The organism is Mycobacterium sp. GA-1841 (assembly GCF_001954135.1).
Taxonomy (GTDB): domain Bacteria; phylum Actinomycetota; class Actinomycetes; order Mycobacteriales; family Mycobacteriaceae; genus Mycobacterium.
In genome coordinates this window covers 1-45,393 of sequence record NZ_MBEQ01000047.1, presented here as the reverse complement: position 1 = coordinate 45,393, position 45,393 = coordinate 1, and the positions used below count along the sequence as shown (strand labels likewise).

Annotated in this window: 46 protein-coding genes; 17 read left to right on the top strand and 29 right to left on the bottom strand. The window is 63.7% G+C overall.

Going from position 1 to position 45,393, the window contains the following annotated elements; translation table 11 throughout:
- Nucleotides 1-158: 158 nt before the first annotated feature.
- Both A5740_RS11730 and A5740_RS11725 read right to left on the bottom strand, forming a co-directional pair.
- A complete protein-coding gene (locus tag A5740_RS11730; protein ID WP_076194216.1) occupies nt 159-1,022 on the bottom strand; it encodes an alpha/beta fold hydrolase in 864 nt (287 codons plus the stop codon).
- Nucleotides 1,023-1,113: 91 nt separating this feature from the next.
- Nucleotides 1,114-1,698, bottom strand: coding sequence for a TetR/AcrR family transcriptional regulator (locus tag A5740_RS11725; RefSeq protein ID WP_076194214.1), 585 nt, complete (start codon nt 1,696-1,698; stop codon nt 1,114-1,116).
- A 94-nt stretch (nt 1,699-1,792) separates the two neighbouring features.
- Between A5740_RS11725 and A5740_RS11720 the strand changes: the two genes are divergently transcribed.
- From A5740_RS11720 to A5740_RS11695, 6 genes are all read left to right on the top strand, one after another.
- Nucleotides 1,793-2,941, top strand: coding sequence for an acyl-CoA dehydrogenase family protein (locus tag A5740_RS11720; protein ID WP_076194212.1), 1,149 nt, complete (start codon nt 1,793-1,795; stop codon nt 2,939-2,941).
- A 24-nt stretch (nt 2,942-2,965) separates the two neighbouring features.
- Nucleotides 2,966-4,180, top strand: coding sequence for an acyl-CoA dehydrogenase family protein (locus A5740_RS11715; protein WP_076194210.1), 1,215 nt, complete (start codon nt 2,966-2,968; stop codon nt 4,178-4,180).
- Nucleotides 4,181-4,353: 173 nt separating this feature from the next.
- Nucleotides 4,354-5,232: a phosphotransferase family protein gene (locus A5740_RS11710; protein WP_256386368.1), complete on the top strand. Its 879-nt coding sequence runs from the start codon at nt 4,354-4,356 to the stop codon at nt 5,230-5,232.
- Nucleotides 5,233-5,357: 125 nt separating this feature from the next.
- Nucleotides 5,358-6,101, top strand: coding sequence for a glucose 1-dehydrogenase (locus A5740_RS11705; RefSeq protein WP_076194208.1), 744 nt, complete (start codon nt 5,358-5,360; stop codon nt 6,099-6,101).
- 174 nt (nt 6,102-6,275) lie between these two features.
- Complete coding sequence (locus A5740_RS11700) at nt 6,276-7,211, top strand: NADP-dependent oxidoreductase (protein ID WP_076194206.1); 936 nt, start codon at nt 6,276-6,278, stop codon at nt 7,209-7,211.
- A 29-nt stretch (nt 7,212-7,240) separates the two neighbouring features.
- The gene (locus tag A5740_RS11695) at nt 7,241-7,651 is read left to right on the top strand and encodes a nuclear transport factor 2 family protein (RefSeq protein ID WP_083654065.1); all 411 of its coding nucleotides are present in this window, start codon (nt 7,241-7,243) and stop codon (nt 7,649-7,651) included.
- 107 nt (nt 7,652-7,758) lie between these two features.
- Here the strand turns inward: A5740_RS11695 and A5740_RS11690 are convergent, their stop codons facing one another.
- Both A5740_RS11690 and A5740_RS11685 read right to left on the bottom strand, forming a co-directional pair.
- Nucleotides 7,759-8,106, bottom strand: coding sequence for a putative quinol monooxygenase (locus tag A5740_RS11690; RefSeq protein WP_076194204.1), 348 nt, complete (start codon nt 8,104-8,106; stop codon nt 7,759-7,761).
- 58 nt (nt 8,107-8,164) lie between these two features.
- On the bottom strand, nt 8,165-8,683 hold the full coding sequence (locus A5740_RS11685; RefSeq protein ID WP_076194203.1) for a hypothetical protein: 519 nt from the start codon (nt 8,681-8,683) through the stop codon (nt 8,165-8,167).
- Between the two features lie 451 nt (nt 8,684-9,134).
- Between A5740_RS11685 and A5740_RS11680 the strand changes: the two genes are divergently transcribed.
- From A5740_RS11680 to A5740_RS11665, 4 genes are all read left to right on the top strand, one after another.
- On the top strand, nt 9,135-10,127 hold the full coding sequence (locus A5740_RS11680; RefSeq protein WP_076194226.1) for an acryloyl-CoA reductase: 993 nt from the start codon (nt 9,135-9,137) through the stop codon (nt 10,125-10,127).
- A 120-nt stretch (nt 10,128-10,247) separates the two neighbouring features.
- Nucleotides 10,248-10,763: a hypothetical protein gene (locus A5740_RS11675; protein ID WP_076194201.1), complete on the top strand. Its 516-nt coding sequence runs from the start codon at nt 10,248-10,250 to the stop codon at nt 10,761-10,763.
- Nucleotides 10,764-10,913: 150 nt separating this feature from the next.
- Complete coding sequence (locus A5740_RS11670; protein WP_083654061.1) at nt 10,914-11,558, top strand: TetR family transcriptional regulator; 645 nt, start codon at nt 10,914-10,916, stop codon at nt 11,556-11,558.
- The gene (locus tag A5740_RS11665) at nt 11,555-12,607 is read left to right on the top strand and encodes a helix-turn-helix domain-containing protein (protein ID WP_076194198.1); all 1,053 of its coding nucleotides are present in this window, start codon (nt 11,555-11,557) and stop codon (nt 12,605-12,607) included. Before A5740_RS11670 ends, A5740_RS11665 begins: the two co-directional genes overlap by 4 nt.
- Here A5740_RS11665 and A5740_RS29390 read toward each other — a convergent pair.
- From A5740_RS29390 to A5740_RS11645, 4 genes are read right to left on the bottom strand one after another with little or no spacing between them, the layout of a single operon-like run.
- The gene (locus A5740_RS29390; protein ID WP_076194196.1) at nt 12,572-13,117 is read right to left on the bottom strand and encodes a MarR family winged helix-turn-helix transcriptional regulator; all 546 of its coding nucleotides are present in this window, start codon (nt 13,115-13,117) and stop codon (nt 12,572-12,574) included. The two genes, A5740_RS11665 and A5740_RS29390, sit on opposite strands and share 36 nt — an antisense overlap.
- Nucleotides 13,110-13,724: a TetR/AcrR family transcriptional regulator gene (locus tag A5740_RS11655; protein WP_076194194.1), complete on the bottom strand. Its 615-nt coding sequence runs from the start codon at nt 13,722-13,724 to the stop codon at nt 13,110-13,112. Before A5740_RS11655 ends, A5740_RS29390 begins: the two co-directional genes overlap by 8 nt.
- The gene (locus tag A5740_RS11650; protein ID WP_076194193.1) at nt 13,711-16,647 is read right to left on the bottom strand and encodes an RND family transporter; all 2,937 of its coding nucleotides are present in this window, start codon (nt 16,645-16,647) and stop codon (nt 13,711-13,713) included. Before A5740_RS11650 ends, A5740_RS11655 begins: the two co-directional genes overlap by 14 nt.
- A gap of 23 nt (nt 16,648-16,670) precedes the next feature.
- Nucleotides 16,671-17,090 (bottom strand): MmpS family transport accessory protein, encoded by a 420-nt coding sequence (locus tag A5740_RS11645; protein WP_371454748.1) that lies wholly within the window; start codon nt 17,088-17,090, stop codon nt 16,671-16,673.
- Nucleotides 17,091-17,434: 344 nt separating this feature from the next.
- Here A5740_RS11645 and A5740_RS11640 point away from each other — a divergent pair, with 344 nt between their 5' ends.
- On the top strand, nt 17,435-18,688 hold the full coding sequence (locus tag A5740_RS11640) for a trans-acting enoyl reductase family protein (RefSeq protein ID WP_076194189.1): 1,254 nt from the start codon (nt 17,435-17,437) through the stop codon (nt 18,686-18,688).
- A 24-nt stretch (nt 18,689-18,712) separates the two neighbouring features.
- Here A5740_RS11640 and A5740_RS11635 read toward each other — a convergent pair whose 3' ends face one another.
- The 13 genes from A5740_RS11635 to A5740_RS11575 form a co-directional block, all read right to left on the bottom strand.
- Nucleotides 18,713-19,765 carry an alcohol dehydrogenase catalytic domain-containing protein gene (locus tag A5740_RS11635; protein ID WP_076194188.1) on the bottom strand — a complete coding sequence of 351 codons (1,053 nt, stop codon included), beginning with the start codon at nt 19,763-19,765 and terminating at the stop codon, nt 18,713-18,715.
- Between the two features lie 89 nt (nt 19,766-19,854).
- Nucleotides 19,855-20,820, bottom strand: a complete 966-nt coding sequence (locus A5740_RS11630; RefSeq protein WP_076194186.1) for an alpha/beta hydrolase — start codon at nt 20,818-20,820, stop codon at nt 19,855-19,857.
- Nucleotides 20,821-20,969: 149 nt separating this feature from the next.
- Nucleotides 20,970-21,335, bottom strand: coding sequence for a DUF732 domain-containing protein (locus A5740_RS28730; protein WP_175616224.1), 366 nt, complete (start codon nt 21,333-21,335; stop codon nt 20,970-20,972).
- Entirely contained in the window at nt 21,332-21,994 is a 663-nt protein-coding gene (locus A5740_RS11620; RefSeq protein WP_076194183.1) for a hypothetical protein, read from the bottom strand. The genes A5740_RS28730 and A5740_RS11620 overlap by 4 nt, the downstream gene beginning before the upstream one ends.
- Before the next feature lie 51 nt (nt 21,995-22,045).
- Nucleotides 22,046-23,089: an MlaD family protein gene (locus A5740_RS11615; RefSeq protein WP_076194182.1), complete on the bottom strand. Its 1,044-nt coding sequence runs from the start codon at nt 23,087-23,089 to the stop codon at nt 22,046-22,048.
- Nucleotides 23,086-24,078 (bottom strand): MlaD family protein, encoded by a 993-nt coding sequence (locus tag A5740_RS11610; RefSeq protein ID WP_076194180.1) that lies wholly within the window; start codon nt 24,076-24,078, stop codon nt 23,086-23,088. The genes A5740_RS11615 and A5740_RS11610 overlap by 4 nt, the downstream gene beginning before the upstream one ends.
- Nucleotides 24,079-24,086: 8 nt before the next feature.
- A complete protein-coding gene (locus A5740_RS11605; RefSeq protein WP_076194179.1) occupies nt 24,087-25,223 on the bottom strand; it encodes an MCE family protein in 1,137 nt (378 codons plus the stop codon).
- Nucleotides 25,223-26,200 (bottom strand): MlaD family protein, encoded by a 978-nt coding sequence (locus A5740_RS11600; RefSeq protein WP_076194177.1) that lies wholly within the window; start codon nt 26,198-26,200, stop codon nt 25,223-25,225. Before A5740_RS11600 ends, A5740_RS11605 begins: the two co-directional genes overlap by 1 nt.
- Complete coding sequence (locus A5740_RS11595; protein ID WP_076194176.1) at nt 26,188-27,219, bottom strand: MlaD family protein; 1,032 nt, start codon at nt 27,217-27,219, stop codon at nt 26,188-26,190. Before A5740_RS11595 ends, A5740_RS11600 begins: the two co-directional genes overlap by 13 nt.
- On the bottom strand, nt 27,216-28,358 hold the full coding sequence (locus tag A5740_RS11590; RefSeq protein WP_076194174.1) for a hypothetical protein: 1,143 nt from the start codon (nt 28,356-28,358) through the stop codon (nt 27,216-27,218). The genes A5740_RS11595 and A5740_RS11590 overlap by 4 nt, the downstream gene beginning before the upstream one ends.
- A 12-nt stretch (nt 28,359-28,370) precedes the next feature.
- Nucleotides 28,371-29,249, bottom strand: coding sequence for an ABC transporter permease (locus A5740_RS11585; RefSeq protein WP_083654052.1), 879 nt, complete (start codon nt 29,247-29,249; stop codon nt 28,371-28,373).
- On the bottom strand, nt 29,249-30,178 hold the full coding sequence (locus tag A5740_RS11580; protein WP_083654050.1) for an ABC transporter permease: 930 nt from the start codon (nt 30,176-30,178) through the stop codon (nt 29,249-29,251). The genes A5740_RS11585 and A5740_RS11580 overlap by 1 nt, the downstream gene beginning before the upstream one ends.
- Before the next feature lie 427 nt (nt 30,179-30,605).
- Nucleotides 30,606-31,070 carry a hypothetical protein gene (locus tag A5740_RS11575; protein WP_076194172.1) on the bottom strand — a complete coding sequence of 155 codons (465 nt, stop codon included), beginning with the start codon at nt 31,068-31,070 and terminating at the stop codon, nt 30,606-30,608.
- Between the two features lie 135 nt (nt 31,071-31,205).
- On the opposite strand from A5740_RS11575, the gene A5740_RS11570 reads away from it, so the two are divergent.
- The gene (locus A5740_RS11570; protein WP_139335077.1) at nt 31,206-31,745 is read left to right on the top strand and encodes a hypothetical protein; all 540 of its coding nucleotides are present in this window, start codon (nt 31,206-31,208) and stop codon (nt 31,743-31,745) included.
- A 103-nt stretch (nt 31,746-31,848) separates the two neighbouring features.
- Here A5740_RS11570 and A5740_RS11565 read toward each other — a convergent pair whose 3' ends face one another.
- Together A5740_RS11565 and A5740_RS11555 are read right to left on the bottom strand one after the other, a co-directional pair.
- Nucleotides 31,849-32,472, bottom strand: coding sequence for a hypothetical protein (locus A5740_RS11565; protein ID WP_076194169.1), 624 nt, complete (start codon nt 32,470-32,472; stop codon nt 31,849-31,851).
- Between the two features lie 727 nt (nt 32,473-33,199).
- Nucleotides 33,200-33,736: a TetR/AcrR family transcriptional regulator gene (locus A5740_RS11555; protein ID WP_254849147.1), complete on the bottom strand. Its 537-nt coding sequence runs from the start codon at nt 33,734-33,736 to the stop codon at nt 33,200-33,202.
- Nucleotides 33,737-34,191: 455 nt separating this feature from the next.
- Between A5740_RS11555 and A5740_RS11550 the strand changes: the two genes are divergently transcribed.
- The gene (locus A5740_RS11550; protein ID WP_076194164.1) at nt 34,192-34,731 is read left to right on the top strand and encodes a VOC family protein; all 540 of its coding nucleotides are present in this window, start codon (nt 34,192-34,194) and stop codon (nt 34,729-34,731) included.
- 50 nt (nt 34,732-34,781) lie between these two features.
- Here A5740_RS11550 and A5740_RS11545 read toward each other — a convergent pair whose 3' ends face one another.
- Nucleotides 34,782-35,663, bottom strand: coding sequence for an SDR family oxidoreductase (locus tag A5740_RS11545; RefSeq protein WP_076194163.1), 882 nt, complete (start codon nt 35,661-35,663; stop codon nt 34,782-34,784).
- 240 nt (nt 35,664-35,903) lie between these two features.
- On the opposite strand from A5740_RS11545, the gene A5740_RS11540 reads away from it, so the two are divergent.
- Both A5740_RS11540 and A5740_RS11535 read left to right on the top strand, forming a co-directional pair.
- Complete coding sequence (locus A5740_RS11540) at nt 35,904-36,647, top strand: beta-phosphoglucomutase family hydrolase (RefSeq protein WP_076194161.1); 744 nt, start codon at nt 35,904-35,906, stop codon at nt 36,645-36,647.
- A complete protein-coding gene (locus tag A5740_RS11535; RefSeq protein WP_076194220.1) occupies nt 36,647-39,004 on the top strand; it encodes a glycoside hydrolase family 65 protein in 2,358 nt (785 codons plus the stop codon). The genes A5740_RS11540 and A5740_RS11535 overlap by 1 nt, the downstream gene beginning before the upstream one ends.
- A 20-nt stretch (nt 39,005-39,024) precedes the next feature.
- Here the strand turns inward: A5740_RS11535 and A5740_RS11530 are convergent, their stop codons facing one another.
- Nucleotides 39,025-39,594, bottom strand: a complete 570-nt coding sequence (locus tag A5740_RS11530; RefSeq protein WP_076194160.1) for a TetR/AcrR family transcriptional regulator — start codon at nt 39,592-39,594, stop codon at nt 39,025-39,027.
- A gap of 72 nt (nt 39,595-39,666) precedes the next feature.
- Between A5740_RS11530 and A5740_RS11525 the strand changes: the two genes are divergently transcribed.
- A complete protein-coding gene (locus A5740_RS11525; protein ID WP_076194158.1) occupies nt 39,667-40,542 on the top strand; it encodes a TauD/TfdA family dioxygenase in 876 nt (291 codons plus the stop codon).
- Between the two features lie 10 nt (nt 40,543-40,552).
- On the opposite strand, the gene A5740_RS11520 is transcribed toward A5740_RS11525, so the two are convergent.
- Complete coding sequence (locus A5740_RS11520) at nt 40,553-42,520, bottom strand: YhgE/Pip domain-containing protein (RefSeq protein WP_076194157.1); 1,968 nt, start codon at nt 42,518-42,520, stop codon at nt 40,553-40,555.
- Nucleotides 42,520-43,197 (bottom strand): hypothetical protein, encoded by a 678-nt coding sequence (locus A5740_RS11515; protein ID WP_076194155.1) that lies wholly within the window; start codon nt 43,195-43,197, stop codon nt 42,520-42,522. The genes A5740_RS11520 and A5740_RS11515 overlap by 1 nt, the downstream gene beginning before the upstream one ends.
- Nucleotides 43,198-43,243: 46 nt before the next feature.
- Here A5740_RS11515 and A5740_RS11510 point away from each other — a divergent pair, with 46 nt between their 5' ends.
- Nucleotides 43,244-43,870 carry a TetR/AcrR family transcriptional regulator gene (locus tag A5740_RS11510; RefSeq protein ID WP_076194218.1) on the top strand — a complete coding sequence of 209 codons (627 nt, stop codon included), beginning with the start codon at nt 43,244-43,246 and terminating at the stop codon, nt 43,868-43,870.
- 5 nt (nt 43,871-43,875) lie between these two features.
- Here A5740_RS11510 and phoU read toward each other — a convergent pair whose 3' ends face one another.
- Complete coding sequence (gene phoU, locus A5740_RS11505; protein ID WP_067776257.1) at nt 43,876-44,535, bottom strand: phosphate signaling complex protein PhoU; 660 nt, start codon at nt 44,533-44,535, stop codon at nt 43,876-43,878.
- Between the two features lie 64 nt (nt 44,536-44,599).
- Nucleotides 44,600-45,393, bottom strand: a 794-nt coding sequence (locus tag A5740_RS11500) for a GMC oxidoreductase (RefSeq protein WP_371454747.1), incomplete at its 5' end; no start/stop codon positions are given.

Below are 45,393 nucleotides of genomic sequence, written 5' to 3'. Positions count from 1 at the left end.
ACGCCCGGCCGGCCACCCCTACTAAATACCCCCCCTTCGCGGGGGGGGGGGGCCCCGGGGGTGCGGCCGCCGCGGGGGGGGGGGGGGGGCGGCCCCCCCCCCCCGCGGCCCCCCACACCACAGCCTTCGAACGTTCCGGAGCGCGTCGTGTCGAACGGTCAGGTAGGCGTTCCCGCGTCGATCGCACGTTGCGACGCATAGAACTCACTCAGCAGGGAATTGACTTCCTCGGCCGCATCGCGTGGAAGCCAATGCCCTACCCCGGTGATGCGACGGTATTCCCATCGGCCGTCGGCGAAGTCCTGCGAACCGGTCATCTGCGCTTCGGTGAGCGTCATGTCGGCGTCGGACCACATGGCCAGCACCGGACATGTGACGCTCCCCAAATGTGGATAGGGATCGAGATCGAGAAACGTCTCTGCCCGGAAATTCGCGCGGTACCAGTTCAATGCCGCGACCAACGCACCCGGCCGCTCGAGATCCGCCAGCTGCTGGTCGAGTTGATCGTTTGACTCCCGGGCGGCTCCATCGAACGCCCAAGATCGATACCACTCCCAATCGCGTTGCGGCAGCATCTTCTCTGCGACACCGACGTGCAGGACCAACAGGATGTACCACGCCAGTGCGCGTTGCCTGTCGCCGGCGAGAAAAAACGCTCGCGGGTGGCCTACCGACAAGACGGTCAATGTGTCGACCCACTGCGGAAACTTGGCGGCAATGGCCCAGGCGATCGACGCTCCCCAATCGTGTCCGACCAGGTGAACACTCCCCGTGTCCAGCGCGGACAGCAGTTCGAGAATGTCAGCGATGATCGCAGCGCTACCGTAGTTTTCGACCCCCTCGGGACGGTCGCTGTCACCAAAGCCCCGCAAGTCGGGGGCGATGACCCGATAGCCGTCCCTGACCAGATGTTCGATCTGGTATGACCACATCGCGGCGCGGTCTGGAAAGCCGTGTAGCAGGAGCACCGCTGGACCCACACCCTCGTCGATCACGCTGAGCGTCACATTGTTCAGAGGCATTTTCTTGGGAACGAACCTGCTTCGGTACGGCACTGATGCGCCCTTTCATGGTCTTCTCGGCCAGCCTTACCGCGATGCACGAACGGCACCGTCAGGCGTCGATGCCTCGGGTGAGGATCGAGGCAAGTTCGCGGTACGCCGCCGCATCATCCAGCCCCGTGCTGTCACGCACGCTGCCCCGCTGTATGCGCACCATCATCGCGGCGGCCAGCTCGCCGGCGAACGCCGCGTGCACGTCCCGGAATTCGCCGTTGGCCACACCTTCGGCGATCAGATCCTGCACCCGCTTGGCCGCAATTTGGGTGTTGCGTTCGTATACCGCCCGCGCAGGTGCGAACGCATCGAGGTCAGCCATGAAGCGATCAGACGCGGCTTCCAGTCCGTCTCCGACGGCCAGTAGATATGTGGTAATGCGCTGCCGCGCACCGCTGACCGGTTCGACGCGTTCCTCGATCGCATCGGTCGCCCGCTTGAAGAAGTGCACCACAGCGGAGTGCACCAGTTGTTCCTTGCTGGCCGCCAGCGCATACAGCGTCGACTTCGAACACCGCAGTCGCGACGCGATCTCATCCAAGGTGAGGTCGGCAAAGCCCTCGCGAAGAAAGAGGGCGACCAGCTCGTCGAACAAACCGACGCGACGCTTGGTGGCGAACTGAGGCTGACGTTGGCTCGGCACCCCTTGGATAGTACTGCCGACCGGTGTTAGCGTACTCACGAACAGTACTGTAAACGATCCTTCAGTACTCCTAGCAGTTCGAAGACGGAGAATCATGCCCGTTGATCGCATGTTGCCGAGCGACGATGCTCGCGACCTCATTGACCTGACCCGCACGATTGCCGACAAGATCTTGGATCCCGTCGTCGATCAGGCCGAGAAGGACCGCGCCTATCCCGAAGGTGTGTTCGGCACGCTGGGCGAGGCGGGCCTGCTGACTCTGCCCCAACCCACCCAGTGGGGCGGCGGAGGCCAGCCCTACGAGGTGTACCTGCAGGTCGTCGAAGAGATTGCGGCGCGCTGGGCCGCGGTCGCTTGCGCCTTGAGCGTGCACAATCTGTCGTGTCACGCACTCGTCGAGTTCGGTACCGATCAACAACGGGACACCTGGCTTCCACACATGCTGGACGGCAGCACGATCGGCGCCTACAGCCTGTCGGAGCCGCAAGCCGGTTCGGACGCCGCCGCCCTGGCCTGTAAGGCCACCGCAGTCGACGGTGGATACCGGATCGACGGGACGAAAGCCTGGATCACCCACGGCGGGGTCGCCGATTTCTACACGCTGTTCGCCCGCACCGGAACAGGGTCGAAAGGCATCAGCTGTTTCCTGGTGCCGAAAGACACGGAGGGTCTGTCGTTCGGCAGCCCCGAGGACAAGATGGGTCTACACGCGGTGCCCACCGCATCGGCGTTCTACGACAATGCGTTCATCCCCGCCGAACGACGCATCGGCGTCGAAGGGACCGGCCTGCACATCGCCTTCAGCGCACTCGACAGCGGCAGGCTCGGAATCGCCGCCGTTGCGGTCGGTATCGCACAAGCCGCACTCGACGAGGCAGTGCGCTACGCGAACGAGCGAACTGCCTTCGGCCGTCGGATCATCGACCATCAGGGCCTGGGCTTCCTGCTGGCCGATATGGCAGCCGCCGTCGACTCCGCGCGCGCCACATACCTGGACGCGGCGCGTCGACGCGATGCCGGCCTGCCCTACTCCCGACTCGCCTCCGTCGCCAAACTCGTCTGCACCGACGCCGCGATGAAGGTCACCACGGACGCCGTCCAGGTGCTCGGCGGTGCCGGCTACACCCGCGACTACCGCGTCGAACGGTATATGCGCGAGGCGAAGATCACCCAGATCTTCGAGGGCACCAACCAGATTCAGCGACTGGTGATCAGCCGCGCCCTCACCGAAAAGTTCCGCTGACAACCGCGTCGAGAGGGATGGAGCATGGACTTCGAGCCAAGCGCACGCGCACAGGAGTACCTCGAACGCGTCGACGCCTTCATCGACGGCTGCGTGGCTCCCGCAGAGTCGCGCTATGAGCAGCAACGACGCGACCTTGTCGCAGCGGGTACGCCGCACGAGGTACCCGGGGTCATCGAGGAGCTCAAGGCGCAGGCACAGGCTCGCGGACTCTGGAATCTGTTCCTGCCACAGTCAACCGAGCCGGCTCACGGCTTGAGCGTCCTCGACTATGCGCCGTTGGCCGAGCGCACCGGTTGGTACCCACAGCTCGCTCCGGAGGCGATGAACTGCTCGGCACCCGACACCGGCAACATGGAACTACTCGACCTCTTCGCCACCGACGACCAACGCGAGCGGTGGCTGAAACCCTTGCTGAGAGGTGAGATTCGCAGCGCCTTCGCGATGACCGAGCCCGACGTGGCGAGTAGCGATGCGGGAAACATCGGCACCACGTTGCGGATCGAAGACGACGAGATCGTGGTCAACGGACGCAAGTGGTGGACCACCGGTGCGCTCGACCCGCGCACGGCGTTCTACATCGTGATGGGCATCAGCGATGCCCAAGCCGACCGGGCCGGCCGGCATTCCTTCGTAATCGTGCCCGCCGACGCCCCTGGGGTTTCGGTGGTGCGCGACCTTAGCTATTTCGGCTACACCGACCAGAACGGCCACGGCGAGGTCACCTTCGTCGACGTGCGGGTCCCGCGCGCAAATCTGATCGGCGCCGCCGGGGCGGGGTTCGCCATGGCCCAAGCGCGGCTCGGTCCCGGACGCGTTCACCATTGCATGCGGGCCATCGGGATGGCCGAACGCGGCATCGCGCTGATGAAGGAAAGAGCCGCGGAGCGCGTCACGTTCGGCCGGCCACTGGCCAAGCAAGGGGTGATCGGCGAATGGATTGCCGACGCGCGTATCACCGTCGAACAGCTGCGGCTGCTGGTGCTGAAAACCGCGTGGCTCATCGACCGGCACGGCGCCCGCGAAGCGCGCACCGAAATCGCTGCGATCAAGGTGGCCGTCCCTCGAGGGGTATGCCGGATTCTCGACGACGCCATACAGATATTCGGTGGGGCCGGTGTCAGCTCAGACACGCCACTGGCATCCCTGTGGGCCGCGGCGCGCACCATGCGCATCGCCGACGGTCCCGACGAGGTGCACCTTCGGTCCATCGCCCGAGTCGAATTGGAGAGGACGTGACCCGTTTGCGCGCCAGTTCTGACGAGGTCATCGGAATCGATCACGAGGCAGTCGAGCGATGGTTCGCAACTGCCGTACCGGACGTGTCGCTCCCCTTGTCTTTCTCTCTGCTCGCCGGCGGACGCTCGAATCTGACCTACCGGGTCGTCGACGCATAAGGCCGATCCTGGGTTCTGCGCCGCCCTCCAGCCGGGCCACTGGCTCCCGGCGCCCACAGCATGGAACGCGAATGGCGCATCCTCACCGCCCTACAAGCCAGCGCCGTCCCGGTTCCGCCGACGACTGCGTTCTGTGCCGACCCACAGGTGACCGGCGCCGCGTTCTATGTCATGGACCACGTCGACGGCACGGTGATCGACAGTGCGAAAAGCGCTTCACAGCTTTCACATTCGGCGCGGCACCGACTCGGAAGCGACATCGTCGCCACCCTGGCGGATCTGCACCGCGTCGATCCCGGGGTGGTCGAACAGCCACCGGTGGCACGCACCCGCTCATACGTCAGTAGGCAATTGGACTTCTGGATGCGCCGCATCACCGGTGGCGGCTCCCCGCGCACACCAGAAATTCTCGACGTTCACGGATTGCTTTGTCGGGCCGAACCACCACAGCGGTGGATCACACTGACCCACGGCGACTTTCGTCTCGGAAACATCCTGGTCGCCCCGTCAGGCACCATCGAAGCCGTCCTCGACTGGGAACTGTGGACCGTCGGTGACCCGTTGGCCGACCTGGGCTGGTTAACCGCCTGGTGGAGCCTCGCCGAGGACGACGGTTGGGTTCCCCGGCGCGCCGCGAGTTTCCCGTCGGTGTCCGAGCTGGCATCTCGGTATCAGCAGTTGACCGGTCGTGACAGCTCCGATCTGCCGTACTACACGAGCTTCGCGCTATGGCGGCTTGCCTGTATCGCCGAGGGGGTCTACGAGCGCTACGTGTCTGGAGTGATGGGCAGGCCCTCGGTATCGCTTGACGTGCTGGCCACCAGACCGCGCGAGCTGGCCGCAGCCGCACGGACCGAGCTTGCCGAAGGCGGTCGGGCTCCAGCCCACCACTAGTTGTTGACACGTCCTCGCGACCATGGCTAGCTTGATAGAGCAATCTATTTAGTATTCGGGATCACATTCCGAACCCGAAAGCTGTTCCACGCAAGCAGTCCGTCAACGCGAGGAGAAGAGGTCCGATGGGAAATCTAGAAGGCAAGGTCGCGATCGTTACGGGATCGTCGCGCGGTATCGGCGCGGCAATCGCAGCACGCTTGGCGGCCGACGGCGCGTCGGTCGTCGTGAATTACGTTGCGTCGAAGGACAAAGCCGACCACGTCGTCAAGCGGATCGAGCAGGCGGGCGGCAAGGCGATCGCGATCCAGGCCGACATGGGCGACTGGTCGCAGGCGCAGATGCTCGTTCAGAAAGCGGCAGCGGAGTTCGGCCGTCTCGACATCCTGGTCAACAACGCGGTACAGGAGGTGGGCCGAGAGCCCATCGAGGACCTGACCGAGGAGTTCACCTACAAGCAGTTCGCGGTCAACATCATCGGACCGATTGCAGCCATGCAGGCCGCTGCGCCGCTGCTGCCCGAAGGCGGTCGCATCATCAACATCAGCTCGTGCGTCACAGTTCATCCGGTCCCCTGGAGCACCGTCTACTCCGGAACCAAGGCCGGGCTGGAAGGGGCAACCAGGTCGCTCGCCGCCGAACTCGGGCCGCGGAACATCACCGTCAACTTGATCGGGGTGGGATTCACCAAGACGGATCTGATCGGGACGAACTCCAAAGAGCAGGACGATGCCTTGATCGCCCGCACGCCGCTGGGCCGCATCGGAGAGCCGGAGGACATCGCCGACGCGGTTTCTCTGTTGGCATCACCGGACTCACGTTGGATCACCGGACAACTCGTCGTGGCCAGTGGAGGCATCGTTCCCTGATGCAGAGTCTCCACACGGCGTGACATCGCACCACGTTGGTGAACCTGTTCTTCCTGCGGGCCTTTCGACGTCAACGACTGAAGTCGACAACCGCATCTCGCTCGGCGGGCCGCCGGCCCGCCGAGCAGGCAGGGGTTGCGCTGCTGACCGCCCACACGAATCGAAGGAGTATGGATGAAGGCCGTTGGAGTTGTGGAATTCGGAGGGCCCGAGGCACTCGACGTCGTGGAGCTCCCAGAACCCCCCGACGCCGAGGAAGGCTGGATCCGCATCCAGGTCCGTTCCGCAGCAGTCAATCCCGCGGATATCGCGATGCGCAGTACGCGAGGACCAGCGCAACCACCCTTACCGCCGTACGTGTTCGGCATGGATGCCGCAGGAGTGATCGAGCAGATCGGAGCGGGCACCGACACCGACCTGAAAGTCGGTGACGAAGTGATGGCGATCGTGATCCCCCAGGGCTCGTTCGGCGCCTACTCCGAACAGATCATCGTCCCCGTGCAGTCGGTTGCGCCGATCCCCGCCGGCACGACGTTGTCGGAGGCTGCGACACTGCCGATGAACGGTCTCACCGCGCGCTTGGCGCTCGACGAACTACGGCTGAAGCCAGGAGACACCCTCGCGGTGACCGGAGCTGCCGGAACGCTCGGCGGCTACACCATCCAGCTGGCCAAAGCCGACAGCCTCACCGTCATCGCTGATGCTTCCGAAGCCGACAAGAGACTTGTGCGCGACCTGGGCGCCGACCATGTCGTTCGACGCGGACAGGATTTCGGCCGCCAGGTGCGAGAAATCGTGCCCGGTGGAGCCGACGGGGTTGTCGACTGCGCGTTGCTGGATGAAGCAGTCGTGCCGGCGGTTCGTGACGGCGGCGGCGTCGCCACCGTTCGCGGCTACCAAGGCGAAGATCAGCGGGGAATCACGTTTTACCCCGTGTATGTCCCCAAATACGCCCGCGAATCCGAAAAGCTCGACCAGCTTCGCCGACAGGTTGAGAAGGGCCAGTTGACCCTCCGCGTCGCGAAGACCTTCCCCGCCGCACAGGCGGCAGAGGCCCACAAGTTGCTCGAAGCCGGCGGTGTTCGCGGCCGGCTGGTTCTTGAATTCTGATATCCACGGATCCGAAAGGGGACCGCGCAATGACGAAAGCGATGACGGTGAATGAATCCACAGAGTCGGTGGTGCGCAGATTCATGATCGCATGGGAGCGTTGGCACGCAGACGAACTCGCGACTTTCCTCGCCGACGATGCAGTCTGGGTGGATGGCCACAACGAGCCGTGCATCGGCGCCGATGCCATCAAGGCCCGACTGGAAACCATAGGACGGCTGATTCCCGGCCCTACGGTCGAAGTCAGGCATCTAGTCGTGCATGAGGACACTGTGATGGTTGAACGCGTCGACGTCATTCGACTCCGGGACAAGACGTTCAACGCCGAGGTCACCGGGGTGTTCGATCTAGACCGAGACGGGCGCATCGTACGGTGGCGCGACTACTACGACTCCCGAACGCTGCATGAGAACGTCGTGGCGGTTCTCCGCACACCGTAGCCGGGTAGGACAAGCTGCCGACCGGATGCACTGCTTGTCTCAATACCCTCTTCAAAACCAATGTGCCCGATTGCTCGACAAGCAATCGGGCACATTGGATTTCTCGACTACAAACCGATGAAACTGGCAAAGACTGCCGGCTTCGCGGCGGCCAGTGCCTGTTGCAGCTCCGGCGAGACGTCGCCGAAGACCTCGATATCGAGTCCGCCACCGAGCGCTGCCAGTTGACCGATCACGGCGCCGGCATTCGCCAGATGGGCAAGTACGGCCGCGGAATCCTGGTATTTCTCCAGGACCACACACGTCGTCTGGCTCTCGTTGAGAAACCAGTCGTACTGCAGGGCTCCGGATTCACCACGCACCGCGACAACTGCCTGCTGCGCAAGCGCTTTGAACGCCTCCAGCTGCTCGCTCGCAATACTCGGAAACGTAGCCCGAAGTTGAATACTGCCCACGGATTCTCCCAATCCTTCGACCTCCGATACATCTGATGTGCCCGTCGGGCGGTCACCCTTATCGGATCGTGAGTCCTCGACGCTCGGCGACCGCGTACGCATCATGCTTGTCGATCATCGGGGCATGGTCGCTCAACTTCGAGACGCCGGGCAGACTCTCGAAGTCGGCACCGAGGTTTTCGGTCATCATCGCCGCGAAGTTGGGATCCATGTACATCCGCTCACCGGAAATCAGCTTGGCCACCGGATCGAACGACATCACCACCAGATACTGACCAGTGACCCGCTCGCCACCAGACGTCGTGAACGACACATGCGCTTCCCGGATCAGCGTGTTCGCGGCCGTGGCGTGCACACGCATCTCGGCAGCGACATTTCGGCTCCGGTTCCCGGGCAGGATGCGGGAGTACGCCTCGCGCACCGCGGCCTCCCCCTCGAAGGCCAGCCCCAGAGTGGCAAGCTCGTAATGCGGGTTGGGCGCCAGGGTGGCCATCGTCGCATCGATATCCTCTTCCAGCTCGGCGATTTCGTGCGCGAGCAGGATCGCTTCCATTTCCTTCTTGGTCAGTTCTTCCATGGCGGGCCAACTCTCCTTTGATCGGTCTGGGCTGCGATCAGATCTATCGCCGGTGTGTCGCCCGCCTGACGACGGAACGACTTCTCGGACGCCGCATGGAGTAGATAGATTGATCTAGCCCGAGACCCTAGTCACACTTTCGCATCCCCGTCAATGGGCCCGCACCGATCGTCCCGCACCCTCGCACCTCCCTCGGATCCACCGATCGGGATGCGCTCAGAGTTGTTGACGACTCCAGAGACTTGCGGCTAATGTCTCGACTAGATCAATCTATACAGCGGTGCTCCCATGACAGCAATAGCGATGTGCAGTGCTGCCAGATCGATCGCCTCAGGTCGGTGACCGATCTGGTTCAACCGCATGAATGAAACAACAACATCCCCCAGACCGGTTGCGCCGCAGGCACGATGCCCGCGGTCTCGTCACCGGACGTCCGATCAAGGAAGGTGTCATGTCCGATTCTTTCAACGCTTTCGTCCTGAACAAGGGAGACGACGGCTTCAGCGCCGGCGTACAGCAGCTGACGCTCGATGACCTGCCCGCCGGCGATGTCACCGTGCGCGTGCAGTACTCGAGCGTCAACTACAAGGACGGCCTGGCCTGCCTGCCCGAGAGCCCCGTGGTGGGCACCTACCCGATGGTGCCGGGCATCGATCTGGCCGGCACGGTCGTCGAGTCGAGTGACCCCCGCTTCACCGCCGGCCAGGAAGTCCTCGCCATCGGCCGCGCACTGGGAATTTCACAATTCGGCGGCTATGCCGAATACGCCCGCCTGTCGGGCGACTGGGTCGAGCCCTTGCCGGCCGGCCTCACACTCAAGGAGGCCATGGCGCTCGGCACCGCGGGCTTCACCGCGGGCCTGTCGATCCAGCGCCTGGAGGACAACGGCCTGAAGCCGGGCGATGGTCCAGTCCTCGTCACCGGCGCCACCGGCGGCGTCGGCAGCGTTGCCGTGAACATGCTTGCCGGCCTCGGCTATGAGGTCGCCGCCAGCACGGGCAAGGCAAGCGAGCACGACTACCTCCAGGATCTGGGCGCCACCAAGATTCTCAGCCGCGAAGATGTCTCCGGCCAGAGCGACAACCCCCTGGAGGCCGAGCTGTGGGCCGGCGCCGTCGACCCAGTGGGTGCGGACACCACCGCCTATCTGCTGCGCACCACCCGGTACGGCGGCTCCGTCGCGACCTGCGGGCTCACCGGCGGCTTCGCAATCGGCACCACAGTGTTGCCGTTCATCTTGCGTGGCGTGAACCTGCTGGGGATCGATTCGGTGCAGTGCCCAGCCGATGTCCGAGGCGCGGTGTGGAAGCGTTTGGGAGCGGACCTCAAGCCGAAAAACTTGGCCGAGAGCATCTCTCACGAGATCGGCCTCGACGAAATCCCCGCGGTGACCGCGAGCATCCTCGGCGGCGGCGTCAAGGGCCGCACGATCGTGCAGCTGTAGGCCACCGGCATGCACCGCGCAGCGTGCCCAAAAAGCTCGGCGCCACAAATTTCAACATTTCGGCCACATCTGACATACAGACATGTCAGACTGGATGCTCAGCAGAGAGGAACAATGTAGATGGCCACAACACTCACCCTGGAGCAGATGGAAGAGCTGCTCAGGCTCCATGAGGAGGCCGAGTTCAATCTCGACCTCGACGCGACCATGGATACGCTCGTCGAGAACCCCGTCTACGAGTTACCGTCGCTCAACTGGTACATCGAGGGCCGAGATGCCGTCAGAGAGCTATATGACCGGATGCTTCGCGGCGGAGAAGTGCGGAACTTCTGGGCAGACAAACGCACCCACGCAGTTTCGGACAGCAGCCTCATTCGCGAGGCCTGGGTGTACTTCGACACCGATGAAGGGGTCCGGACCACCGGCTGCTACAACGTCGTGATGGATTTCGAAGGCGACAAGATTCTCGGCGAGCGGATGTTCATGGACGCCGTGTACAGCGAGACCCTCGCCAAGGTGCTCGGCCCGGATTTCGGCGACATCCCAGGCGTTTATCGACTGAGTGAGAAACAGCCGCCACCCGTGGCCCGAATCGACGACCGGGCCGCCGCACACGCCGCCAACTCGAATCACTGATCCAACAACGTCTTCAGGGTTTGCACTACGGGCCTGCCGCGAGTACGCGGCGGGCCCGTAGCTTTGCGGGCGCATGCAACTGGGCAGGGTGAGACAAATTGACAATCCCCCATGTCGAACCAAACAGTTCGGTTTGGTACAGTTCATGAGGTGACGTCCTCGCCCGAGACAGACACCACCCGCGACCGGATCCTGGCCGCCGCGGCAGACGAGTTTGCCCAGTACGGGGTGGCGGGAGCCCGCATCGACCGAATCGCCCGCAGGGCCAAGTCGAGCAAGGAACGGTTGTACGCCTACTTCCGGAGCAAACAAGAGCTGTACCGGTGCGTCGCGGAGCATGAACTGGCCGCGATGACCGACGCGACCCGCCTGGATGCGACCGACCTACCTGGTTATGCGGGGCGGGTGCACGACTACTTCACTGCCCGCCCCGACCACCTGCGGCTGATGCAGTGGGGCCGGTTGGACGTCGCCGGCGCCGAAGTGCCCGAGGACCCGTTTCAGGAAGCCGTTCGGCAGACCGTGTACCGCGGTGTTGGGCAGGTGCGGCAGGCACAGGCAGCCGGGCATCTGGATCCGGCCTGGGATCCGATCGATGTCATGGTCATCGTCACCCAGATCGCCTTGGCCTGGGCCTGGCAACTTGACCTCGTCCAGCTCGCCGGGAAACAGGTCCGTAACCCGGACCCATCGGCACGCCGAGCGGCAATCGTCGCTGCCGTGGCTGGGTTGTTCCCCGCAGCCGACGGCACGAGTTCGACCACTGCGCGCGAAGATCGAGGAGCCCAGTCGTGAGGGAGTGGATCGTCAAGCTGAACACGATCGACGGTGGAGCGGCGGAGGCGCTCCGGGTGATCGAGCATTTCGACACCCTGGTGGACCAGCGGTGTTCGGCGCTGGCGATGCTCCGCGCAACCGCTTTGCTGGCCGATTGTCCGGTGGGACTGGATGATCCGGAACGCGGTCTGCGCGCAGCTGTCGATGCAGCCGGGCGGACCATGACCGAGTTCGGCGCCGTAACGGCCTCACGTCAGATCGAGCGGTTCGAGGAGATCACGGTCTGGATGGATCGAGAGGATCCGGCATGTCCGTTGGACCACCTGGTGCTGGAACGGTTCGCCCGCAGCTTGCACGCGGTCAAGAAAACCCGCGACACAAACCCCGTCGTGGCCGCAACGCGTATCGCCTGTGATCCCGACGCCTCCTCCACCGACCGCGACAACGCACTACGCCAACTTGGCCTGGGCCCGACCATCACGGTGGTGGCCAGCCACCTGGCCGATGCGCAGCGCATGCCCCGAGGGCTGGTTGTCGACGAGCATCAGATCCACCTCCTCCCGGCATCATTGGCAGACAAGACGATCCCTCTCGATCTCGCGGCCGGAATACATACCTGCGCGGGCATCGAGGTCCACCGGGAATGGCAGTACGCCGTCACCGCCCTGCGCGTCGCCGTCGATGTGACGACTGGCAGGCCCACTCATGTGCGCTACGACGAACTCGGCAGCACCGCCACCATCGTGGAGAACATCGATGCGGAGACCGCAGCGCGGTCGCCCGACGTCCGCCACGTACGCGAGCTCCAAACCGAAAGGCCTTGGGTCATACCGACTCTTGAGGCTTTGCTCAATCACAGCAGTATCCGCGAGACGGCCCGCTCGCAGAATCTGCACCACTCCACCATGCGCCAGCGCATCTCTTGGTTGGAACGCCAGCTTGGCTATCCTCTGCTCAGCAGCGGCGGATACGCCCGTATCAGCAGCACCCTGACACTTTGGCGGATCACGATGGCGGCCGAACGGCCAGACTCAAAGGTTCCGGCCGCGGCGGCCATTTGTCGGTGAGCGAGGAGTTGGTCGCCTCGCATCGGTTGACGGTTGGACGTGGGTTGAAGAAAAAATGTCTCGCAGGATAGGCAAGGCCCGTCTCAGTGCTTCGCAATCCTGCATGCTCAACTGACTGAGTGCGACGCGGGTTGTGTTCTCGCGCTTGGATATCGACAGCTCATATTCTTCACGTCCGTGTTGTGTGATCGCAATATGGACTTCCCTTTGATCGGAAGCACGCGATGAGCGGACGACCAGGCCTGCTCGAGTAAGGCGTTGTACCGCCACGCTGGTCGCTGCGGGAGTGACTCCGAGTGCTTCTGCGAGATGCGAGGCTCGCGTCGGACCCAGTGCGCTGAGGGCCGACAGGTAGCCCAACTGCAGCGCGGTCACTGCGCCGCTCCCCTCGTTCGCCTCACATTGTCGTTGGCCGGCCCAGAGTCGAAGTAGTACTCGCTGCAAGCGCTCGGCCACCTCGTCCGGTTGAGCCCTCGAGGCGCCTATGGCCGTGGTCGTGGCATCAGACATCCGTGGGGCACAGGGCCGGCAGTATGAGAGTTTCGATGACCTCCCTGACGTACTCCGCGTCCACGCTCTGACCAGTGATGGCACGCATCAGTCCCATTCCGGTGAGCACGTCTGCGACGAGCGACCAGTCACGGTCACCGGCAATTTCGCCACGAGCAGCCGCCTGGCTCAAGATGGCCGATACCACGCGACGGCCACGGAACAGGATCAATTCGTCCAACGCCGAGGCCAGTGCCGGGTCGTGCACCGCTTCTAATGCGACGCGCAGAATCAAGTCGTTGGAGATCATGTCCGTGTCGTTGTGTGCCGCACGATCGATGATGACTTCGAGGTCGCCGGAAAGGCTGCCTGTGTGCGGCGCTTCCTCGTTGAGCAGATCAGGCCGCCAATACACGAGTGCATCGGCGATCAGAGCCGTCTTGGACGACCACCGTCGATAGATCGCGGCTTTTCCCACCCCCGCGCGTGCACAGATGTCGTTCATGTTGGTGGCGTCGTACCCACGTTCGGCAAGAATGGCCAATGTTGCGTCGAGAATCGCTGGATCGCGTGAACGGTCCAGGCGCCCGTCCGTACGTTGGCGCAGTTTCGACTCAGATTCGGCCATGATCTCCGGCCTCCGGTGAACCGTCCGGCCGCGGCGACGCCGGTGTTGTCGCGACTTGAGCGAGGGGGGCCGTGTCGTCGTCGATCTGCTTTCGCTCCCGCTGTAAGCGGCCACGCCGGGTGATCTCAATGGTGTTGAGCGGCCACCAGAACCAGCGCCCCAGCGCCGCGGCGATCGACGGAGTCATGAACGCCCGCACGATCAACGTGTCGACGATCAAACCGATACCGATCGTGGTGCCCAGCTGGCCGACCACCCGCAGGTCACTCACGACCATGGTCAACATGGTGAACGCGAACACCAGACCTGCTGCGGTGACGACCCGTCCGGTCGCTCCCATGCCGCGGATCATGCCGGTGTTGAGCCCGGCGTGGATCTCCTCGCGCAGCCGCGAGACCACCAGCAGGTTGTAGTCCGACCCGACTGCCAGCAGGATCACCATGGACAGCGGGATCACGATCCACTGCACGCCCAGCCCGAGCACGTCCTGCCACAGCAGCACCGACAAACCACACGCGATGCCCAGCGACGCGGCCACCGTCCCGACGATCACCAACGCTGCCACCACACTTCGGGTGATGATCAACATGATCGCGAAGATCAGGATCATCGACGCGATGATCGCGATCATCAGATCCGTCTTGACGCCATCCTGCATGTCGGCGTACATCGAGGCGGTACCGGCCAGCGACACCTTGGCGTTGGACAGCGGGGTGCCCTTGACCGCATCGGCTACAACGTCTTTCATGTCGCGGACGTGCTCGATGCCCTCGACCGAGGCCGGATCGCCCTGGTGCGTGATGATGAAACGGACCGCATGGCCGTCCGGTGAGACGAACATCTTCAGGCCCCGCTTGAAGTCGGGGTTCTCGAACACATCCGGCGGCAGATAGAAGAAGTCGTCGTTCTTGGCCTGATCGAAGTACAGACCGATCTCGGTGGCGCCCTTGGCTTGTTCCTGTTGTTGCGCCTGGATTCCGGCCATGGTGCTGTGCGTGGCGATCATGAAATCGCGCATCCGCGACATCGAGTCGATGGTGGTCCGCAGCACCGGCAGCATCTGCGGCATCAACTGGTCCATCCGGTCCATGTCGACGACGAGTTTCTGCGTCTGGTCGGTGAGTGTGTCGATACCGTCCAGGGTGTCGAAGATCGACCGCAGCGACTGACACACCGGAATGTCGTAGCAGTGCGGCTCCCAATAGAGGTAGTTGCGCAGCGGCCGGAAGAAATCGTCGAAGTCGGCGAGGTTGTCGCGCATCTCCTTGATCGCATCGAGCATGTCGTGGGTATTGCCGACCATGCTGTGGGTCGTCGCCGTCAGCTCGGACATGATGCTGTACATCCGTTCCATGCTGGCCACGGTGCGGCCCATCTCATCGGCCTGCTCGAGCATCTGCGCCGAGTTGTCGTTGTTGAACTTCGCGCTCTGCAGCGTGCCGGCGTTCTGTGCGCCGAGCATGTACGGGATCGAGCTGTGCTCGATCGGTGAGCCCAACGGACGCGTGATGGTCTGCACCCGTTCGATACCGCGCATGTGGACCACCCCTTTGGCGACCCGATCGATCACCAGCATGTCCGCCGGGTTGCGTAGGTCATGGTCGGCCTCGAGCATCAACAGTTCCGGGTTCATCCGGGCCTGGGAGAAGTGCCGGTCGGCCACACCCATGGCGAGGTTGGCCGGCATGTCCGCCGGCGTGAACTTCTGGTCGTTGTACTGCGGCACATACGTCGTCAGGCTGATAAAACCGATGACGGCGACCAGGCTGGTGACGAAGATGATCGGGATCGGCCAGCGCACCACCGCAGTGCCGACCTTGCGCCACCCTCTGGCCGACAGCTCCCGCTTCGGGTCGAGCAGACCGAACTTGGACGCGACCGTGAGCACGGCGGGCGCCAGCGTCAGGGCTGCGGCGATGATCACCAAGATCGCGATCGCACAGGGCAGACCCATGGTCTGGAAATACGGCAGCGTGGTCATGGTCAAACACATGCAGGCGCCGGCGATGGTCAGTCCGGATCCCAGGATCACATGGGAAACACCGTGATAGGCAACGTAGAACGCGTCTTCTCTGTCCAGGCCCCTCGATCTCTCCTCGTGATAGCGCCCGAGCAGGAAGATCACGTAGTCCGTCCCCGCGGCCAACGACAGCATGGTCACCATGCTCACCGCATACGGGGTCAGGCCGATGATGTTCACATACCCGGCCGCCGCCGTGACGAATTGTGCGGCAAACAATTCCAGGCCGATGATGACCATCGACACCAGCATCGTCACCACGGAGCGGTAGATGCCGAGCAGCATCACGATGATGACGCCGACCGACACCAGCTCCATGACCCTCATGCTCTGATGACCGGCGATGCTGGAATCCGCGTTGAGCACGGTGTTGCCGGCCACGTGGGCCTTGATGCCCGGCGGTGCGGGCACCGAGTCGACGATGTCGCGTACCGCGGCCACCGACTCGTGGCTGGCGCTGGTGCCCTGCGACCCATTGAGGAAGATCTGCACGTAGGCGGACTTGCCGTCCACGCTCTGTGAGCCCGCCGCGGTCAGCGGATCGCTCCAGAAGTCCTGGACGTTCTGGACATGCTCGTGATCGGCTTCGAGCTTGTCGATGATCTCGTCGTAGAACTTGTGGGCCTCGTCGCCGAGCTTCTCGTCGCCCTCCAGCACCACCATCGCCGAGGAGTCGGAGTCGTACTGCTGAAACACCTTGCCGATGTTCAGCATCGACTGGTACGACGGTGCATTCGTGGGACTCAGCGGCACGGAGCGGGTTGCTGCGACTTCGCCGAGCGAGGGAACGAGTGCGCCCAGCGCGACCACCACGAGCACCCAGAAGATGATGATCGGCAGCGAGAGGATCCGGACCATGTGGCCGATGAACGGCCGGTGGGGTTTCGCGTGTGCGTTGCCCATTCGCTCGCTTCTCTTCACAGTGCTCATACGGATTTCACCAAGCAGTAGATGAACGGTTTGACAGTGTCGGTGCTCGTCCGCTCGTCACGGACCTCGCCGTCGACGGTCACCCGGCAGCGCAGATCACTCACGTCGCGTTCCCCTTGGGCCATGATGTTGGCCGACATCGAGGGCAGGGTGGTGATGATCGTGAACGACCAAGGCAGTGGCGTGTTTTCGATGAGGTGAGGTTGACCGTTCTCATCGAGGTAGTTGAGATTCGCGGTCCCACCGGAACCGGTGACCTCATACGTGATGTGCTTCGGGTTGAAATTCGCGGTGATACCGGAGCCTTCCGCGACTCGCGGTTCGTGATGGCCGGACTCCCGGATCCGAACGATCGCGTACGCGCCCAGAGCGACGACCACCACCAAAGTCAGCGGTATCCACGCTTTCTTGAGCAACCCGAACACAGTTGCGCCTCCTCGGTTCCTAATCCGCGTCGCCCGATAGGCCGACCGAAATCGGCTGTCCGACAAAGCTTCGCCATTGAACGGCACGTAAGCCCAACCGTATGAGGAACCAGAGTTCCGCATACCGGCGAAACGGTACCCGAGGTTGCTTAGCGAATCTATCGATGAAGGCCTTATCTGACAGTGAGAGTTGTCACATGCCGCCCATTTGGGGCGTTCAGCGCGGCGTCGAGCAACGCCACGGACACGAATACCCGCCAAACGGAGGGTCTTTCAGCCTTCAGAGCCGCCAATTGGCCACATCGTCGCTGCCTGCGGCAGCGTAGTTTCGGCCTATGGCTCAACAGCGGGAATTCGACATCGTCGTGTACGGCGCCACCGGCTTCGTCGGCAAGCTCACTGCCGGCTACCTGGCCAAGGCGGCCGGGTCGGCCAGGATCGCCCTCGCCGGCCGGACCGTCGAGAAGGTGCGCGAGGTGCGCGGCGGGCTCGGTGGATCGGCTCAAGAATGGCCGATAATCGAGGCCGACGCCGGGTCGCCGACCTCGCTGGCGGCGATGGCCGCGCGGACCCAGGTCGTCATCACCACCGTTGGGCCATACACGAAATACGGCCTGCCGTTGGTAGCGTCATGTGTGGAGGCCGGTACCGACTACGCCGATCTCACCGGTGAGACTCCCTTCATCCTGGCCAGCACCGAACAGTTCCACGAGCAGGCCGCTGACGCCGGTGCGCGGATCGTGCATTCGTGTGGATTCGACTCGGTGCCTTCTGATCTCACCGTCTACGCCCTGTATGACCGTGCGCATGCCGACGGCCAGGGTGCGCTCACCGAAACCAACATGGTGGTGCGAGAGTTCGTCGGTGGCGCATCCGGAGGCACCCTCGCCTCGATCCTCGAAGCCCGCCGCACCATGTCGGGTAACCCCGACATCCGGCGGGCAATGCTCGACCCCTACACACTGAGCACCGATCGCGACGCCGAGCCCGACCTCGGGCACCAATCTGATACCCCGTTACGGCGCGGAAGGCAGATCGCGCCCGAGTTGGACGGTAGCTGGACCGGCGCGTTCATCATGGCGGCGGAGAACTCACGCATCGTACGGCGGAGCAACTCACTTCTGGACTGGGCATATGGCCGCACGTTCCGCTACGCCGAGCAGGTCAGCAGCGGACCTTCGATGCTCGCCCCGGTCGCAGCGGGAGCCTCCACAGCCGCTCTCGCCGGTCTATCGCGGCTCGGCATGCGTCACGCCGACAAGTTGCCCTCGAGATTGTTGGAACGTGTCATGCCCAAACCGGGCACCGGCCCCAGCGAACACGCCCTGGGCAAAGGCCGCTACCGCATCGAGACATACACGACCACCACAACCGGCGCCCGGTACCGAGCCGTCATGGCCCAGAAGGGCGATCCGAGTTACCTCGCGACCGCGGTGTTGCTCGGCGAGAGCGGACTGGCCCTCGCGCTGGACCGCGACAAGCTCTCGGATCTACGCGGGGTGCTCACTCCGGCCGCTGCGATGGGCGACGCGTTGCTCACCCGACTGCCGGCCGCCGGGGTCGTCTTCGAGACCACTCGGCTGAATTGACCCACGGCCGGCCGATCGTGCGTGTCAGTCCGTCTTGATGAGAATCTTTGCGCCGGCGCCGCTGCGTAGGGTGTGGAGCGCGTCGACGATGCCTGCCAGAGGCCGCTCCTCGACCCAGCCCGTGGTGTCATACACACCGTTGGCCATGGCAGCGATGACGGCGTCGAATTCCTCGGGTTGGTAGCCGACCGCGCCCACGATCTCGGTCTCCCCCATCATGAGCATCGTGGGCTGGAAGTCCATCGGATGCTCGTGGAGCGCGGCGACCACGATGCGTCCACCGGCTACCAAACCGGCCAATGCCGACGTGATCGCGGCGCCCGCACCCGCGGCATCCACCGCGGCATCCACACCGGCCCCGCCGGTGAACTCGGCGATCACTGCGGCGAGGTCCTCGTTCACCGGGTCGACGACCGTCGCACCCAACCCGGCGATGATCGCTCGGCGGTCCGCACTCGGCTCGGAGACAAGAACTTTCTCCACACCGCGCGCCTTGAACGCGAACCAGGCACCGATCCCGATCGGACCCGCTCCCGCGATGAGAGCCGACCCGCCGGGCTCTACGCCGCTGCGGGCGACGGCATGCCAACCGACCGCCATCGGCTCGACGAGCGCACCCAGGCGCAGGTCGACGTTGTCGGGCAACAGGTGCAGCGCCGACGCGGCGACCGTGGTGTATTCGGACAGACCACCGCCGGGTGCGTTCGCGCCGACCGAGCCCATCAGCCGACACGAGAAGTGCAGTCCCCGGCGGCATGCGGCACACTCACCGCAGTAGGCGGCCAGCGGATATACCGCGGCACGATCACCGACCTTCACGCCTGTGACGCCCTCACCCACCTCGACAACGGTGCCGGCGAACTCGTGACCCAGAATCTGCGGCAACGCAGCACCGGTAAGGGGATGCGGCTGGTTGGGATCGAACGGCAGGGATTCAGGGAAGAAGTAGTAGTGCAGGTCCGAGCCACAGATACCCGAATATGCATTACGCAGCTTCACCTGTCCCGGCCCGGGGGTGGGCTCTGCAACATCCTCGACACGCAGATCTTCCTTGCCATACCACTGCGCAGCTTTCATTGTTGGCCGTCCTTTCTATGACGTTGTGTTGGTTCCACGCCGGCGGTATGCGCAGCGGACATGCCCCGCTCTCTCCACCAGCTCGGTAGTTAAGTCCCGAAAACCTTTGCCACCCAGGCATTCCTGGTTGCGATCGCCGACTGCGCCAGCGCGGTGTGCGGGGCGATGAGGTCGAATCCGTGAAATCCTCCTGGCCACACATGCAATTCGGTCTGGACACCGCATGACCACAGGCTCGTCGCGTAGGCAACGTCCTCGTCGCGGAACACCTCCGCCGAGCCACAGTCGATGTACGCCGGCGGCAGGCCTGTCAGATCGGTGGCGCGGGCGGGCGCGGCATAGATCGAAACATCGTCGGTGCCACGGCGATCGCCCAACAGCGCGGTCCAACCGGTCACGTTGCTGGACCTGATCCAGATGCCTTCGGCGTCCCACTGTGCGCTCGAAGCGGTCTGGTCACGATCATCGAGCATCGGACATATCAGCACCTGTCCGGCCAGCGGCGGCCCGCTGCGATCGCGTGCCATCAGTGCATTTCCGGCTGCGAGACCACCGCCCGCACTCGTCCCGGCGATGATCAGCCGGTCGAGATCGATCCCTAGCTCAACGGCATGCTCGGCGGTCCACAGGAGCCCGGCGTAGCAGTCTTCGACCGGGTAGGGATCGGGAAACTCCGGCGCGATCCGATATTCCACGGTGACTGCCACGGCATCGTGCGCGACGATCCACGGCATGATCTGACTGATGCCGGCCATCCGGTTTCCGACGATCATGCCGCCGCCATGCGTGTGGTAGATACCTGGCCCCATGCCGGACTTGTCGTTCCGGGAGATGACCGAGGTGAGGAGTTCGACGCCTTCGAATCCCTGGATCGTGACATCGCGCCGCACCAGGCCGGCTGCTGCCAACTCGTCGTCCGTGACGACGCCGGGTGCCGGCGCTCTACGTAACTCCTCGATCGTCTCCAATGTGACGTTCGGGATCTGGTCCCCGACGGCGGCAAGAATTGCCTCCAGCTCCGGATCGAACGGCAGTCGGGCGACATGGCTGTGCATGGATGCTCCTACGAACTTCGCTGCGGCGCGTCATCGCGCCCACTTCCCATGCTCAGTTCTCCGACGCAGTACGAGTAGCCGCCAAACGCAGCGGATTCTGACTGATCTGCCCGCCATTTGGTCACTTCACCGGCGGATCAGCTTCTCGGCTACGGAAGCGGCTCCCATGGCGGCGGCCCGTCGCGGTCGTCGCACAGCTCACTGACGGCGGTGTCCACGATGAAGTTGGCCTGATCTATCGACAGCCCGTAGGGCGGGTGTAGGGCATCTTGGAATACGGCTTGCTCGACCCACTGCCGTGGTGGCTTGCCCCGCTTCCGCAGTTCGCAGACCTCGAAGCCCCATTCCTTGAGCTCGTACTCACCACGCGGAGTACTGACACCGGCATCGGTGAGCTTCTTCATATAGGAGTCGACGCCGGCATGGGCTTGGCCGATTCCGGCAATACCGGAAGCCAGGCTCAGGCCGACCGCGACGCCCACTCCGAGAACAGCCGACCGCCGACGAGAAGTCACTTGTCGCCCACGACCTGACCGATGCCGCCCACGTCGCTGATCTTCCAGCCGTCGCCCGGATTGATCGTCACCGAGTAGGTGGCGGTCGATTGCAGATCCTGGGGCGCCTGGACAGTCTTGGTCATGACGCTGACGAACGAATCGACCACGTAGATACCGTTGTCGTGTGAGCGCACCTTGGCGGCAATGGGTTTCGCGGTGGAGGACCACTGCAACGGAAGCAGGATCTGCTCCATCGCGTTGGCCGCGTCGGTGAGTTTCTTACCCAGCTCGGGCGTTGTCCCGTCGACCAATGCGCGCTTCCACGGCGCGAGATCTTTGTAGTCCATGACCGCGGCTCTCACCGCATAGTCGAGCGCAATCTGCTCGGCACGTGCGTTGTCGTTCGCCTGCTGAATCTGCGCGTCGACCTTGCCGTTGGCGCCGATGTACAGCCAGGACATCACGCCCAACGCCGCGACCAGTGCGGTGATGAACAGACCGAGGGACAGGCTGCGGACCGACAGGGAGATCCTGCGCTCACTGCGCAGGCCCGTGTCCTTGCTCGCAACGTCGGCATCCCGAACCTCCGCGTCGTTCTCCTCCCCAACCGGAACGTCCTTCTCAACCTCGGTCTCGTCGGTATCCGGAGTCTTGTCCTTTACTGCGGTGATGTTCACAGCCTCACCATCTTCCGTGTTGTAGTTTCACTGTCTTCGGCCCCGCAACGCTCACCCGCCGGCCGGCAGAGCTGGCGGTTCGACCGGTGCCACGGGTTGATCGACTGACTGCGCGTCAGCCGGTGGCGGCGCGGGTTGAGCGTTCGGCGGGAGCGTGACGTGCAGTTCGATCGCACCGTCCGGGGGCGTCGCCGCCAAGAGATTGGTCAGAATCTGGCTGCTGTCCACATTGCTGAGCGCACTGGCAATCGCCTGGACATTGGGCGTGAGGGGCTCCGTCAGCACCCGCAGGTCCGAACCCCTGTCATCCAGGAACTGCTGAAGACGCTGCATGAACTTTCCGAAAACGTAAACATCCCCCGGCATGTCGTTGCGCAGGGCGAAGCCGACGCCCGCATCCCACATCTTGGAGATCTGTGGCCCCAGGGCCTTGAGAGCCGGAGCAGGTTGCGCGAGCATGGAGCCGACGAACCCCGCGTTCTCCAGCAGGCTTTGGAGGTTTTCCAACGCCTTCTTGCCCTGACCGTTGAGTCCGACGGTGGTGTTGTGCAGCACTTTTCCGGCACGCTCCAGGTTGGGCAGCACTATGTACGGATCGGGCAACGCGGCGTCGGCCTGGTTGACGACGTTCTGCAGTTGGCCGGGATCGAGTTGCTCGAGGGTCCGGGCTAGCGTCGCGCCCAGCTCGGTGATCGACTTGGGCGCCACGATCGATTCCGGTGCGATGTGTTGTCCATCGACAAACGCCGGTCCTCCGCTCTTGAGAGGCTCAAGCTCCAGATAGGACTCACCGAGCGCCGAGAGGTTCTCCAGTCGGACCAAACTGTCACTGGGAACGGTGAACTTGTTGTCGATGTAGAAGTGCACGGTGGCATTCGAAATCGAGGTGTCGACCCGGTCGACCTTGCCGACCGGGACGCCACGCCACAGCACATTGGACCCGGCCACGAGGTTGTTCACATCGGTGACATCCATGGCGAGGTTCGTCCGGTTGTCTGGTGGTCCCACCCGGATGCCCAAATCAGCAACGTAGGCAAGGAAGGCGGCGATCATCACCACAAAAGAGGCGACTACCGCTGTGGCTCTGATGATCACGGGACAGCTCCTAGCATTCGCAGCACCTGCTCGACATTGCCGGACAGCTCCCGTCCGTCGGGCCCGACGATCGAGGTGATGTTGATCGCGGGGTGTTTCTCCTGGGAAAGGTAGGACTCGTTGATGAACTTCCGCCACAACGGATATTCGTGCTCCACCACCTGCTTGGCGCCCCGGATCGCTCCCAGCGCGTTCGCGCCAGAAGAAAAGGTCGGGACCAGCCAGAAGCCTTTGCTGTAGATGCTGCCGACCGAGGGCAGTAGGTTGCCGACCTCACGGGCGACAACTGTCGATCGCTCGAAACCACTTACCCCCTCCGGGGTGAACCAGAAGCTCATCTGGGGTGCCCACGTCGAGACCACGGTCGAGGTCTGCTGCAGGCTGTCGATGAGGATGTCGACCGTGTCCAGATTGTCCGACAGCTCGTTGAGGTCGGTGGTCACCTGTGAGACCACCCGGCGCACCTCCTCTTTCGGCGGCGTGATCCGGTTCAACTTGACGAGGGTGTTCTGCGCCCGCTGGATCGACCCGCTACCGATGAAGTTCGCCAAATTGGCGATGGTGTCCTCAAGTTGCGGTGGAGAAATCGTCTGTGCCAGTGGGATTCGCGCATCAGCGGGCAACGGTGGGGCCGGCGGGCTGCCGTCGGTCGGGCGTTCCAGTGCCAGATAGATGTCGCCGAGCACGGTGGCCTGTTGCAGGACCGCGGTCACGTTGGCCGGCACGGCGACCCCTCGGTCGATCCGGGCCGTCACGTCGACATGGGTGCCGACCTCGGCAACCTTGCTGACCTCACCCACCGTCGTACCGTCCATGACGACTTTGGCCCGATCCGGCAGGTTGAGGACGTTGGCGAACTCGGCGACGATGTCGTAGCCGTCCGACCGGCTGTGGCCCGGCAACGGGATCGAATCGACCGACAACGTCGACAATGTCGAGCAACCAGTCAGGCACAGGACGCAGGACACAGCCCCGACCAATGCAGTCATTCGAATCTTCATCGACGCTGGGCCTCCGTGAGGACGTACTGCAACAACGCGACATCGACCGCGTACGGACGGCCGGCGATGTCGGCGCAGCTACCCGGCGCGGACGCGTTCATCGCTCCGCAGGCCAACAGACCGTTGGCGGTGGGAATCCGGAACAGCGGCGGTCGGTAGGGCAGCACGATGAACGGGTGATTGTTGGCCCGCTTGGTGAACCCTCCTTCCGTGGCACCGGGTGGTTCGCCATTGACGCCACTGATCCACCGCGGCAACGGATTCAGCATGTTGGCAATGCCCTTGTAGTGGGGGCTGGCAATCCGCATCAGCTCACCTGTGACGTCCAGCGCAGTCTGGAACTCCGGGCCCAATTCGATCTCGATGTCGTTGACGATGGTCATGAGGTCTGCCACCGGTGCATCGAATTCGTACGCGCCCACCAAGGAATTCAACGCGTTCGGTACCGCCGAGGGCAGGTCCGTGACGATCGTCTTGATGTCAGCTCGGTTGTCTCGCACCATCGTGGTGAGTTCGGCGACGTTGCGGGTGATCTCGCCCAGCTGCGCGATCGCCTGATCGGGACTGTCCAGCAGCTGCGAGGACCGGCTCATCAACTGGTTGAGCCGGTCGCCCTGGCCGGACATCGCCTGGTCGACGCCCCTCAGCGAATCGGCGATGTTCGTCGACCCCTCAGGATTGACCGCGTTGATGAAGTCGTTGGCCGAGCCGATGATCTGTGCGATGCTCAGCGGGGTGGACGTTTGCTTGAGCGGAATGCACTCGCCCGGACGTAGTTTCGGTCCGTCGGTGTAGTTCCCGACCAGTTCGAGTGACCGGTCGGCGAGGACGGAAGGCGACCGGGTGACCGCTCGCACCTCCTCCGGGATCGGCCTGTCCATGTTCAGCGAGAACACGACCTTGACATCGGAAGGTCGCGGTTCGATGCTGCTCACCTCGCCGATCGGGTATCCCATCTGAGTGACATGGTTGCCCACGTACAGGCCGACGCTGTCGGACATGATGGCGCAGTACTCGTTTGCCGATTCCGTCGACATCGCCGATGAAATCCCACATGACGTGGCGCCCCAGATGGCCGAGACTGCCACGCCGGCCGTAATGACGACACGGCTTGCCGGAATGATCCAACGCATCAGCAGATCTTTCCCTCGATCGGGAAGCACAGGTCGGTGGCCAGCAGTTGTGGTGGTGTGCCCCGGTTCTGGGCATCAAGGGTGTTCTGCATGCTGCCCCGGATATTTCGTAGCCACCGCACCAACACACCGTTGCGGTCTGCGACCGTCTGGAACTCCGAGAGCACCCCGCGCACCCGATTGAGGAAATCTTCGCGATGCTCGAAGTAGAACGGGATGAGCGGGAAGATCTTGTCGACAACCTTGCCCAGGCCCACGAGCCCGCCCGCGAATCCGTCGCCGTACAAAATCATCGTCTCCTCGAGAATGGCGATACGCGAGATCAGGTACTCCAACAGCTCCCGGTTGTTGTTCATCGTCTGCAGATACTCATTGGACATCTCCAGGATGCTGGTCAGCTGGCCGCGCTGACGTTCCAGCACCTGGCTGACAGCGTCGCCGGCGTCGATGATCTTGGCCAGGATCTCGGTGTTGGACCCGGTCAGGCCCTGCTGAATCTGGCTCAGCGATTCGTTGATCGGCCGCGGCGCAACCTGATCGGTGAGCTTCGTGGCATCCGACAGCGTGCGAATCAGGCTGTAGGGCATGGTGACCCGCTCGTTCGGAATGGGTTTGCGGCCCAACGGCCGGTCCCCCATCGGCAGCAAGGTGACGAAATAGCCACCGACGACGGTGAGCATCCGGACCTCGACCTGGGTCTGATCGCCGATGAATACGTCGTCTTTCAACGACAACTGCACGCGAACCTGATGTGGTTCCAGCGAAACACTTTTGACGGTGCCGACGTCCAGGCCGGCGACCCGCACCGCGTCCCCGGAACGCACCGACGCGGCGTCATCGGTATAGAACGCAACCAGCTGACGGTTGGGCGGTGCGATATACACCCAGGCGACCACCAAGGCGACGACTGTTGTCAACGCAACCGTGATCACCCCCCACCACAGTGGGTTACGCACAGCCTTCCTCACTGATTGCATATGACCACCTTGCGTCCGTTGAGAAGCACATCCATCGGCAGCGGCAACTCGGCCGGCCCCTTCGAGCACGGGGCAGGATTGCCGTCCACCGGCGGCGGCGGGATGTTCTCCCACACCACCGGAATCCGCTTGACTCCGTCCATCTCGTTGTAGAGATTCGTGATGGCCTTGTCGAAGGCCTTTTCCGGATCCCATCCCGGCTTGTAGCCCGGGGCCGTCCATGGCCCGCTGTCCAGTCCCATGGCAACCAACAGTCGATCCACCTCAGCGGTGAAGGCAGGACCATATACCTGTGATTTACGGAATTCGTCCAGAACGGTCAGCGTCGAATCGGTGACGATCTTGATCTGGTCGAGAATTTTGGGCAACTCCGCTGACTTCCCGCGCACACCCTCGGCAACCGTCTTCAAATTGTTCAGGATCGTCGAGACCACCGCTTCCCGGTCCGAGACCAGCCCGGTCAAGCGTTTGATGCTGTCCAGCATCGGCCCCAGGCCATCTCCGTCACCGGCCAGGAAGGTGGCCACGTTGTCGGTGAAAGTGTTGATCTCGTTGGGGTCCAACTTCGCCAGCACCGGCTGTAAACCGTTGAACAGCACCGTGACATCGAAAGACGGAATCGTCATCGACGTCGGGATATCAGTCAGCTGATCGGGCGCATCACCTGCGGCCGCGTCGGCGACGTCGATATAGCGCAGTCCGGTGAGCGCCTGGAACTTCACCGCCAAGCGGCTCATGGGCACGATGCTGTAGCGCCGTTCCAAGGTGAACTGGACTGTGGCGACCGTGCGCCCCCCGGTGCGGTTGAGGGCCATCGATTGCACCTTGCCGACCCGCACGCCGCGGACCCGCACATCCGCTCCTTCGTGCAGCCCAGAAATGTCGGTGAATTGCGCGCTGAGGCTGCGCGTTTCATTCGCGACAGGTTGCCTGATCACATTGACGATGGCAACGAGCAAAAGCCCGCTGACCACGAGTGCGATGGCGAACTTAAACAGTGCGCCAAGATGTTTCCTCATTGAATGTCTCCGAGCATGACGTTCAGCGGCGCAGCCACTCCTGGCAGCTGATCCAATACGACGCGCACCTGCAGGGCATGCTGGTCCCCCGAGCCCGCATACATGCGTTCCAGACGCGAGCGCAGCTCACCCAACTTGTCCCCGAGATCAGCCGGATCGACCAGACGCGGCACTACATCGGCCATCATCCGAACCTGATCCACCACGGGGAACAGGTCGAAGGTGTGCGAGCCTTCCAGGTCTCCCACCTTGGAAAAGAGGTCGTACTTCGCGCCCTTGAAGTACTCGCGGAGTCGTCCGTAGATGAACTTGTCCGGATTGGCGACCAAATCGTCGACTGCCGAGTTGAAGTAGTCCACCTTCTCTTGGCTGTAGTACTTCAGATATGGGTTCGATGCGCGCGCCTCTTCCGGATCGAAATGCACACCGGCGGCATTCCAGATGTAACCCTGGCCGGCGCTGATCGCCCCGTCGAGAAATGAGGGCAAACCGACGCTGATTGCCGTGGTATTTCGCAGCAACTGCTCGGTGCTGACGGTCTGGACATCCGTCACTGCCGTCGAGACCAGGACCATCGTTTCGAACAGTGGATTCAATGCATCGGTGTAACGGGTGGCTCGATCCACGACGCTGATCAACTGAGGTGTGATCACGTCGTGCGTGATCTCACCCAGCCGGTACAGCAGGGTCTGCAGGGTGAAGTTACCCCTCGGCTCAACGCTGATCGAGGCACCGTTGCGCAGAACCTCGCCATGGTCCGCGGGAACCAGATTGATACCCGTGATACCAAAGTAGTTGGCGGGCCGGAAATCGATGGCGACCGCGTCGGTCAGGCCCTTGGTAGGACCGGCTTCGAGGTCGACATTTACGCGCACACGGCTATCGGCGAGCTTCGAAATGTTGGTGACCTCACCGACTTTGTGGCCATAGAGGATGACGGAAGTGCCGTCGTCGACACCCTGCCCCACATACGGCGTGTCGATGGCGACCGAAATGGTGTCCTCGGCCGGCCGCCCGGACGGATTGATCACCGTGGAATACAGCAGGAATGCGAGCACACAGAACAGCACGAATCCGGCACCGATCCAGGTCAGAATGCGCTCGTGCTTGCGTTCGTCCACGCGAAGTAGCGTCGTCATCGTCCCAATCCCCTACCCGGTGAACACGAATGTTGGTTGCAGGCCCCAAAAAGCCACCGTGAGGCTGAAGTCCAGGACCACAATGGCCACCAAGCTCGCCCGCACCGCACGCCCGGACGCCACTCCTACACCCACAGGCCCACCCGACGCGAAATAGCCGTAGTAGCAGTGGATTATCGTCACGGCAGCGCAGAAGACCGTGGCCTTGATCGTGGAGTACATGAGATCGGTCGGCGACAGGAACTGGACGAAATAGTGTTGATAGGTGCCTTCTGGCGCGGCGTAGAACACGGTGATCATCGCATTGGAGATGGCGAAACTTCCCAGCAACGCAAGCGCAAAACCGGGAATCACGATCATCAGCGAACCGAGAACTCTCGTCCCCGCCACATACGGCAACGCCCGCAAGCCCATTGCTTCGGTGGCATCGATCTCCTCGGCGATGCGCATCGAGCCGATCTCCGCGGTCATTCGCGCACCGGCCTGGGCAGCGAAAGCGATGCCCGTGATCACCGGGGCCATCTCCCGGACGTTGGCCAAACCGCCTACCACTCCCGACAGCGCACCAAAACCCAGAAGGTTCAATGTCGCCCAGGCCTCGATCGCGACCGAAGCGCCCATCGCGATACCGAGAATCAGCAGGACACTGATCACCCCGCCGTCGACCACCAAAGAGCCGCGGCCAAACGACAGACTGATCATCCGGGCCAACGTCTCTTTGCGGTAATGCTTGATGGTGACGGGCAGGTAGTAGAGGATCTGGCCGGCGAAGAGCAGGGCACCGCCTATCCGATGTAGCGGGGCCTGAACGGTCTTGAGCAACCTCCCGAGGAACCGAAATTGGTTGAAGTATCGGGACGGTGCTGCTGATCCCACCTGATCGTCGAGCACTATGCCACCGCCATCGGGAAGAACATCGCCTGAATCTGTGTGATCACCAGGTTCGCGATCACGATGCCGACGACGTTGACAACAACCGACGCGTTCACCGCGTCGGCCACACCACGCGGACCACCTTTGGCCTCAATACCTTTCAGCGACGACACGATAGCCACGATCGCCGCGAACACCACCGCTTTCCCGATCGCAAACCACACATCGACAATCTTGGCGAACGCACCGAACGACGCCCAGAAACTCCCGCTGGTCACACCACTGACCGTGACCGCCAACAAAAACGACGCCGCCACCGCCGAAGCAAGGATCACCGCCGTCAACACCGGAGCCAGGATGATCAGGGCCAAAAATCGCGGCACCACCAGAGTCCGGACCGGGTCGACACCCATCACCCGAAACGCGTCGAGTTCTTCGCGAATCGCCCGGGCCCCAAGGTCGGACGCGATCGCCGAAGCCGCCGCACCACCCATCAACAAACCCGCAGTCATCGGAGCGCCCTGGCGGACGATACCGACGCCGCTCGCCGCGCCGACGATCGATGCCGCGCCCACTTGGTTGATCAGACCGGCCGTCTGGACCGCCACAATTCCGCCGATCGGGACGGCCATCAACAGAGCCGGCAAAGCGGTGACCTTGTACAGCGACCAACACTGATGGGTGATCTCCCCACCCGGCAAACGCAGCGACACCGCGTCTTGGACCATGTACCTGATCACCGACGCCGACAGCAGTACCGCGCGACCTACCGTGTGGACGCTTTCGATCGGGCGCTTCGCCAAACGCCGAAGCAGCTTGTGTAGACGGTCGAGACTCGGCCTGGCCACCGACGCACCTCGATGCAGTCCGGAACGGACTGGGCCCGATGGCACTGCCCGGCCGGCGTCGGCCTCAGCGCGAAGTTCGCTTACGTTGGTGACTGCCATCTGTTTGCTGACTCGTTCCTTTGAGATGCTTGCCGGGGCCGGTCCGCCGATGTGATGTAGGCGGTCGTCGAGTTTGACTGTGATAGCCCTCTCAATCGCTGCGAGGATCTTACATCACGAGATTGTCAGATTGCCAGTGGCGAGTCAGATCCGCACCGAGCCGGTTCGGCGTCGTCGGATCGCCCCGTAGGCGGCTTTGACCTGCAGCTATGGTCGGATCGGCGAAAGACGCCTGGCCAGCTGCCGTTTACTCCACTGGCTCACACTTCGGGGCAATGTCAGATAAGTGACACTAACTATTGGCAGATTAGACGGATAGGCGTCCGGATGGACGCAGTACGGCCGTCGCCGCCAACCAGCGCCCCACCAGCGGATAAGATTTGCCAACAACTGCACCTAGCCGCCTCGGCCGACGCCGTCGGACGATTCAGTCGCCGGCCAACACGATGGCAGCCGTGGTATTGCCCGTGTTGGCATCGGTGAGCACGTCGGCCCCGTAACGGGTGTAGGTGCAATCTGGGATGGTGTCCCAACCGAAGAGCGTCGCGCCGTAGATCGCCTTCTGCTCGGCGTCGGCGAACTTCTGGGTACTGGCAAAGCCGGCCAACAGTTTCGCCTTGCCTGCAGGATAAGACAATTGACGCAACATCGGCATCGGATCCTCCATCGGCTGGAACCGGGCCGTGCGATTGGCGTAGTTCTGCGTCTCAAGGTTTGCGCGCTGGGCAACGCCCTCAAGCACCGGGTCGGATTGCAACGCCGGACAGCCGCCGCGCTTCGCCGCGACGGCCGACCTCAGATCTGCGGTCGGATCTGCAGCTGCCGCAGGAGCGAAGGTCATCGCCACGGCCAGGGTCATGGCCGCCGCCAAACTGACACGCCCAGACGCCATCTCAGTCCGCCTCTCACAGAATCGACACGAAGCACCGCGAACATAGAACACTCCCGACCTATCTGACAAGATCCCTAGCCAGATCACCCTGGCGCTTAGTAAGGTCTGGAAAAACCTTGACCTCTAGGAGTAGTCGTGCCGCTCGCGCATCAACGGTCCAGTTGCGGATTCCCGCAGCGGGTGACTCGTTTCTCCACCCGGCTCGCGTTTGTGGCACTCCTCGTCTCCGCATGCTCTGCCGTCACGTCCATCAATGGTGCCGAATCTCGCGCGGACGTAGGTGATTTGGGATCTCCACCGGCCGACTGGGAGGTCAAGCAAACTCTCACCGATCTCTACAATGCCGGCCATCCACCGGATTGGGCGATCGACGTTCAGATCGTCGGCCCGATCATGGTGGGGCAGCCGACCATTCATCCGAATCCTCCTCCGGACCCATGGTGCGTTCGCTGTGGCTACCCGGACCAGGGCGCAAGCCTGATGTACCCGGTAATGGCGGTGGCATCTGTGACATCCACGCAGGGTCTCGTATCCAGCGCGTTGCCGGCCAGCAGCTTCGTCCACACCACCACGACGACCTACAACGGCACACCATGCCCAGGGGAGACAGTCGCGCAGTACTGCCCGGCGTACTTCTTCTACCGCGACGGCGGAGGCCGGTGGCAGATCGCCTGATCGGGCGCAGAACGTGCGATTCCGGTCGCGTTCACGGTCCTGCTGCGAGCAGGAAACCGAGCAGGAGACGTTCCCATCGCAGCCGCGATGACGAACTCAGGCCTTACTGCTCGCACACACGCGATCGTTTGATCTGGCTGGCCCAGCGTTTGACTCGCTGTTGCGACGGGCCGTAGACCCAAGCGGTGTTACGTGCCCGGATACCAATACCGACGTTGGACAGTTCCTGCCAGAGCCGATAGAAGGGCTCGCCCTGGTAGATCGGGAAGTACATGTCTCCGGCGAAGTCCTGACTGATCGTCAGCGCGGTCGTCCGCGGGGTGAGGAACCGGACTGCCTGTTCGACGTTCGTGGCGACATTGTCAGCCTGGGCCTGGATCGTGCCGACGGTCCAATCATTGTTTGCCTGCAACAGATTGAATCCGAACTTGTCCATCTGATCCCGTAGATCCCGAAACTGCGCTCCGAACCACTGGCACATTTCCCGCTCGGCGTTGATATCGGCCTCAGTGACGTTCTTGCGGGTCTGGTCGTAGGGATAGGGGAACTGCGGAGTCCAGTTGCTCGCACTCGGGATGAACTCGGGCATCAGCGGAGGGGGTGGGTCCGATGGATCCGCGCTCGCCGGGCCTCCCACTGCCACACAGACGGCCGCCACGATCGTCAGGCAGGAGAGCACTCCGGATGCCCGGCGCTTCGCGTCGAACCGCTGTCTGCGTTCAGGCATTCCGGCCTCCGAAGTGGTCCGTTTCCAATGATTTCGGGGTGCGTACTTCAGGCGTGCAGAGACGACATCGCCTGCCTTCCGGCGACGGGTAATCACCATCCCCGTTCGATCAGCTTTCGCGCCAAGAATGTCTGCGATCCGCCGAGAATCATCGGCAGGGCTTCTGCAATCGGCAGCGCAAATCCCAGTTCACCGTCGTTGACGCACCGAGCGCGTGTGCCATACGGCCCGGGCGTCACCGCGAGGGTGCCGCCGCTCGACTCGGGCTCCCCCGACACGCACGGATCCCGAAAGCACCACGTCCACGAGCCTTCGGGGGTGTCGAAGCAGAGCTCGATGTAGTCAGAGCGCGCCGGACAACGCCGAACACACTGGAGTGCCGCCGGTACCCACGTCGCGTCCATCAAGCAGGAATCACTACAGCACGTTGACTTCGTCATGCTCACCCATTTCTTCCAGCACATGCCGACCGACAAAGCTGGAGTGCCCGCGACGCCTCGACGAGCGTCACTTCTCGGTGCGTTTGTGATCGATCTGACATGTATAGATGTCAGTTTGCCTCTGGGGCACGCACCTCGTCAAGTGCCCGGCGAGATTCGAAAACACGCACAGCCAATGGCGTTTCCGGCGACTACGAACCAGTTGGCGCGCCGATCGAGGCGGCGTCACGTTCGCGTTGTCGCCGGCGGATCCGCGTCGATGGCCGCTGCCGACTGGGGACGAGTGGCTAGCGGACGTTGGTTCGCCAGTACAGCCCGACGAGGAACTCCGCGAGTTCGTCCGGAGCGATGTCGAGAAGTCCTTCGGCCCACGAGATCAACAGCTCCGCGGTAGCTCCCGACATCGCAAACGCCTTCATCCGGGATTCCGCAGAGCTACCACCGAAATCACCGATGTCGTCGCCTGACCACCTGATGAAGTTCTCCGCCGCGTGGGTGAGGATGTCATTGCGATTGGCTCCGACGCGTCCACCCTTGCCGAGCGCCTCGACAAAGATGATCCGGATCTTCCGGGGGTCGGCGGCGAGCGTCTCGACCGAGGTCCGCAGTCCGGCCGACACCCTGGAAAAGCCGCCCGAAGGCGCATTGGCGACTGCGGCTTCGACGTCCTGCTCGATCCCGCCCAGAGCGGCCTCGAGTACCGCGTCGAACAGCACGTCGAGTCCGCTGAAACTCTCGTAGAAGTAACGCTCGGTCAAGCCGGCTTCGACGACGACATCCTTGACCCGAACAGTCGACGGATCGCCAGATCCGAACAGGTTCATGCCCGCTTCTATCAGCTTCCGGCGCCGCTCCGCGATTCGCTCTTCACCTGTCACCCCGCCGTACACGCGACCGGCCCCCGAAGCCGACACCTTCACTCTCCTGCCCAGTCACCAAGCCACAGCCCACTATTGACAATTGATCTTGCCAGACCGACCACGGCCCATGCAGTGCACAAGCAGACCATTGTCGAGTCAAGTGGAATGATATATTGTCAGATTCTCCCGGCGGGCGCGTTTCGTCAGCTGTCCTGCATGAAGGACATCGAAACGAACAAATCTCCTCGGGTCGTCTCCAAACCGGCTCACGGACAACGAGTTCACGAACAACCTGTGGCGGCAACCCGTCGCCGTGGTGGTTCGGAGTGTCCGGATCAACGCGAAACCCTGGCGGCACGTCGCGGAACCCACCGCACGAAGGATGTCCAGGCACGCAACGTCAGAAGAAGGGTGAAGAAGTGTTGGTAGCCAAGCAGTACAACCAGATCGCCTGGGTCGTCGATGACCTCGACAAGGCCGTCGAGCAATGGCAGCAGACGGCGCGGATCGGACCGTTTTTCGTGGGTTCGCATGTCGGTGCGATTTTCACCGAAGCGACCCACCGGGGAGCCGCGGTCGACATCGACATCAGCTGCGCCATCGCCCAAGCCGGCGGAGTTCAGATCGAGCTCATCAAACAACACGATAACGCCCCGTCGCCCTACCGGGATGTGTACGCAGACGGCGAAAGCGGCCTGCACCATATTTGCAGCTTGGTGGATGACGTTGAGGCCGAATGCCGCAACTACCAGGAGCATGGTTTCGAGGTGGTGATGAACGCTGTTGTCGCGGGCGAGACGCGCGTGGCCTACGTCGATACCCGTCCGATGATCGGATGCATGACGGAGCTGATGGGTCGACAAGGCCTCGCGGTCAAGATGTTCGCGGCCGCAGCGGCAGCCGCAGACGACTGGGACGGCAGCGATCCAGTGCGCGACCTCGTGACGTTGATGGCCTGAAGCAACGGCGCACGCACCGGCCAGCCGGTGCGTGCGCCGTGACAGGACTGCTATGTCGTGACCGGACTGGCTCCCTGCGCCAAAAGACGCGCGGTGTTGTCCGGGCCGTGACGGTTGTCGAATTCGTCGAACGCTCTTTTGATTTCGGTATGGACCGCATCGACGAGCGGTTCCCAGTCACGGTGAGTGATGATCAGGAACTGACCATCCTGCATGGCTTCGACGACCTGCTCGCCGACCCGGTTGGGGTCCGCCCCCTGGGCCAGCAGCGCATTGTTGCCTTCGACGGCGGCGGTATTCACCTCTTGTCCGAGCACTTTGGCTTCGGCTTCTCCAGAGCTCTCGCTGATCCGGGTGTTCACCGTGCCCGGGCACAGTACGGAGACGCCGATGTCGGTGCCTACCACTTCGTCGCGAAGCACCCACGAAAGTCCGAGACTCGCGAATTTCGAGGAGGAGTAGGCCCCGACACGGACCATCGGCACGATCCCGGCCATCGACGCCGTGTTGACGATGTGGGCTCGACCCCCGCGAGCCTTGAAGCGGGGAAGGAAGGTCGAAATGCCGATGAACTGTCCTTCGACATTGATCTTGTAGACCCACTGCCAGACTTCCAGGGACGTCTTGTCGAGCTCCCCGCCCCCGTTGGCGCCGGCGTTGTTGAGCAAGATCGAGATCGGGCCAAGAGCTTCCTCGGCGCGGTCGGCCGCAGCGGTCCATTGATCGGCATCAGTGACGTCGAGGGGCACAGCCACCACGGTGCCACCCGCATCGGCCAACTCCTTCTCGACCTTGGCCAACCGCGTTTCATCGATGTCGGCGAGTGCCACCTTCGCCCCGGCGGCCACGAGTGCCCGCGCCATCCCGAGTCCGATTCCTGACGCCGCTCCCGTAACAAATGCTGCCTGCCCTGCCGGCCATTTTGAAGTCATGTCTCCACGGTACCCCTATCTGACATGTAGGGGTGTCAGATATAGCGGACTCGCTGCGAGCGATTTCCGGTCACGCGAATCCAGTCGCAGAATGCGTCGCGTCCATCCAGCTCAGCGGGTCCTTATGCCTTCACAGCACGTCCCGGCACACCGCCGGTGCGGTGAACCCCACGTTTAACCACCCCATCCTCGTGGTGATTACCGCATGATGGAGAAGACGTCGGCGAAAGCGAGGACGCTGTGCTGGGCCTGCCCGAGCAGATCACCGCGTGCCTGTTCGATCTCGATGGTGTCCTCACCGACACCGCAAGCGTGCACAAGAAGGCCTGGAAGGCCATGTTCGACGAGTTCCTGCGGACCAGGTCCGAACAGTCCGGTGAGCCGTTCGTCGCGTTCGACATCGACGACGACTACCTGCGCTACGTCGACGGCAAGCGTCGCGAAGACGGTGTCCGGTCGTTTTTGGCCAGCCGCGGAATCGTGTTGCCCGAAGGCACGCCGAAGGACCCCACCACGGTCGACACGATCGAAGGGCTGGGCAATCGCAAGAACGCGATGTTCCACCAGACCCTGAAACGCGACGGCGTCGAGGTGTTCGAGGGCTCTCGCCGTTATCTGGAGGCGGCGGTAAAGGCCGGGCTGCGGCGGGCGGTGGTGTCCTCCAGTGCCAACACCGAGGAGGTGCTGAAGATCACCGGATTGGACACATTCATCGAACAGCGGGTGGACGGGGTGACGATGCGCGACGAGAACCTGCCGGGCAAGCCGGCTCCGGACAGCTTCCTGCGGGCCGCCGAACTTCTCGGCGTCGCCCCCGCCCAGGCTGCGGTGTTCGAAGACGCGTTGGCCGGCGTCGCGGCCGGGCGGGCCGGGAAGTTCGGTTCCGTCATCGGTGTGGATCGGGTAGGGCAGGCCGCCGAACTCCGGCGTGACGGCGCCGACGTCGTGGTGACGGACCTGGGCGAACTGCTGGTGGCGCGATGATGATCACCCACGAGGCCTACCCGGTGGAACCGTGGCAGGTCCGCGAAACGCAGCTGGACCTCAACCTGATCGCACAATCCGAATCACTGTTCTCGTTGTCCAACGGCCACATCGGCCTTCGGGGCAACCTCGATGAGGGTGAGCCCTACGGCCTGCCCGGTACATATCTGGCCGGATACTTCGAGATTCGCCCACTTCCCTACGCAGAAGCGGGTTTCGGTTACCCCGAAGCCGGCCAGACCGTCGTCAATGTCACCAACGGCAAGCTGCTGCGCCTGCTGGTCGATGACGAACCGTTCGACGTCCGCTACGGCGAGCTGATCGACCATGAGCGCACGCTCGACCTGCGCGCCGGAACGCTGACCCGCCAGGCCCACTGGCGCTCACCGGCGGGTAAGCAGGTCAGGGTGGTCTCCACCAGGCTGGTGTCGTTCGCCCAGCGTGGCGTGGCCGCGATCGAGTACATCGTCGAGGCAGTCGACGAATTCGTCCGGGTCACCGTGCAATCCGAGCTCGTCACCAACGAGGACCAGCCCGAGACGTCCGACGACCCACGGGTGTCAGCGGTGCTCAAGAAACCGCTGCAGGCCGTCCATCACGAAAATACCGACCACAGCGCGCTTCTCGTGCATCGCACCACCGGCAGCGCATTGATGATGGCGGCCGGGATGGACCACGACGTCGAGGTACCGGGGCGAGTCGAGGTCAGCACCGACTCCCACAAGGATCTGGCCCGGACAACCGTCATCTGTGGCCTGCGCCCGGGCCAGAAGCTGCGCATCGTCAAGTATCTGGCCTACGGATGGTCGAGCCTGCGCTCGCGTCCGGCGCTGCAGGATCAGGTTGCGGGTGCCATCACGGGCGCGCGTTACAGCGGTTGGCAGGGCCTGCTCGACTCCCAACGCGCCTACCTCGACGAGTTCTGGGACTGCGCCGATGTCGAAGTCGAAGGCGACCCGGATTGCCAGCAGGCAGTGCGATTCGGGCTCTTCCATGTGCTGCAGGCCAGCGCTCGGGCCGAGCGTCGCGCCATCGCCGGCAAGGGTTTGACCGGCACCGGCTATGACGGCCATGCCTTCTGGGACACCGAGGGTTTCGTGCTTCCGGTGCTGACGTACACGAAACCCCAGGCCGCTGCCGATGCATTGCGATGGCGCGCGTCCACCTTGGATTTGGCGCGTGAACGCGCCGCCCTTCTCGATCTGAAGGGGGCCAGTTTCCCGTGGCGCACCATCCGGGGCGAGGAATGCTCGGCCTACTGGCCGGCGGGCACCGCCGCCTGGCACATCAACGCCGACATCGCCGCGGCGTTCGAGCGCTATCGCATTGTCACTGGCGATGATTCGCTAGAGAAGGAATGCGGGCTGGCGGTCCTGGTGGACACCGCCCGGCTGTGGACGTCACTGGGTCACCATGACCGGTACGGGATCTGGCATCTGGACGGGGTGACCGGGCCCGACGAGTACACCGCGATGGTGCGCGACAACGTCTTCACCAACCTGATGGCCGCACACAATCTTCGGGTGGCCGCCGATGCCTGTACCCGTCATCCGGAAGCTTCGTATGCGATGGGGGTGACCACCGAGGAGACTGCGGCCTGGCGCGACGCCGCCGATGCGGCACACATTCCCTACGACGAGGAACTGGGGGTGCACCCGCAGTGCCAGGGGTTCACCACGCTGGCCGAGTGGGATTTCTCGGCCAACACGACCTACCCGCTTCTACTCAACGAACCCTATGTGCGGCTCTATCCGACCCAGGTGCTCAAGCAGGCCGATCTGGTGCTGGCCATGCAGTGGCAGAGCCACGCCTTCACCCCCGAACAGAAGGCCCGCAACGTCGACTACTACGAGCGACGGACCACGAGGGACTCGTCACTGTCAGCCTGCACGCAGGCGGTGATGTGCGCCGAGGTGGGCCATCTGGAGTTGGCCCACGACTACGCCTACGAGGCCGCGCTGATCGACCTGCGGGACCTGCACCGCAATACCCGCGACGGATTGCACATGGCCTCGCTGGCCGGGTCGTGGACCGCGTTGGTGGCCGGTTTCGGTGGGGTGCGTGACGACGAGGGCATCCTCTCGGTGGATCCGCACCTGCCCGACGGCATCTCGTGCCTGCGTTTCCGCTTGCGGTGGAGGGATTTCCGGGTGACGGTCGAGGCGAACCATCACCACGTCACCTACACCTTGCGCGACGGCCCCGACGGTTCACTGACCATTCGTCACGCCGGAAAAGACGTGGTGCTCAACACGCAGAAGCCGAGCACGGTCAAGGTGGTGCCGCGTCATGCCCTGTTGCCGCCGCCGCCTCAACCGCGCGGGCGGGAGCCGCTGCGTCGTCGCGCCGGCCGCTGACTCTTCCGCTACGTCGCTGACTATTCCGCCCGGCGATCGGTCGGCCGGAGCATCCGCGCGATCTCGGACCCGACGGCGTCGCGGACCTCGACGTCGGCGTCCAGACCGGTCGCCGACCGCAGGAACGGTTCGAAAAGACGCCACCCCAGTTGCAGGGCAACCGCACTGGCCACGGCCAACCGCCCGCTGCGCTCGTCGTCGAAACGCGGCAGAACCTGGCCGAGTAACCGGGTGACGCCCGGGAACCGGGTCTGCAGCTGGCCGACCGGGTATCCGTCGAGCAGCGCCCTGGCCATCACCCGCATGTGCTGATCCATGTTCCGGTCGATCTCCGCGCCGGGCCCGTCACCGTCGAGCAATTCGGTGAGTTGCCCCCCGAGATGCTCGAGCACCGCGCCGACCAATTGGTCCTTGGTGCCGAAATGCCGGTAGATCAACCCGTGGTTGACGTTGGACCTGGCGGCGATGTCGCGGATCGATGTGGCCGACGGGCCGCGCTCGGCGAACAGTTCCGCCGCAGCGGTCAGCGCCGCGGCCACCACCTCGTCACGACCGATCGGGGCCTTCGCCGGTGGCGGTGATGTAGTCACACGACTACACTAACCCACAACTACATGTAGTCACCTGACTACACGCCCATCCATCAGTGTAAAGGACCTCCGATGACTGCTCCTGCCGCCACTCCCCTCACCATCACGAAGCTGGGCAGTCGTATCGGTGCCCGCATCGACGGCGTGCAACTGAGTGGTGACCTCGACGCCGACCCGATCGCGGCCATTCGGCAGGCCCTGCTGCATCACAAGGTGGTGTTCTTCAGCGGTCAGCACCAGCTCACCGACGAAGACCAGCACGCGTTCGCCCGCCTACTGGGACAACCCATCGGCCACCACGCACTCAAGTCCGCCGACGCCCCGCTCATCACACCGCTGGACTCCGAATACGCCAAGGCCACCCGTTGGCACACCGACGTCACATTCGTCGCGGATTACCCGGCCATCTCGATCCTGCGCGCAGTGACCCTGCCCGCCTACGGCGGATCCACCCTGTGGGCGTCCACCGCAGCGGCCTACGACCAACTGCCCGCACCGCTCAAACACCTCACCGAGAACCTGCGGGCCGTACACAGCAACCGGTTCGACTACGCCGCCGCGCCGACGCTTTCGGATGAGCAGCAGCAGATGCGGGCCGTATTCGAGAAGCCCGATTTCCGCACCGAGCATCCGGTGGTGCGAGTGCATCCCGAGACCGGTGAACGCACGCTGGTGGCCGGTGACTTCGCCCGGGGCTTCGTCGGATTGGACAGCCATGAATCGGCGACCCTGCTGGAGTTGTTGCAGCGCCGAATCACGATGCCGGAGAACACGGTCCGCTGGACCTGGGCCCCCGGCGATGTCGCGATGTGGGACAACCGGGCCACTCAGCACCGCGCGGTCGACGACTACGACGACCAGCGCCGGGTGATGCACCGGGTGACCCTGGCCGGCGACGTGCCGGTCGACATCCATGGCCGGCCGAGCCGGGTGATCAGCGCAGGGTGACCCCCGCCTCTCACATCTTGATGGCCGGGATCAGCCGGGTCATGTTCCACAGTCGGTTGCGTCTGGCCGAGAGTGCCGAGACGGTCAACGCACCCGCCCAGATGACCAACAGCGTGAGGATCGCCTGCCAGAGCCGATGGTCGATACCGCCCAGGATGAGTTGGCGCAAACCGTTGACACCGAACGTCATCGGGTCGTAATTGTGGAACACCTGGAACGGTCGTGAGGTAGTCTCCACCGGGTACATGCCGCCGGCGCTCACCAACTGCAACATGAGCAGCGCCATCACCAGCACCCGGCCCACCGCGGGGCCGACGAACGCGTTGATCGCCTGCGTCGCAGCGACGAACGCGCACGACACCAACATCATGAAACCGAGCATGGCCACCGGATGAACCACCTGCATGCCGAGCGCGAACCGCACCACGCAGTACAGGATGATCGCCTGGAAGATCCCGATCACCGCGGCGGGCAGGTAGCTGGCCAGCACCACCCGGATCGCCAGGACCTCCGCGGCGATCGGCCGGGTCTGCAAAGGTCGCAACACCATCCACAGCACCAGGGCGCCGAAGAACAGCGCGAGCGTGATGAAGAACGGCGCCATCCCGGTGCCGAAGTTGGGCGCGGCGTTCTCGTCGGAGTTCTGCAGATGCACCGGGCCGCCGATCGTATCGGCGATCGCTGCCTTCTGCTCGGGGGTCCAGTCCGGTACCTGACCGGCACCGTCGGCGAGCTTTTTGGCCAACTCCGCCGAACCGGTACGCAGTTGCCCGGTACCGTTTTTCAGATCTCCGGCGCCGGTGTCGAGCTTGGCGATGCCCGCGGCCAATTCGGCGTTGCCGGTGGCCAGTTGCCGCGCTCCGCTGCGCAGTTGGTTCAGCTTCGCACTGAGATCGGCGTTCTTGCTGCCCACCTGATCGAGTGCGGAGTTCAACGGACTGCCCGGGCTGCGTAGCGACGACGTCATCGAGATCGCCGCGTTCTCGGCGTCGGTCAACTGCTGACGGATCTGCGGCGTGAACTGATGGGCCCGAAGGTCGTCGGCGACGCCGCGCAGTGTCCCGGCGGCGTTGTTGGCGATCGGATCGGGGCTGGCCGACAGCTGGTCGATCACCGAGGACAGTGCTGACGCGGCACCGTCCTGCGCCGCGGCGATAGCCCCGATCTGGTCATTGGCCTGCCGTAACGCCGCGGTGCCGTCTTGCAGCTGTTGGGTGTCGCCGCCGATCTTCGACAGCGCGGAGGTCACCGCCACCAATGGATCGGTGGCCTTGTCGATCCCGTCGGAGAGCTGCTTGGCACCGGTGGCCAGCTGCGCCGAGCCGGACCGCGCATCGTGCAGGCCGGCCGCCAACCGGCCGGCGCCGTCGTCGACTTTCACTGCACCGTCGGCCAATTGGGCCGCACCGTCGGCAGCCTGCTTGATCCCGGCTCCGGAGCTGACCACCACGGAGAGCACCTGGTTGACCGCCTGCCCGGAGATCCGAGTCGAGACTGCGTTGAGCACCTGGTCGACCGCAGTGCGACCGATGTTCGAGGAGATGTAGTTGTTGGCGTCGTTGTAGACCGCGATCAGATTGGCTTGCTTGGGTTTCCCGGTCAGCGGTGAGGCGATCGCCTCGCTGAAGTCCGGCGGCAGTTCGAGCATGAAGTAGTACTTGCCGTGCTCGACCCCGGTGCGTGCCTCATCGGCATCCACGACGTGCCAGTCCAAGCTCGCATCGTCGGTCAGGCTCTTGGCGATCTCGGCGCCGGCGTTGAGGTGTTGGCCCGAAACCTCCGCTCCCCGATCGGAATTGACCAGAGCCACGGGCATCTTGTCGACCTGGCCGAAGGGATCCCAGTACGCCCACAGGTACAGCGCCCCGTACACCAGTGGCAGCAGCATCAGCACCACGATGGCGGCGCGGGTCATGCGGCTGCGTTTGAACCGCTTGATCTCCGAGCCCCACGAAAGGCCGGCGAGTCCTCCCGACATCATGATTCCTTCCCGGTCAGGATGCGGTGATCGTGCAGATCATGGTCAGGCGCGTCGTTGCCGAGCGGATTGGTCACGCCCACAACGACACTGCGTTGGGTGGCGATGGCGCCGAGGCGCTCGACCGCAGTGGCCCGACGGGCGTCGTCCCGGACCTGTTCGAGATCACCGACCACCAGGATCGGGCGGTTCGAGAACAGGGCCAGGGTGACCTTCAACAGAAACAGGTCGAGGTCGGACAGTTCACTGATGTAGGTGTCGGCCGCCGGCGTCGGCAGTTCTCCGAACACCTCGCGCAGCTCGGATTCGCCGGCATCGCGCGGCACGCGCCGATACCACGGAGAGAGCCAGCGGCGCTGCTCGGCGAGCACCGTCTGCACGGTGACCGAGTCTTCGAGGTCGTCGATGTCGGCGAAGGCGGCGATCGCGCAGTGTCGCCGGATCGCACCAGGTTGCGTCTCCCCGCAGACGGTCACGGTGCCGCGGGTGGGTTTGAGCCGGCCGGAGAGCGTGAGCAACAGGGCAGTCTGGCCCCACCCGCCGGGCATCTGGATGGCGTGGAACCCCGGCGTCAGCTCGAGGTCGACGTCGGAGAACAACGGTCCGTGCTCACCGTCGACACCCAGCCCGGCCGCAATGATCTGCGGCGCAGCCTGCTCGTTGTCCTTGTCGTCCATCGGAAACCTTTCGATACTCACTGGTATCCATACGATACTAGCGAGTATTGTGTTGGTCATGCCGGCTGTCAAACCCGCACGCACCCGCCCCACCCGCGATGAGGTCCGCGACCGGATCCTGGATGCCGCACTGAAGGTGTTCGCGGCCGAGGGATTCGCCGGCGCCACGATCGACGCGATCGGTCACGCCGCAGGTTTCACCAAGGGCGCGGTCTACTCGAACTTCGAGTCCAAGGATGAGTTGTTCCTGGCCCTGCTGGACCGGCAGTTCGAGAGCCGCGGCGCGCTCATCGCGACCGCGCTCGACAGCGGGCACGGCGATACCGCCGCCATCGCCGCCGCTCTCAGCCGCTCCACACTGGATTCGGTGCACGATCAGACCGAGTACCAGATCGTGCTCATGGAGTACTGGCTACGCGCCATTCGTGATCCCCAGCTGCGCGAACGCCTCGTGGCCCGCCGTCGAGCGGCCGCCGATCAGGCGCTGGGCATCGTCGAGCAGGCCGGCACCGCATTGCCCGGCACGCAGCTGTCGGCGCTGGCGCAGTTGGTGGTGACCATCATCGCCGGCATCGCCACAGAGGAAGTACTGCAACCAGGCACGATCGACGTCGACACCCTCACCCGGCTGTTCAGCGCGCTCCTGGACTCCAGCCCGGCCAGCGACAGATAACGCAATCAGGCCAGCTTCTTGTGCAGCGGGCGCCCGCCCGTCGCCTCGAAGATGACGCGCTTGCCGATCTCGACGGCGTGATCGGCGAATCGTTCGTAGTAACGACCCAGCAGTGCCACGTCGACCGCCGAGCACACCCCGTCGTCCCAATGCCGGTCGAGCAGCAGGGTGAACAGATGCCGATGCTCGGCGTCCACGGCGTCGTCCTCATCGCGCAAGCGTGCGGCGGCGTCGGTATCGCGGGAGATCAGCACCTCTTGGGCAGTGCGCGCCAACCGCACAGCCTGTGCCCCCATGTCGGCGAAGCTGGAACGCACCTCGTTCGGTAGCGCGCAGCCGGGATGACGCAACCGGGAGATGTCGGCGACATGCACCGCGAGTGCGCCCATCCGATCGAGATCGGCGGCGATGTGCATCGAGCCGACGACGGTACGCAACTCGCTGGCCACCGGCTGCTGCAGCACCAGCAGCCGAAACGCCGATTCTTCGATGCGGCGGTTGTAGTCGGCGATGTGTTCGTGGTCGGCGATCACCTGTTCGGCCAGCGTGAGATCGGCCTCGAGCAGCGCCTGATTCGCACGTTGCATCGCATCGACGGCAAGTCCGCACATCTCGGCCAGTTGATTGCACAGTGTCGCCAGCTCGTCACGGAACGCCTCGCGCATCGCCCACTCCTTCGATCCCGGGCCGCCCTGGGACGCGGGTTAGATACCCGGAATCGGCCGAGCGCTAACCGCCGGAGTTGACCGGCTCGATGGGCAGCCGCCGCAACCCGGCGGGCGCTTCGGCCGGCACCACGGGATGCTCGGGCGCGATCGGCGCCAGTTTGCGGTATGGCTCATTCTGCCCCGGTCGCTGGTCATTTTGACCCTTGTTCGGCCACAGCGAGGCCGCCCGTTCGGCTTGAGCGGTGATCGACAGCGACGGGTTCACCCCGAGGTTCGCCGAGATCGCGGCACCGTCCATCACGTACAGCGTCGGGTAGTTGTACACGCGCTGATAGGGATCGATGACGCCGTGTTCGGCATCCTCGCCGATCGCCGCCCCGCCGAGGAAGTGCGCGGTCAGCGGAATGTTGAACAGCTCGCCCCAGGTGCCGCCGGCCACACCGTCGATCTTCTTGGCGATTCGCCGCGTCACCTCGTTGCCGACGGGGATCCACGTCGGGTTCGGTTCACCGTGGCCCTGTTTGGAGGACATGATGCGGGCGCCCAACGGGCCACGCTTGGTGAACGTGGTGATCGAGTTGTCGAGGTGCTGCATCACCAGCGCGATCACGGTCCGCTCGCTCCACTGCTTGGGATTGAGCAGACGCACGAGTTCGCGGGGATTTTCGCCGGCCTGATCGAAGAACTGCCGCCACCGCGGGACGTCGGTGCCCTGCGGTCCGGCGCCGTCGGTCATCAGGGTCTGCAGCAGACCCATGGCATTGGACCCCTTGCCGTACCGCACCGGGTGCCTGGAGTGCGGCGAATGTATGACCGGGTGTCGGCACGGGGGGCAGAACAAGCTCGTCAAGAACT

What these genes read in the sequence shown, in the direction of transcription:
- A5740_RS11730 (WP_076194216.1), bottom strand. Translation starts at nt 1,022, where the DNA reads ATGCCTCTGAACAATGTGACGCTCAGCGTGATCGACGAGGGTGTGGGT.
- A5740_RS11720 (WP_076194212.1), top strand. Translation starts at nt 1,793, where the DNA reads ATGCCCGTTGATCGCATGTTGCCGAGCGACGATGCTCGCGACCTCATT.
- A5740_RS11715 (WP_076194210.1), top strand. Translation starts at nt 2,966, where the DNA reads ATGGACTTCGAGCCAAGCGCACGCGCACAGGAGTACCTCGAACGCGTC.
- A5740_RS11705 (WP_076194208.1), top strand. Translation starts at nt 5,358, where the DNA reads ATGGGAAATCTAGAAGGCAAGGTCGCGATCGTTACGGGATCGTCGCGC.
- A5740_RS11700 (WP_076194206.1), top strand. Translation starts at nt 6,276, where the DNA reads ATGAAGGCCGTTGGAGTTGTGGAATTCGGAGGGCCCGAGGCACTCGAC.
- A5740_RS11695 (WP_083654065.1), top strand. Translation starts at nt 7,241, where the DNA reads ATGACGAAAGCGATGACGGTGAATGAATCCACAGAGTCGGTGGTGCGC.
- A5740_RS11685 (WP_076194203.1), bottom strand. Translation starts at nt 8,683, where the DNA reads ATGGAAGAACTGACCAAGAAGGAAATGGAAGCGATCCTGCTCGCGCAC.
- A5740_RS11680 (WP_076194226.1), top strand. Translation starts at nt 9,135, where the DNA reads ATGTCCGATTCTTTCAACGCTTTCGTCCTGAACAAGGGAGACGACGGC.
- A5740_RS11675 (WP_076194201.1), top strand. Translation starts at nt 10,248, where the DNA reads ATGGCCACAACACTCACCCTGGAGCAGATGGAAGAGCTGCTCAGGCTC.
- A5740_RS29390 (WP_076194196.1), bottom strand. Translation starts at nt 13,117, where the DNA reads ATGTCTGATGCCACGACCACGGCCATAGGCGCCTCGAGGGCTCAACCG.
- A5740_RS11655 (WP_076194194.1), bottom strand. Translation starts at nt 13,724, where the DNA reads ATGGCCGAATCTGAGTCGAAACTGCGCCAACGTACGGACGGGCGCCTG.
- A5740_RS11650 (WP_076194193.1), bottom strand. Translation starts at nt 16,647, where the DNA reads ATGGGCAACGCACACGCGAAACCCCACCGGCCGTTCATCGGCCACATG.
- A5740_RS11640 (WP_076194189.1), top strand. Translation starts at nt 17,435, where the DNA reads ATGGCTCAACAGCGGGAATTCGACATCGTCGTGTACGGCGCCACCGGC.
- A5740_RS11635 (WP_076194188.1), bottom strand. Translation starts at nt 19,765, where the DNA reads ATGAAAGCTGCGCAGTGGTATGGCAAGGAAGATCTGCGTGTCGAGGAT.
- A5740_RS11630 (WP_076194186.1), bottom strand. Translation starts at nt 20,820, where the DNA reads ATGCACAGCCATGTCGCCCGACTGCCGTTCGATCCGGAGCTGGAGGCA.
- A5740_RS11610 (WP_076194180.1), bottom strand. Translation starts at nt 24,078, where the DNA reads ATGACTGCATTGGTCGGGGCTGTGTCCTGCGTCCTGTGCCTGACTGGT.
- A5740_RS11605 (WP_076194179.1), bottom strand. Translation starts at nt 25,223, where the DNA reads ATGCGTTGGATCATTCCGGCAAGCCGTGTCGTCATTACGGCCGGCGTG.
- A5740_RS11600 (WP_076194177.1), bottom strand. Translation starts at nt 26,200, where the DNA reads ATGCAATCAGTGAGGAAGGCTGTGCGTAACCCACTGTGGTGGGGGGTG.
- A5740_RS11595 (WP_076194176.1), bottom strand. Translation starts at nt 27,219, where the DNA reads ATGAGGAAACATCTTGGCGCACTGTTTAAGTTCGCCATCGCACTCGTG.
- A5740_RS11590 (WP_076194174.1), bottom strand. Translation starts at nt 28,358, where the DNA reads ATGACGACGCTACTTCGCGTGGACGAACGCAAGCACGAGCGCATTCTG.
- A5740_RS11580 (WP_083654050.1), bottom strand. Translation starts at nt 30,178, where the DNA reads ATGGCAGTCACCAACGTAAGCGAACTTCGCGCTGAGGCCGACGCCGGC.
- A5740_RS11575 (WP_076194172.1), bottom strand. Translation starts at nt 31,070, where the DNA reads ATGGCGTCTGGGCGTGTCAGTTTGGCGGCGGCCATGACCCTGGCCGTG.
- A5740_RS11565 (WP_076194169.1), bottom strand. Translation starts at nt 32,472, where the DNA reads ATGCCTGAACGCAGACAGCGGTTCGACGCGAAGCGCCGGGCATCCGGA.
- A5740_RS11555 (WP_254849147.1), bottom strand. Translation starts at nt 33,736, where the DNA reads ATGAACCTGTTCGGATCTGGCGATCCGTCGACTGTTCGGGTCAAGGAT.
- A5740_RS11545 (WP_076194163.1), bottom strand. Translation starts at nt 35,663, where the DNA reads ATGACTTCAAAATGGCCGGCAGGGCAGGCAGCATTTGTTACGGGAGCG.
- A5740_RS11535 (WP_076194220.1), top strand. Translation starts at nt 36,647, where the DNA reads ATGATCACCCACGAGGCCTACCCGGTGGAACCGTGGCAGGTCCGCGAA.
- A5740_RS11525 (WP_076194158.1), top strand. Translation starts at nt 39,667, where the DNA reads ATGACTGCTCCTGCCGCCACTCCCCTCACCATCACGAAGCTGGGCAGT.
- A5740_RS11520 (WP_076194157.1), bottom strand. Translation starts at nt 42,520, where the DNA reads ATGTCGGGAGGACTCGCCGGCCTTTCGTGGGGCTCGGAGATCAAGCGG.
- A5740_RS11515 (WP_076194155.1), bottom strand. Translation starts at nt 43,197, where the DNA reads ATGGACGACAAGGACAACGAGCAGGCTGCGCCGCAGATCATTGCGGCC.
- phoU (WP_067776257.1), bottom strand. Translation starts at nt 44,535, where the DNA reads ATGCGCGAGGCGTTCCGTGACGAGCTGGCGACACTGTGCAATCAACTG.